The organism is Corallococcus sp. AB032C, from assembly GCF_003668935.1.
Classification (GTDB): Bacteria; Myxococcota; Myxococcia; order Myxococcales; family Myxococcaceae; genus Corallococcus; species Corallococcus exiguus.
Map to the genome: position 1 here is coordinate 1 of NZ_RAWP01000071.1, position 53,119 is coordinate 53,119.

At 69.4% G+C, this 53,119-nt stretch carries 42 protein-coding genes and 1 tRNA gene; 23 read left to right on the plus strand and 20 right to left on the minus strand.

Translation table 11 applies throughout. The features are described 5' to 3' along the window. Positions 1–711 (minus strand): IF-2 protein (locus D7X99_RS27060; protein WP_121780310.1); only part of this gene is annotated, 711 nt, incomplete at its 3' end. A gap of 128 nt (positions 712–839) precedes the next feature. Here D7X99_RS27060 and D7X99_RS42915 point away from each other — a divergent pair. Genes D7X99_RS42915 through D7X99_RS27080 form a run of 4 tightly spaced genes read left to right on the plus strand, consistent with a single transcriptional unit; the run spans position 840 to position 11,754 of the window. Continuing rightward, entirely contained in the window at positions 840–7,469 is a 6,630-nt protein-coding gene (locus tag D7X99_RS42915; protein WP_158627077.1) for a methyltransferase domain-containing protein, read from the plus strand. Positions 7,470–7,493: 24 nt separating this feature from the next. Continuing rightward, positions 7,494–8,345: a diaminopimelate epimerase gene (gene dapF / locus D7X99_RS27070; RefSeq protein WP_121780311.1), complete on the plus strand. Its 852-nt coding sequence runs from the start codon at positions 7,494–7,496 to the stop codon at positions 8,343–8,345. Positions 8,346–8,379: 34 nt separating this feature from the next. Further along, positions 8,380–10,230: a response regulator gene (locus D7X99_RS27075; protein WP_121780312.1), complete on the plus strand. Its 1,851-nt coding sequence runs from the start codon at positions 8,380–8,382 to the stop codon at positions 10,228–10,230. 24 nt (positions 10,231–10,254) lie between these two features. Continuing rightward, positions 10,255–11,754: a DUF4388 domain-containing protein gene (locus D7X99_RS27080; RefSeq protein ID WP_120594869.1), complete on the plus strand. Its 1,500-nt coding sequence runs from the start codon at positions 10,255–10,257 to the stop codon at positions 11,752–11,754. Positions 11,755–11,758: 4 nt separating this feature from the next. Here D7X99_RS27080 and D7X99_RS27085 read toward each other — a convergent pair whose 3' ends face one another. After that, positions 11,759–13,117: a cytochrome P450 gene (locus D7X99_RS27085; protein ID WP_121780313.1), complete on the minus strand. Its 1,359-nt coding sequence runs from the start codon at positions 13,115–13,117 to the stop codon at positions 11,759–11,761. A gap of 134 nt (positions 13,118–13,251) precedes the next feature. Between D7X99_RS27085 and D7X99_RS27090 the strand changes: the two genes are divergently transcribed. Further along, entirely contained in the window at positions 13,252–13,851 is a 600-nt protein-coding gene (locus D7X99_RS27090; protein WP_121780314.1) for an RNA methyltransferase, read from the plus strand. Between the two features lie 13 nt (positions 13,852–13,864). Here the strand turns inward: D7X99_RS27090 and D7X99_RS27095 are convergent, their stop codons facing one another. Then, entirely contained in the window at positions 13,865–14,107 is a 243-nt protein-coding gene (locus D7X99_RS27095) for a hypothetical protein (protein WP_233613763.1), read from the minus strand. A gap of 157 nt (positions 14,108–14,264) precedes the next feature. Between D7X99_RS27095 and D7X99_RS27100 the strand changes: the two genes are divergently transcribed. Beyond that, entirely contained in the window at positions 14,265–15,578 is a 1,314-nt protein-coding gene (locus D7X99_RS27100) for a tetratricopeptide repeat protein (protein WP_233613765.1), read from the plus strand. Here the strand turns inward: D7X99_RS27100 and D7X99_RS27105 are convergent. From D7X99_RS27105 to D7X99_RS42425, 3 genes are all read right to left on the minus strand, one after another. Beyond that, positions 15,559–16,878, minus strand: a complete 1,320-nt coding sequence (locus tag D7X99_RS27105; protein ID WP_121780317.1) for a pitrilysin family protein — start codon at positions 16,876–16,878, stop codon at positions 15,559–15,561. The genes D7X99_RS27100 and D7X99_RS27105 overlap by 20 nt on opposite strands. After that, the gene (locus D7X99_RS27110; protein WP_121780318.1) at positions 16,875–18,416 is read right to left on the minus strand and encodes a HAMP domain-containing sensor histidine kinase; all 1,542 of its coding nucleotides are present in this window, start codon (positions 18,414–18,416) and stop codon (positions 16,875–16,877) included. Before D7X99_RS27110 ends, D7X99_RS27105 begins: the two co-directional genes overlap by 4 nt. Before the next feature lie 186 nt (positions 18,417–18,602). Next, complete coding sequence (locus D7X99_RS42425) at positions 18,603–21,914, minus strand: metallophosphoesterase (RefSeq protein WP_147476279.1); 3,312 nt, start codon at positions 21,912–21,914, stop codon at positions 18,603–18,605. Between the two features lie 186 nt (positions 21,915–22,100). Between D7X99_RS42425 and D7X99_RS27120 the strand changes: the two genes are divergently transcribed. From D7X99_RS27120 to D7X99_RS27130, 3 genes are all read left to right on the plus strand, one after another. Next, positions 22,101–23,618 carry a hypothetical protein gene (locus D7X99_RS27120; protein WP_121780319.1) on the plus strand — a complete coding sequence of 506 codons (1,518 nt, stop codon included), beginning with the start codon at positions 22,101–22,103 and terminating at the stop codon, positions 23,616–23,618. A 63-nt stretch (positions 23,619–23,681) separates the two neighbouring features. Next, on the plus strand, positions 23,682–24,575 hold the full coding sequence (locus D7X99_RS27125) for a DUF2381 family protein (protein ID WP_158627078.1): 894 nt from the start codon (positions 23,682–23,684) through the stop codon (positions 24,573–24,575). An 11-nt stretch (positions 24,576–24,586) separates the two neighbouring features. Then, positions 24,587–25,078, plus strand: a complete 492-nt coding sequence (locus D7X99_RS27130) for a serine/threonine protein kinase (protein WP_121780321.1) — start codon at positions 24,587–24,589, stop codon at positions 25,076–25,078. A 66-nt stretch (positions 25,079–25,144) separates the two neighbouring features. Here the strand turns inward: D7X99_RS27130 and D7X99_RS27135 are convergent, their stop codons facing one another. Further along, entirely contained in the window at positions 25,145–26,242 is a 1,098-nt protein-coding gene (locus D7X99_RS27135) for a cell envelope biogenesis protein TolA (protein WP_121780322.1), read from the minus strand. 177 nt (positions 26,243–26,419) lie between these two features. On the opposite strand from D7X99_RS27135, the gene D7X99_RS27140 reads away from it, so the two are divergent. Then, complete coding sequence (locus D7X99_RS27140; protein WP_121780323.1) at positions 26,420–27,259, plus strand: 2-oxo acid dehydrogenase subunit E2; 840 nt, start codon at positions 26,420–26,422, stop codon at positions 27,257–27,259. A gap of 6 nt (positions 27,260–27,265) precedes the next feature. On the opposite strand, the gene D7X99_RS27145 is transcribed toward D7X99_RS27140, so the two are convergent. Beyond that, positions 27,266–28,171: an AraC family transcriptional regulator gene (locus tag D7X99_RS27145; RefSeq protein WP_121780324.1), complete on the minus strand. Its 906-nt coding sequence runs from the start codon at positions 28,169–28,171 to the stop codon at positions 27,266–27,268. A gap of 109 nt (positions 28,172–28,280) precedes the next feature. Between D7X99_RS27145 and D7X99_RS27150 the strand changes: the two genes are divergently transcribed. After that, complete coding sequence (locus tag D7X99_RS27150; RefSeq protein WP_121780325.1) at positions 28,281–29,024, plus strand: SDR family oxidoreductase; 744 nt, start codon at positions 28,281–28,283, stop codon at positions 29,022–29,024. Between the two features lie 15 nt (positions 29,025–29,039). On the opposite strand, the gene D7X99_RS27155 is transcribed toward D7X99_RS27150, so the two are convergent. Continuing rightward, positions 29,040–29,996, minus strand: coding sequence for a zinc metalloprotease HtpX (locus D7X99_RS27155; RefSeq protein ID WP_120594855.1), 957 nt, complete (start codon positions 29,994–29,996; stop codon positions 29,040–29,042). A 163-nt stretch (positions 29,997–30,159) separates the two neighbouring features. After that, positions 30,160–30,567: a hypothetical protein gene (locus D7X99_RS27160; protein WP_233601561.1), complete on the minus strand. Its 408-nt coding sequence runs from the start codon at positions 30,565–30,567 to the stop codon at positions 30,160–30,162. A 163-nt stretch (positions 30,568–30,730) separates the two neighbouring features. Here D7X99_RS27160 and fni point away from each other — a divergent pair, with 163 nt between their 5' ends. The 5 genes from fni to D7X99_RS27185 all read left to right on the plus strand — a co-directional run bounded on the left by fni (position 30,731) and on the right by D7X99_RS27185 (position 36,260). Continuing rightward, positions 30,731–31,789 carry a type 2 isopentenyl-diphosphate Delta-isomerase gene (gene fni / locus D7X99_RS27165; protein ID WP_121780326.1) on the plus strand — a complete coding sequence of 353 codons (1,059 nt, stop codon included), beginning with the start codon at positions 30,731–30,733 and terminating at the stop codon, positions 31,787–31,789. 33 nt (positions 31,790–31,822) lie between these two features. Continuing rightward, entirely contained in the window at positions 31,823–33,151 is a 1,329-nt protein-coding gene (locus D7X99_RS27170) for a hydroxymethylglutaryl-CoA reductase, degradative (protein WP_121755364.1), read from the plus strand. Between the two features lie 108 nt (positions 33,152–33,259). Beyond that, entirely contained in the window at positions 33,260–34,198 is a 939-nt protein-coding gene (gene mvk, locus D7X99_RS27175) for a mevalonate kinase (RefSeq protein WP_233613768.1), read from the plus strand. Continuing rightward, complete coding sequence (gene mvaD / locus D7X99_RS27180) at positions 34,195–35,181, plus strand: diphosphomevalonate decarboxylase (RefSeq protein WP_121780328.1); 987 nt, start codon at positions 34,195–34,197, stop codon at positions 35,179–35,181. Before mvk ends, mvaD begins: the two co-directional genes overlap by 4 nt. After that, a complete protein-coding gene (locus tag D7X99_RS27185) occupies positions 35,181–36,260 on the plus strand; it encodes a mevalonate kinase (protein WP_121780329.1) in 1,080 nt (359 codons plus the stop codon). The genes mvaD and D7X99_RS27185 overlap by 1 nt, the downstream gene beginning before the upstream one ends. Positions 36,261–36,290: 30 nt before the next feature. On the opposite strand, the gene D7X99_RS27190 is transcribed toward D7X99_RS27185, so the two are convergent. Next, positions 36,291–37,469 (minus strand): BamA/TamA family outer membrane protein, encoded by a 1,179-nt coding sequence (locus tag D7X99_RS27190; RefSeq protein ID WP_121780330.1) that lies wholly within the window; start codon positions 37,467–37,469, stop codon positions 36,291–36,293. 153 nt (positions 37,470–37,622) lie between these two features. On the opposite strand from D7X99_RS27190, the gene D7X99_RS27195 reads away from it, so the two are divergent. Both D7X99_RS27195 and D7X99_RS27200 read left to right on the plus strand, forming a co-directional pair. Further along, positions 37,623–39,215, plus strand: coding sequence for an alkaline phosphatase family protein (locus D7X99_RS27195; protein WP_121780341.1), 1,593 nt, complete (start codon positions 37,623–37,625; stop codon positions 39,213–39,215). A 20-nt stretch (positions 39,216–39,235) separates the two neighbouring features. Further along, on the plus strand, positions 39,236–40,318 hold the full coding sequence (locus D7X99_RS27200; protein ID WP_121780331.1) for a lysylphosphatidylglycerol synthase transmembrane domain-containing protein: 1,083 nt from the start codon (positions 39,236–39,238) through the stop codon (positions 40,316–40,318). A gap of 72 nt (positions 40,319–40,390) precedes the next feature. On the opposite strand, the gene D7X99_RS27205 is transcribed toward D7X99_RS27200, so the two are convergent. The 7 genes from D7X99_RS27205 to D7X99_RS27235 form a co-directional block, all read right to left on the minus strand. Next, a tRNA-Leu gene (locus D7X99_RS27205) sits at positions 40,391–40,474 on the minus strand. Positions 40,475–40,557: 83 nt separating this feature from the next. Then, positions 40,558–40,935 (minus strand): 2Fe-2S iron-sulfur cluster-binding protein, encoded by a 378-nt coding sequence (locus tag D7X99_RS27210; RefSeq protein ID WP_121780332.1) that lies wholly within the window; start codon positions 40,933–40,935, stop codon positions 40,558–40,560. Between the two features lie 3 nt (positions 40,936–40,938). After that, positions 40,939–42,783, minus strand: a complete 1,845-nt coding sequence (hscA, locus tag D7X99_RS27215) for a Fe-S protein assembly chaperone HscA (protein ID WP_121780333.1) — start codon at positions 42,781–42,783, stop codon at positions 40,939–40,941. Then, a complete protein-coding gene (gene hscB / locus D7X99_RS27220; protein WP_121780342.1) occupies positions 42,780–43,328 on the minus strand; it encodes a Fe-S protein assembly co-chaperone HscB in 549 nt (182 codons plus the stop codon). The genes hscA and hscB overlap by 4 nt, the downstream gene beginning before the upstream one ends. 107 nt (positions 43,329–43,435) lie before the next feature. After that, positions 43,436–43,819, minus strand: a complete 384-nt coding sequence (locus D7X99_RS27225; protein WP_120575974.1) for an iron-sulfur cluster assembly accessory protein — start codon at positions 43,817–43,819, stop codon at positions 43,436–43,438. 40 nt (positions 43,820–43,859) lie between these two features. Next, positions 43,860–44,252 carry a Fe-S cluster assembly scaffold IscU gene (gene iscU, locus D7X99_RS27230; protein ID WP_120553652.1) on the minus strand — a complete coding sequence of 131 codons (393 nt, stop codon included), beginning with the start codon at positions 44,250–44,252 and terminating at the stop codon, positions 43,860–43,862. Positions 44,253–44,369: 117 nt separating this feature from the next. Beyond that, on the minus strand, positions 44,370–45,731 hold the full coding sequence (locus D7X99_RS27235) for an IscS subfamily cysteine desulfurase (protein WP_233613770.1): 1,362 nt from the start codon (positions 45,729–45,731) through the stop codon (positions 44,370–44,372). A 370-nt stretch (positions 45,732–46,101) separates the two neighbouring features. Between D7X99_RS27235 and D7X99_RS27240 the strand changes: the two genes are divergently transcribed. Further along, positions 46,102–47,715 (plus strand): SPFH domain-containing protein, encoded by a 1,614-nt coding sequence (locus D7X99_RS27240; RefSeq protein WP_121780335.1) that lies wholly within the window; start codon positions 46,102–46,104, stop codon positions 47,713–47,715. Between the two features lie 70 nt (positions 47,716–47,785). Beyond that, positions 47,786–49,210 carry a protein-disulfide reductase DsbD gene (locus D7X99_RS27245; protein WP_121780336.1) on the plus strand — a complete coding sequence of 475 codons (1,425 nt, stop codon included), beginning with the start codon at positions 47,786–47,788 and terminating at the stop codon, positions 49,208–49,210. 4 nt (positions 49,211–49,214) lie between these two features. On the opposite strand, the gene D7X99_RS27250 is transcribed toward D7X99_RS27245, so the two are convergent. Continuing rightward, entirely contained in the window at positions 49,215–49,805 is a 591-nt protein-coding gene (locus D7X99_RS27250) for a tRNA-uridine aminocarboxypropyltransferase (protein WP_121780337.1), read from the minus strand. After that, positions 49,802–50,353, minus strand: a complete 552-nt coding sequence (locus tag D7X99_RS27255) for a hypothetical protein (protein ID WP_120594873.1) — start codon at positions 50,351–50,353, stop codon at positions 49,802–49,804. The genes D7X99_RS27250 and D7X99_RS27255 overlap by 4 nt, the downstream gene beginning before the upstream one ends. Before the next feature lie 492 nt (positions 50,354–50,845). Between D7X99_RS27255 and D7X99_RS27260 the strand changes: the two genes are divergently transcribed. The 3 genes from D7X99_RS27260 (at position 50,846) to D7X99_RS27270 (ending at position 52,895) form a co-directional block, all read left to right on the plus strand. Next, complete coding sequence (locus D7X99_RS27260) at positions 50,846–51,427, plus strand: RNA polymerase sigma factor (protein WP_120564062.1); 582 nt, start codon at positions 50,846–50,848, stop codon at positions 51,425–51,427. Then, positions 51,424–51,897, plus strand: coding sequence for an anti-sigma factor (locus tag D7X99_RS27265; protein ID WP_121780338.1), 474 nt, complete (start codon positions 51,424–51,426; stop codon positions 51,895–51,897). Before D7X99_RS27260 ends, D7X99_RS27265 begins: the two co-directional genes overlap by 4 nt. 149 nt (positions 51,898–52,046) lie before the next feature. Further along, positions 52,047–52,895 (plus strand): zf-HC2 domain-containing protein, encoded by an 849-nt coding sequence (locus tag D7X99_RS27270; protein ID WP_121780339.1) that lies wholly within the window; start codon positions 52,047–52,049, stop codon positions 52,893–52,895. The last annotated feature ends 224 nt before the right edge of the window (positions 52,896–53,119 follow it).

Consider the following 53,119-nt stretch of genomic DNA (forward strand, 5'->3'; position numbering starts at 1 on the left):
GTGGATAAGAGGCAGCGCGGGTGCTACAGGGGTGTTGTCCGGGGCGCTCTCGCTGTGGACGGCGCGGCGAAGGGCCTCCTCCAGGTCGCGGGCGGTGGGGCCCACGGTGGTGAGCATCTGGTTGGCGGCGCGGGCGTGGCGGTTCTCCGACTCCGCGGCGAGCTTGAGCTGGGCCAGGCCCTCGGACACGAGGCGGCGGGCGTCCTCCAGCTTCTGACGCGCCTGGTAGAAGGCCACGTCGGTGAGCATGGACTGGAGGCTGCGGCGCTGCTCCTCGGTGATGCCGGAGAGCTTCTCCGCGCGGCGCAGATAATAGAGGCCGCGCTCCACCTTGGCGGGCTCGCCGGACGCGATGCGCGGGCGGGCCAGGGTCTCCAGGAGGGGAAAGAGGGCGCGGTCCAGGTCGTCGCGGTCGGTGAACTTCTGCTGCGTCAGCAGGGTGACGTCCTGGCCCTCCAGGGGGAGGGGGGCGTAGGCGTCCGCGAGGCGCGGGTCCCCGGGGCGGTAGGCGGCGGCGCCGGTGGGCAGGGCGCGGCCCTTCATCACCACCAGCTCGCCGTTCTCCTGCAGGACGGTGAAGGTTCGGGCGTTGAGCTGGCCCAGGAGGAAGACGACGCCGCCACCCAGGCCCAGGATGACGAGGAAGACGACGAGCCGGGTAAAGGTGCGGCGGGCCCGGTAGCCGAATCCCTGCGGTGAATGGGTGGTCATGTCGCCTGCTCTCCGGTCGGACGGGCTTGGGCCCGTGAGGGTCGAAACCTGAAATTGGGTCTTCTGGGACTCCAACGCTACGATTACCGCCCTGTCGGGATCATCATTTGCAATCCACCTTTCGTCGCATGGGGCCCAGCGAGCTGCTGCCCCGCTACATCTTCGCGGAGAGCCTGTTCGCGCGCCGGCGCGTGCTCGAGGTCGACGCCGTGGCGTCCACGGGCGGCGAGAGCGCGCGCTTCCTGGTGGAGCGGGGCGCTCGCACCGTGGTGGCGTGCGACGCGGACGTGGCGGCCGTGGAGGCGGCGCAGAAGGCCCATGCGCACCCGCAGCTGCGCTTCCGCGCCAACGTCTATGACGACCTGGAGGCGGGAAGCTTCGACCTGGTGCTGGTGACGGACCTGGCGCCGTACGTGCGCGCGCCGGAGCTGTTGGCGGAGCTGGCGCGGCTGGTGGCCCGGCAGGGCTTCCTGGTGGGCGGCCTGCGCAACATCGCGGGGCTGGCGCTGCCCCAGTTGCTGGAGCCGGAAGAGACGGTGCCGCCCACGTACGGGCAGCTGCTGGACGCGCTGACGGCGCACTTCCCGCATGTGGAGGTGGCCACGCAGTCGCCGGTGCTGGGCTACCAGCTGGCGTTCGAGCGGGGCGAAGGGCTGCAGGTGGACGGCTCGCTCGTGCGGCACAGCGAGGCGGCGTACTTCGTGGTGATGGCGGGCCTGGAGCCGACGCGGGTGGTGGACCCCACGTGGGTGCAGCTGCCGCCGGAGCCGCTGGCCTTCACGCGCGGCAAGCTGGACGAGGTCGCGGCCCGGGCGAAGACGTGGGAGGAGCGGGCAGGGCGGCTGAAGGAAGCGGTGTCGAAGCTTCGCGCGGAGATTGGAGACCGCGAGGCGGAGGTCGTGTCGCTCAAGCCGGCGCTGGAGGGCGCCCGGCAGGACATGGCGCGGCTGACCGCGCAGCTGGAGCAGGCTCGGGGCACGGTGGAGTCCGCGCGCGAGCGGGACGACCTGAGCAGCCGGCTGCGGCGCCGGGAGCTGGAGTTGCAGGTCGCGACGGAGCGGATCGCCGATGCGGACCGGCGGCTGACGGCGCAGCGCCTGGAGGTGGAGACGGCGCAGCGTGCGCAGGCGGACGCGGGCGTGCAGGCGCTGGCCGCGCAGGAGACGCTGCGGCTGGAGCGGGCGCGGCGCGAGGAGACGGCGGCGACGCTGGATGAGTCTCGCGAGCGGCTGACGCAGGCGTACACGGAGCTGCGCGACCTGCAGGATGAGCTGGGCTCGCTGCGCATCGACCGGGAGCGGGACCGGCTGGCGGCGGAGCGCGCGCAGGACGGGGCGGAGGACAAGCGCCGTCAGGCGGAGGCGGCTCGCGAGCGGGAGCTGCGCATCGCGGAGCAGTATTCGACGGCGCTCGCGGCGGTGGAGCACCTGAAGGCGGAGCTGGCGCGAGCGCAGGAGTCGGCGCGGACGGCGGGCGACGCGGTTCCGGTGAAGGACGCGGAGCTGGCGCGAGCGCGCCGGGAGCTCGCCGAGGCCCAGCAGCGGATGCACTCCGCCGAAGGGGCGCGCAAGGACGCGGAGGCTCGGCTTTCCGAGCGCGAGGCGTTGCAGCGCGGTCTGGAGACGGAGCTCACCAGCGCGCGTGAGGCGGAAGGCCGGCTGCGGCAGGAGCTGGAGGGCCGCGCTCAGTCGGAGTCGGCGGCTCGGGCGCTGGCGGCGCGGTTGGAAGAGGAGCTTCACGCGGCCGGGCTGCGCCTGGAGTCGCTTGAGGCGGAGCAGAAGCGGGTCGAGTCCGCGCAGCACATGGCCGGGCAGCGGCTGGCGGCGGCGGAGACGGAGCGCGTCCGTGTGGAGGCCGCGCTCGTCCAGGCCATCGACGCGGAGCGGGGCCAGGCGCAGGCACGGCTGGAGGAGGCGCTGGCCCAGGCCCGCGCCGAGGCCGACGAGCGGGTGACGAACGCGCTGGCCGCCGCGCACTCCGACGCGGATTCGAGGCAGGAGCGCGCGCTGGCGGAGGCCCGCGAGCAGGAGGAGGCTCGGCTCGCGCAGGCGTTGGAGGAGGAACGGGCTTTCGCGGAGCTCGCGCTGGAGGAGGCCCGTGAGCAGGCGGAGGCCCGGCTCGCGCAGGCGTTGGCGGAGGCCCGGTCCGACGCGGAGGCTCGGCTCGCTCGGGAGTTGGCGGAGGCCCGGTCCGACGCGGAGGCTCGGCTCGCTCGGGAGTTGGAGGAGGCCCGGTCCGACGCGGATGCCCGTGTCGAGCGTGCGGCGGCGGATGCGCGCGAGGCGGCTCAGGCGCTGGAGGCGAACCGGTCTGACGCGGATACCCGTGTCGAGCGGGCGCTGGCGGATGCGCGCGAGGCGGCTCAGGCGCTGGAGGCGGCTCGGGCCGATGCGGAGGTCCGTGTCGAGCGGGCTCTGGCCGACGCGGCTCAGGCACTGGCTGCGGCTCGGGCGGATGCGGAGGCCCGTGTCGAGCGGGCTCTGGCCGACGCGGATGCTCGTGTGGCGAAGGCGCTCGTGGACGCCACTGCCGAACGGGCCGCGGCCCTGTCGGAGGCGGAGAGCCGCCGCGAGCAGGCGCTCACCGAGGTCCGTGCCACGGCCTCTGCTCAGCGGAGCCGGCAACTGGCGGATGGTGAGGCACGGACAGCGCAAGCCCTCGCGGAAGCGCGTGCCGACGCGGAAGCCGAACGGGCCCAGGTGCTGGCCGAAGCCCGCGCCGAGTCCGAGGCCGAACGGGTCCGGCAGTTGGAAGAAGCCGAAGTCCGCTCGGCGCGGATGCTCGCGGAGGTGCGTTCCGAAGCCGAGGCGCTCCTGGCCCGTCGGCTGGAAGAGGCCGAAGCCCGCTCGGCCACCGCGCTCACCGACTCCCGCGCCGAGTCGAGCGGCCAGACGGAGCAGGTGCTCGCCAACGTGCGCGCCGAGGCTGATGCCCGGCTCACGGCGGCGGAGGCGCGTGCCGCCGAGGCCCTTGATGCGGCGGTCGAACAGGCCCGTTCCGAAGCCCGGGACACCCTGGCCCGTGAGGTGTGGGAACACGGGGTCCGGCTCGCGGAGTCGAACCAGGCGCGCGAGACCGCCGAGGCGAAGAACACGGAGCTGGAGGCAACGCTCCGCTCGCTGCGGCAGGAGTTGACCGACTCGGAAGCCCTGGCCGCGCTCATCCAGGAGGACCTGGCGCGGGAGCAGAAGGCCCGGGCCTCGGTGCAGGCGGAGCTTGATGCTGCTCGCGAGTCCCTGACCCACGAGCAGGAGCGGGGGGCTCGCTGGGAGGCGTTGCTCGCCGATACCCAGGCGCAGCTGCTGTCGGAGCGCGAGCAGCAGGCCCGCGCGCAGGTGGCACTCGCGAACCTTCAGGAGTCGCTCGACGCGGAGCGCGCCCTTCGCGCTCGGCTGGAGGGTTCCGAGTCCTCGTGGAACGAGGCACAGAGCGCACTGGAATCGGACCGGCTGCGGCTGGATGCCGCGCTGGGCGTGGCGCGCACGGTATTGGAGGAGGAGCGCGCGCAGCGGGCCCGGTTGGAGGCGTCGTTCGCCCAGCTCCAGCAGAGCTCCGCTTCGGCGCTGGAAGAGGAGCGCGCCCGGGCTGAAGCCTCGCGGATTTCGGAACAGGAGGCTCGGAGCCAGCTCGAAACGGAGCTGTCGGCGGCGCGTGCCGCGCGGCTGTCCACCGAGGCTGCCTTCGAGCAGACGCGCCAGACCCTTTCGGAGGTCCAGTCCTCCTTCTCCGAAGCGCAGCGCACGAACGAAGAGCTGCGGCAGTCGCACGCGGCGTCGGCGGACGAGGCGCGTGGATACGCCCGGGAGCTGGAAGAGGCCCGTGCCGCGCTGACGGAGGCGAAGCAGTCGCAGGCGGCCCTGGATGCGACGGTGCGTGAGCTGCGCGCGGAGCTCACCGAGGCGCGGCGGTCCGAGGTGGATGCGCTGTCCTCGCTCGATGATGCGCGTACGCAGGAGGCTCGCGACCGCGAGTCGCGCGCGAATGATGAAGCCGCGCTGCGTTCGGAGCTGGAGACCCTTCGCGCGGAGTCCACGGCCCAGCGCGAGCGCCTGACCGATGCGGAGCAGGCGCGGGCCGCTGTCCAGACCCGGCTCGCGGAAGTCGAAGCCCGTGGCTCCGAACTGGAAGCGTCGCTGTCGGACACCGAGTCCCGCTTCGCCGAAGAGGCAGCCCGTCTCCCCGCGATGCAGCAGGCCCTCACGGAGGCCGAGGCTCGCCTCGCGACAGAGACCGCGCGTGGGGCCATGCTGGAGCAGTCCCTGGCGGACACGGAGGCCAGGCATGCCGCCGCGTCCTCTCAAAGGGCCGCGCTGGAGCAGTCGCTCGCGGAGGCAGCGGCTCGCCATGCCGCGGATGCCGCGCGTCTGACTTCGCTGGAGCAGGCGTTGTCGGAGGCGGAGTCCCGGCAGACCACGGATACCGAGCGCCATGCATCGTTGGCGCGGACGCTCGCGGAGGCCGAGGCCCGGCTTGCCACGGAGTCCACGCGGCGCTCCGAACTGGAAGCGGCGCTTTCGGAGGCGGAGTCCCGGCAGGCCGCTGAATCCACGCGGCGTGCCGAACTGGAAACGGCGCTCGCGGAGGCGGAGTCCCGGCAGGCCACGGAGTCCACGCGGCGTGCCGAGCTGGAAGCATCGCTCTCGGAGGTCGACGTCCGGCAGGCCGCGGAGTCCACCCGCCGTTCCGAACTGGAAGCGTCCATCGCCTCGGCGGAGTCCACGATTGCCGCCGAGTCCGCTCGCCGCTCCGTGCTGGAAGCTTCGTTGAAGGACGCGGAGTCCCGCCTCGCCACCTTGGAGCAGTCCCTGGCGGACGCGGAGAAGCGCGCCTCTTCCGAGACGTCGCGCCGTGTCGGACTGGAAGCCTCCCTGACGGAGGTGGAATTCCGGCTCGCCGCGGAGACCTCGAACCTCAGCGCGCTGGAGGATTCGCTCGCGCAGGCAGAGGCCCGGCTCGCGGAGGGCTCGCAGTCGCAGGACGCGGCACGCGAGGCCGAAGCCCGGGCCGCACGTCTCACGGAGTCCCTGACCGCGCGCGAACAGGAACTGCGCGAAGCCAGCGCCCTGCGGGTCTCCATGGAAGCGCAGCTGGAAGGCGCGCTCTCGCGGACCGAGCGGCAGCAGCAGGACCTGGACGAACTGCGCGAGCAGCTGGGGCTGAAGGAGCAGGAGCTGACAGCCGTGCGCGCCGAGACGGCCCGCTTGGGCGCCGCGCACCAGGAGTTGATGCGCCTGGGCTCCGAGCTGCAACGGGCGCACGCCGCGCTGCATGAGCGGAGCCAGCAGGTCGGCCGGCTGGAAGCGGAGTTGGTGGACGCCAGCGACCGGCTCGCCGCCACGCGCGAGCATGCGGAGGTGCTCGTGGTGCAGCTCGAAACCGCGCGCCGCTTCGCGGGCAAGGCCACGAACCTGGAGTCCTCGCTGGAAGGCCTGCGCGAGGAACTGGAAGCCGCTCGCGCGGACGCGGCCCGGCTCACGGAGACCGTCCAGACAGGGAACGAGCGCACCGCCACCCTGGAAGCTCAGCTCGCGGACCTCACCTCGCGCGCTGGGCAGGAGCGGACCGACCTGGAAGCCCGGCTCGCGGAAGCCACCGCCCTGGCCGGCACGGAGCAGGCCGACCTGGAGCTGCGCCTGACCGAGGCGCTCACCAGCGCCGGCACGGACAAGGCCACGCTGGAGCTGCGCCTCAACGAAGCGCTCGCGCGAGCCGGCCTGGAGAAGGCTGAACTGGAGACGCGCCTCAACGAACTCCTCGCGAACGCCGGGACGGAGAAGGCCGAACTCGAAACTCGTCTCGCCGAAACGCTCGCCCAGGCCGGCACGGAGAAAGCCGAACTGGAAGTGCGGCTCGCGGAAGCCACCGCCCAGGCCGGCACGGAGCGGTCGGACCTCGAAGTCCGGCTCGCCGAACTCACGGAGCAGGCCCGCGAAGAGAAGGCCTCCATCGAAGCCCAGCTCTCGGACGCCACCGCTCGCGCCGCCGCTGAGCGGGCCGAGCTCGAAGCGCGCATCGTGGACCTCACCGCTCAATCCGACTCCGCGAACGCCGAGCGCGACGCCCGTCTCTCGGAAGCCCAGACGCGCGCCTCGACGGAACAGGCCGAGCTCGAAGCCCGTCTCGCCCAGTCCGCCGAACAGACCCGCGAATCCCTCGCCGCCATGGAGGCCCAGCTCGCCACGGCGCTCGAGGACGCGCGGACCGAACACGCCGCGCTGGAGTCCCGCGTCGCCGCCCTGACCCAGGCCGCCGCCGACGCCGAGGCCCATGCCCGCCGCGCCGACACCGAGCGCACCGCCATGGCCTCCGAACGTGAGCGCCTCCAGTCGGACCTGACGGTCGCCCGCGCCGCCCGCGTCCGCCTGGAGGGCCGGACCAACTCCCTGGAGACCACCGCCGCGGATGCCGCGCGCCTCCTGGACACCGAGCGCGCTGAACGCGACCAGCTCTCCACCCGGATCCGCGAACAGCAGGCCCGGCTGGACGCGCTGGAGACCGAACGCCAGACCCTGCTCCAGGCCTTGGAGGAGTCGAAGTCCGCCGCCGCCCCGCCCCCGGAGGACGTGCTGGAGATGGCCGCGGAGATGGAGGTCCTCCAGGCCCACGTGGAGAAGATGCAGGACCAGCTCGCCGCCCGGGAGGCCGAACTGGCCGAGCTGCGCAGCACCAGTGCCTCCGCCGCTCCCGGAGCCTCGCGCCGGGCCATGCCCGCCCTGGACGTTCCGTCCTCGCCCAAGAAGGTCGGCGAGCGCGAATAGACGCGGGCGTCTACACTTCCCCCCGTGGACGCAAGCGAACGCATCTTCAAGTACCACGGCCTGGGCAACGACTTCGTCGTCCTGGACCGGCGCCGCACGGGCCTGGACATCGACGCGGAGCAGTCCCGCTGGCTGTGTGACCGGCGCCGGGGCATTGGCGCGGACGGGGTGCTCGCCATCCTCCCGTCGTCCCGCGGCCTTGCCCGCATGGTCGTCCACAACTCAGACGGCAGCATCGCGGAGATGTGCGGCAACGGCCTGCGCTGTGCGGTGAAGTATCTGGTGGACCACTCCGGCAAGCACCCCGCGCTCATCGACGTGGAGACCGGGGCCGGCGTGCTCACCTGCGAGCCAGGGTACGGTGATGGTGGCGTCGTCGGCGTGGACATCTCCATGGGCCCGGCCCGGCTGGTGGCCGCGAACCTGCCCTCCGGGACGACCGGCCAGCCCTTCGTGCGCGCCCCCGTGCCCGGCCATGAAGGCCTGCTCGGCACCGCGGTGAACATGGGCAACCCGCACCTGGTGCTCCTGGATCAGCCCCTGGAAGCCGCCGAGCGCCTGGGCCCCGGCCTGGAGCGGCACCCCGCCTTCCCGGACCGCACCAACGTGGAGTTCGTCCGCGTGGACGAGGACGGCCTCACCGTCGTCGTCTGGGAGCGCGGCTGCGGCCTCACCCAGGCCTGCGGCACGGGGGCGTGCGCGTCCGCCGTGGCGGCCGTGCTGGCGAAGCGCCTGCCCTCGAATGCCTGGCTGCGCGTCACCCTGCCGGGCGGAGACCTGAGAATCCGCGTTCCGGACGACCTGTCCGACATCCGGCTCCGAGGCCCCGTGTCCTTCGTCTTCGAAGGCGTTGTCGTGCTTCCAAGGGCCCGATAGCCTTCGGTTTTCCTCCCTTCGCCCCCCGAGCGCCGTGGCCGGTCCCATCCTCGTCGTCGACGACGACCTGTTCTTCCGACAACTCGCCACGGACCTGCTGTCGCTCCGGGGGCACCGCGTGGTGGCGGTGGAGAACGCTACCCTCGCCCTGGAAGAGGTGTCCCGGGCGACGTTCGACCTGGTGCTCACCGACGTGGTGATGCCCGGCGTGGATGGCTTCTCGCTCACCGCGCGCCTGCGCGAACGCGACCCCGAACAGGAGGTCATCCTCGTCAGCACCCGCGACGACGTGCAGGGCTCGGAGGTCGCGCTGCGCCTGGGCGTGGCGGACTGCCTCGTCAAGCCCGTGGAAGCGTCGGACCTGCTGCTCGCGGTGGACCGCGCCATGGAGCGCGCCCAGCTGCGCCACGAGCGCGCCCGGCTCCAGGACGAGAACCTGGAGTTCGCCCGCTTCCACAACCTCCAGCAGCGCTGCCTGGAGCTGCTCTCCCATCCGGACCTGGAATGGCTTCAGGAGCGCGTCATCGCGGACCTGGGCGCGGTGTGCGACGCGCAGAGCGCCGCGCTGTGGGTGGTGGACGACCGGGGAGACCTGGCGCTGCGCTCCTACCGGGGCCTGCTCGACAAGCAGTTCCTGCCGGAGAAGATGAGCCCGGAGGGGCCGCTGTCCCTTCGCTTGCGCGAAGCCGCCCCGTGGCTGGCGCGCGATGAGCGCTCCCCGGTGCTGTACGTGCCGCTGGTGGCCGCCGGGGAGGTGATGGGCCTGGCGCAGCTGTCCGACCCGCTCACCGGTGACTTCCGCGTGGAGCACACGCGCGACGCGAAGGTGCTGGCGGACTTCGCCGCGGTGGGCGTGAAGAACGGCCGCAAGCTGATGGCGCTCCAGCGCCTGGGCCTGCGCGACCGCGACACCGCCGCGTACAACCTCAGCTACTTCACCGACTACGCGTCCAAGGAGATCTACAAGGCGCGCAGGTACGGGCGCACGTTCTCGCTGCTGACCTTCAGCATCGACAACCTGCCGCTGGTGCGCGTGCGGCTGGGCGCGCAGGACGCGAAGAAGGCCGTGCGCGGCATCATCAAGGCGCTCAGCAAGATCATCCGCGACTCGGACGTCATCGCGAAGGCGAGCGACCAGGAGTTCTACCTCCTCCTGCCGGAGACGGACTTCTTCGGCGCGATGATGTTCGTGCGCCGCGCCGTCGCCGCCGTGCGCGACGAGCCGGACGTGCAGGATGTGGAGCAGCGCCTGCCGCTGGCGCTCGTCGGTGGCGCCAGCACCTTCCCCAAGGACGGCGAGGACTTCGACGAGCTGGTGCACCGCTGCCGCCGCCGCATGGACGAGCGCCGAGCGTCGCTCCAGCGCCGGCTGATGCTGGACGGGCTGCCGTTCTGGGACGAGGTGGACCTGCTGCTGGGCACGCCCAACAGCCCGCGCCTGCCCACGGATGACCGAGCGGAGCCCAGCCGCCGGGGCAAGGTGGCGGACGTGCTCTTCGACGAGCTCCAGGTGGAGATCGCCCGGGAGCTGGTGCGCGACCCGGGCTCACGCGGGCTGCTCTACGTGGGCGGTCCGGAGATCCGCGCGGACCTGCCGCTGGCGGTGGGCCTGGAGCAGGCGCCGCCGGACCTGTCGTCTCGCATCTACCTGTTGGGCCGCCGCGTGGACCTGGAGTCGCATGCCGCGCTCACGCCGGTGTTCCTGGAAGGGGATGAACGGGTGGCGCGCCACGAGTTCATCCTCTGGCTGTCGGAGAGTGCGTCGTACGCGCTCATCCAGCGGCGGGGGCGGGGCGCGACGTGGGGGTTCCACACCTCGGACACCGCGGTGGTGGACGGGCTCATCTCCAAGCTGCAGGCCGAATACGACCTGCAGCCCTACTGACGTCACGAAGCGGAGCAAGCGACCTTGGCCCAGGTGCGGAAGATCCTCATCGCCGACCCCGACCTCGACTCGGTGCGCGCCCTGTCGCGGGCGCTGCGCACGAAGGGCTATCAGGTGCACTACGCGCCGGATGGCTCGCGGGCGCTGGAGGTCGCGGTGCTCCGGCACCCGGACCTGACGCTCTTCGACGAGGCGTGCCGGCTTTTGGACGCGCGCACGTTCGTCCAAATCCTGCGCACCAACCCGCGCACGGAAGACATCCCGGTGGTGCTCACCACGTCCAGCCTGGACTCGGACCGGGCGCGGGGCATGCGGGACGGCACGCTGCGCAAGCCCTTCAACCTGGATGAAGTGCTCAGCCGCATCGAGCACATCTTCCGGCGCAACGAAGCGGCCAAGGACCTCAAGAGCGAGCAGCAGGAAATCGAAGGGTCGCTCAGCCAGCTCAGCATCCCGGACCTCATGCAGATTCTCGGCATGAACAAGCGCAACGGGAAGCTGTCGCTGGAGCGCGGCGCGGAGCGCGGGGAGATCACCGTCTCCGACGGACGCACGGTGAACGCGCGGCTCGGGAGGGTGGAAGGGGAGAAGGCGCTGTTCCGGCTCCTGTCGTGGACGGAGGGCAACTTCACCTTCACGCCCGGCACCAGCGCCGCGCGCCCGCGCATCAACCGCGCGATGGACGACGCGCTGCTGGAGGGCATGCGCCAGTCGGACGAGGTGAACCGCCTGTTGCCGGGCCTGCCGCCGCGCCACACGCGGCTGATGCTGGCGCCGGAGGTGGACCTGTCCGAGGAGCAGCACCCGGTGACGGCGCAGGTGATGGAGTTGCTCCGCCAGCCGCGAGCGCTGGGCGAGGTGCTGGACCTGGCGCCCGCCACGGACATGGAGGTCCTGGGAGTGCTGTCCACGCTGCTCCAGAAGGGCGTGGCGCGGCCCACGGAGAGCGAAGGCCAGAACCTGGGCGCGAGCGACCTCATCGGCGCGGCGGAGGTGCACGCGCTGCGCGGGCGCCTGTTGCGCACGCGGACGCTGGCGAAGGTGGCGACGGCGAAGGTCTTCGTCTGCGGCAGCGGTTCGTCCGCGGCGCGGCGCATCCTGGCGCGGGTGCCGGGGCTGGAGGCGATGTCGGCGGACCCCACCGCGGTGAAGAGCGGCTTCGGGACGCTGGGGCGCCTGGAGCTGAGCGACGTGCTGAACGTGGACTTCTGCGTGCTGCCGCCCGCGGAGGCCGCGCGCCCGCTGTGGCGTCCGTTCAGCGCGGGATCCATTGGCGCGCTGTTGATGGACAACTCGGAGCCGGCGGTGCGGCTGGCGCACTACCTTGCCTGGGAGGTCCGCATCCCCATCGTGGTGGTGGGCACGGAGGTGCCGGCGCCGTTGCAGGGCGCTCCGGCCGGAGTGATTGCTCCCGGTGAAGACCTCACGGAGGCCCTGCGCGCCATGCTGGTCCAGGCGCTCAACCCCGCGCCCACGCTGCCCGGTGTCACGCAGGTGCAGCGCGCTTCCGTGACGCCTCAGTGAGCGCTCAGGTCCGGCGCTCCAGATACATGGGGAGCGTGCCCTTGGGCCGCAGCGTCAGGTGTGAATCTGGCTGCATCGTGAAGCCGGGCGCTTCGCGCAGGCGGTAGCGCCGGGCCACGGTGGCCAGCACGAGCTGTGCCTCCATCAACGCGAAGCTGTTGCCGATGCACTGCCGTGGCCCTCCGCTGAAGGGGAAGTACGCGAACCGGTGCCGCTTCGCGACGGCCTCGGGGGCGAAGCGCTCCGGGCGGAACGCATCCGGCTCCTCCCAGAAGTCCGGGTGGTGCTGCGTGACGTAGGGGCTCACGTCCACCCAGGTGCCCTTCGGAATGTGGAAGCCTCCGATGACGTCGTCCTCCTTCACGCTCCGGCTGAGGACGATGACCGCGGGGTACAGCCGCATCGCCTCCTCCACGACCTGCCGCGTGTACGGGAGCCCCGGCACGTCCTCCACCGTGGGCGAGCGTCCTTCCAGCACCGAGTCCAACTCCGCGTGCAGCCGGGCCTCGGCCTCCGGGTGCTGCGACAGCAGGCCCCACGTCCAGCTCAGCGCCGTGGCGGTCGTCTCATGGCCGGCGAGGAGCATCGTCATCACCTCTGCCCCCAGTTGTTCGTCCGTCATGCCCTCGCCCGTGTCTTCGTCGCGCGCGAGCATCAACATGGAGAGCAGGTCTCCGGTGTCATCGCCGCGCTGGCGCCGCGTGGCGATGATGCCCCTCACGGTTTCCCGCAGCATGCCGCGCGCCTCTCGGAAGGCCCGGTCGTAGCGCGTGGGCAGTATGGGCGGCAGCATCCGGAAGGTGCGGAACCGCTCCGCGAACTGCTGGCTCAGTTCGGTGAAGGCCGTGCCGACCCGTTCCGTCTGGTCCTCCACGGATGTGCCGAAGAGGGCCTCACCGACGATGGCCAGCGTCAGCCGCATCATCTCGTCGTTGATGGCCAGGGGCGTCCCGCTCGCTGCTGCCGGTTCCCAGCGCTGGAGCATCGCCTCCGCGTGACGGACCATGCCCGCGGCCATGCCCGCGATGCGCTGCCGGTGGAAGGCGGGTTGGGCCAGCCGCCGCTGCCGGAGCCAGAAGTCGCCCGTGCTCGTGAGCAGTCCGTCGCCGGTGAGCCACCGGCCCATGCGGTACGCGAAGTGGTCCTTCGTGTAGTTCTTCACGTGGTCCTGCAACACGTGCTTCGCGCCATCTGGATGCGCGATGAGGTGCGAGCGCAGCGGGCCCAGCCGGTAGCGCACCACGTCCCCGTACTGGCGATGGATGCTTCCCAGACAGCCCAGGGCGTCGCGGCGCACTTCGGGCAAGAGACCCATGAGCAGGTGGCCCCGGGGACCGGGTGCCTCTCGGGTGGCGGTGGTCATCGGGCACAACCTCCTGGCTCCGAGTATCGCTCTTCGGCGAGGTCGGCGTGGAGGCGGGCGCCGGAATCCGCCCCTCGCGCGGAATGTTTTCCACATGGGCGCGGCACACGGCCGCACCGGAGAGGGGAACACGGATGATCAAGACGCTGAGGGACGCGGAAGAGCTGGTGCGCACGCGCCACGTCATCACCGAGGTGCCCACCCACGGGCCCACGTCCCTCGTCGAACAGGTCATGGGCGGCAGGCCCACCGGCAGCTGGCGCGACCACGCGAAGGGGCGCCTCGCGTACCGGCTGGGGCGCATGCTGCGCGCGTCGAAGGACGTGCTCGCGGTGCGGCTGGTGGAGGGCAAGGTCGCCTTCGTGGACCCCACGCTCTGGCCCGCCGTCTACCGCGTCGCCATGGAGCCCGCGCGCCGCCGCCCGTCACTCCAGGGCCTGTCCCCGGACGCCCGCGCGCTGCTCTCCACCGTGGAGCGGGACAAGCGCGTCCCGTTGGACAAGGAAGGCCCGTGGACCAAGGCGCGCGAGGCGCTGGAGGAACGGCTGCTGGTCCACTTCTCCGAAGCGCAGGATGACGACGGCCGCCATGTCGCGGTGCTGCGCTCGTGGCGGGACTGGGCTTCTCCCAACCTCAAGGCGGACGCGGCCCGGCTCTCCTACGAGGACGCCCAGGCGCGGCTGCGGGCGGCGTGCGACGGGGCGCCCACGGGACTGGGGCCCTGGGTGTTCTGAAGGCGCTGAAGCTTCAGGCCGCTTCGTCCAGGACTTCCAGCGCGTCCCGGACACCTGGCAGCCGGGCGAGCAGCTCGTACTCCGCGGGCTGGAGCATGGACACGCGGCGGCCCGCGACGCGCTCCATCCACAGCTCGATGCGATGGTCTCCGTCTGGGTTGACCCGGCGGGAGATGCGGGCGCGGCGGCCCTCCTTGTGACAGGCCAGGATGTCCTGCTGGAGGCTGCGGAGACGGCGGAACACCTTCAGCGCCATTCGACCCTCGGGGGTGTCGAACGTGTGGAAATGCCGGTTCCGCGACAGCGGCCGGCTGGGATCATGAAGCCTCTCCACGAGGCGGCGCACGAAAGGGTCCATCGACGGGGAAGGATAACATCCGCTACCCTGTCCCTCAGCGATGCCCCATCGATTTTTGCCCCGTCCCTGGACGCTCGTCCTGCTCCTGCCGCTTGCTTGCAAGGACCCAGAGACAGCGGCCGCGCAGAAACAGGCCGTACAGGTCCAGAACTCCCTGTCCCAGGGCCGTGAAGCGCTCGCGAAGGGCCAGTACGCCCGCGCCATCTCCGAGCTGCAGAAGGCCGCCAACGCCGCGCCAGAGAGCGTGGAGCCGCTCCTCCTCCTGGCCAAGGCCCACCAGGGCGCAGGCAACCCGGGCGCGGCCATCCTCACGCTCAAGCAGGCGGAGGGCCTCATCCCGGGCACCGACCCCGTCATCCAGAAGCAGCTCTCCGACCTGTACATGGGGGAGGGGCAGATTCCCCAGGCCATCTCCACGCTCGTGTCGCTGAGGGAGGAGGGCAAGCTGTCCAACGAGGACATCCTGTCGCTGGCCCGCCTCCAGGCGCGGCAGGGGAACCCGGACGCGGCCTTCACCACGCTGGAGCGCATCCTCCGGGAGAACCCGGACGACGCCCCGACGAAGACGATGGAGGCCGAAATCCTGCTCATGAAGGGCGAGGAGCTGCTCGCGGCCAACCTGATGGACCGCGTGCTCCAGGGCTCGCCCAGCTTCACGCCCGCGCGGCTGTTGCGCGCGCGCTTCTTCCTGATGAGCGGCGTCAACGACATGGCGGAGGCGGACCTCCAGTCCGTGCCGCCCGAGGACGCGGACTCCACGGACGTGGTGGCGATGAAGGCCCGCGTGCTCATGGCGCTCGGGCGCCCGGCCGAGGCGGAAGGCGCGCTGCGCAAGCTGCTGGAGGACGACGCGGACAACGCGGAGGCCACCGCGTGGCTGGCGGAGATTGTCTGCGCCCAGGGCCGCGCGTCGGAGGCCCAGCAGCTGGTGGACCGTGCGCTGCACCTGCGCCCGCGCTTCGCCCGCGCGCTGTACGTGCGCGGCCGCGTGCTGGAGGAGCAGAGCGACGCGCGTGGGGCGGAGGACAGCTACCGCTTCGCCCTCAAGGCGGAGCCCGCGTTCCCGCCCGCGCTGTCGCGCATGTGGCGGCTGCACCTGAAGGCCGGCCGCAAGCCGGAGGCGCAGGAGGTCCTGGAGCGGCTGACGAGCTTGAACGAAGCGACCGTGGAGGAGAAGGCCGCGCTCGCGAACCTCTACGCCCAGTTCGAGACGCAGCTGCCGCGCGGCAAGAAGCTCATCGACGAGGCCCTGAAGCGCGAGCCGCACAACCCCGACTACCTGCGCATCCAGAAGGCCATCGACAAGGCGACGCCCAAGAAGAAGAAGGCGGGCCCGACGGGGCCCGTCATCATCCGCGGGCGGCGCTGACGTCGGGCGCGGAGGAGGGCAGCCCCTCCGCGTCCATGACGACCTTCTCCAGCGCCTTGAGCCCCTTGCGCTGGCCCACCGCCACCACGAGCAGGTTCTCGCGGGTGAAGTAGCGCCGGGCCACCTCCCGCACCCGCGCGGCCGTCTGGCGGTCCACTTGATCCGCGCGGTGGCCGAACGTCTCCGGCCGGCGGAACAGCTCCACTCCGCCGAACCACCCGGCCAGCTCCCCCGGCGAGTCCTGGGAGAACTCCAGCAGCATCCGGTGGCGGCGCTTGGCGCGGTTCAGCTCCTCCTCGCCCGCATCCTTCTCGCAGAGCTCCGAGAGGACACGCAGCGACTCCGCCACCACGAGCGACGCCTTCTCCGGAGCGCTGGCCGCTTCAATCTCGAAGAGGCTGAGGTCGTGGTACGTGTCCAGCCCCGCCTGCACCGAGTACGCAAGGCCGCGCTTCTCCACGATTTCGAACGGCAGCCGCGACGACAGCCCGTCGTCCAGCAGGCGCCGCAGAATCTGGAGCGCGGGGAAGTCCTCGTGCTGCTCCGGCACGGCGCGGAAGGTGAGCTTGAACTCCGTCTGCGACTCGTCGTGGGAGACGAAGTGGAAGTGCGGCCCGGGGCCCAGCGGCGGCGGCGCGCTCTCCGTGGTGGCGCTGCCCTTGGGCAGGTGGGCGAAGGCGCGCTCGGCCAGGGCCAGCACCTCCGAGTGCTTCACGCTGCCCGCGGCGGACACCACCAGGTTGCCGGCCACGTAGTGCCGGGCGAAGTGCTCCAGCACCTGGGCGTGGGTGAGGGCCTTCACGGACTCGGGGGTTCCGGCGATTTTCAGGGACAGCGGGTGGCCGGGGAAGAGCAGGCGCTTGGACAGGTTGTCCAGGTCGATGTCGCGCCCCTTGTCGTCCACCTCGTCGAGCATCTCCTCCAGGATGATCTGCCGCTCCACCTCCATGTCGGTGAGGCGGGGGCGGGTGAGCATGTCGCCGATGACGTCCAGGCCCACGCTCAGGTGCGACGGGTGCAGCGGGGTGTAGTAGTAGCCGTGGTCGCGGGTGGTGGCGCCGTTGAGGTTGCCGCCCACCTCCTCCACGGCCGCGTTCATCTTCACCGTGTCTGGCCAGGCCTCGCTTCCCCGGAAGAAGAGGTGCTCCAGGAAGTGGCTGACGCCGTTGTTCTCCACCGACTCATGCCGGCTGCCGGTCCTCACGTAGACGGCCAGCAGGGCGGTGTGCAGGTGGGGCGTCTCGACGGTGACGACGCGCAGCCCCGAGGGCAGCACGTCCCGGTACGGTGTAAAGCTCATGCGCGAGGAAGCCTTAACACGAAGGTCGTCCCCTGGCCGGGAATACTCTGGCAGGAGAGCGAGCCCCCGTGGGCCTGGAGGATCTGTTGGCTCACCGCGAGCCCCAGGCCCGTGCCGCCCTCCTTGGTGGTGAAGAAGGGCTCGAAGAGGTGGCGGCGGACCTCCTCGGTCATGCCGTTGCCGGTGTCTCGCACGGTGACCTCCACGTCGCCCTCCTTCGGGGTGGTGGCCACGGTGAGCCGTCCCCCGGAGGGCATGGCCTCGCGGCTGTTGCGAAGCAGGTTGAGGAACACCTGCCGCAGCTGGCCCTGGTCCGCGAGCACGCGGGGGGTGCCGGGCGCGAAGTCCCGCACCACCTCCACGCCCGCGCGCACCAGCTCCTCGCGGGTGAAGTCGAGCACGCCATCCAGCACCGCGATGATGTCCTCCGGCTCCAGGTCCGGCCGGGCGGGGCGGGCCATGCGCAGGTACTGCTCGGTGACGTCGGTGAGGCGGTCCACCTCATGGGTGACGGCGGAGAGCAACTCGCGCGCCTCCGTGGCGGTGTCCTGCGAGTCGAACTGCGCGCTGTCCACCGCGTCCTGGAGCAGCTCCACGTTGAGGCCAATGGAGGACAGCGGGTTGCGCACCTCGTGCACGATTTGAGCGGAGATGCGGCCGACCGCGGCCAGCTGCTCCGCGCGCATCAGCGCCTCCGCCTGCGATTTGAGCTGCGCCTCGCGGGCCTGGAGCGAGCGGGCCATCTGGTCGAACTCGCGTGCGAGCAGGGCGACCTCGTCCGCGCCGCGCACACCCAGCTGGGCGGAGTAGTCGCCCCGGCCGATGCGGGACACGCCTTCGATGAGCGTGCGCACCGGGCGCAGCGTGCGGGCGGACCAGGCGGTGACGCCCACGCCCACGCCAATGGCCATGATGGACAGCGCGATGATGGTGAGGCCCGTCCTGCGCTCGCGCTCCTCCGCGCCGTCCACGCGCTCGCGGATGCGGTTGGTCAGCGTCGCGCGCAGCACGCGCAGCTCACGGCCGATGGCGCTCTCCAGTTGGCGCAGCTCGGCGGTGGCGCGTGCCACCTCCTGGCTTTCGGGGGACTCGGACGCGAGCGAGGTGAACACGGCCTCCACCGCGTGCCCGTAGGCCTTGGAGTTGCGTGACAGCTCCGCGAAGCGCGAGTCCAGCTCCATCACGAAGGGCACTTCACCTTCCGGGGCGAAGGTGAGCACCTCGCGGGCCTTGGCGCGGGCGGCCTCCAGGCGCTGGGCCATCTGGGGCGCGTAGTACAGGCTCGCCAGCCGGATGAGCGCGCGGCGCGTCTCCACGCTGTTCTGCTCCAGCACCCGCTCGGTGTCCTTCTCCTGGCTGGTCTGGAAGGTCTCCAGCGCGGCGGCGTCCTGGGACAGCTGGAGGTAGCCCTGGCTGACGAGCCGGATCTCCAACCGGTTGCGGTGCAGCTCCGCCACGCTGAACAGGGACACCGCCCCGAACGTCAGCAGCACCAGCGCGTAGCCCAGGAAGATGCGGGTGGCGAGCGAGAGCTTCATGGAGGAGGGGACAGGACATACGTCCTGGAGCGGTCGCATTACAGCGCAATCCCCACCGCGCCGCCTGCTTCCGGGCTCTTGGTCGTCCGGCTTCTAGCTCCCTAAAGAAGGAAACATACAGGAATGATAACGTACCGTTCCAGTCAGTACACGCCTTACGCGTGCTGAAATGCGGGTCCGGCTAAATTAACTATTGAGTTGTTCTTCAATAAACCTATCGAAGCTATTGGAACGGCCCCAAGACTTCATTGCCTCGATTACATCCTCAGTAGTTCGGACCATGAGCAGGGCACGCAGCGAGTCTCGGTGATTCCGTGGCAAGTATCCACTCCCAGAGTTCATGTTTCGCCAGAACTTGACCGCCGTATTGATCCCTCGCTCCAATTCAGCAGCCTCAGGGTTCTCTATTGCTCTCTTCTTGTTACGCAGAATTCCAATCGTATATCGGAAGTGGGCGGTTGGATCCGACTGGTAGGTTGCGGCAGTGTCCATTGCATCGGCAATTTCATTCGCGGGAAATATTTTCAGCCAGTTCTGAATTTTCAGCCTAGCTTCTTTGTTGAGCGGACCGGCTTTGTTGAAAAGTGAAGCCCAATGGCTTGATAGGAAGTCCACATCTGCTGAGGTAGATGTGGTTCGTGTTTGGTCTTCTGTTGTTGTGAGTGGTTTTGTTGTCGAGTCATGGAGTTGACTCTGCCTCGGACCAAATCGCAGGGCCTCGCTCGCCGTTGGCGAGGCTTCTTGGAATGCGCGACTCATCGGATCATATGAACGCCGGAATCGGCGGCCGCCGGTATGGCTATCAATCTGAATGACTTGATAGCCGACTCGAAGGTCCCATGCCTCGCGACCATAACGTCCTACTCCAGCACTTGCTCCGGCAAGAACTGCAAGAGTCCAATTCCCTGCCGAGTCCTCCTCGGCCCAATCGACGTGCTGGTGCCCATGTATTGCTAGCTGGAAGGAATTGTTTTTCAGCCAAGAGCGAATTTCAGGTGCACCCTCCATGACTGCCATGTCTCCTCTGGTTCCAGTTGGATTGTAGAGGTGGTGGTGCATTACGGCGATGCGGATTTCTGAGTCCCCATTTTGACTAAGGAGACTTTCTGCCAAGTCGCGTTGGTTCGTCCCCACAGCTCCTCCGCTAGTCAATCCGCGGTCATGTCCTTCGCATGAGTTGAAGCCAATGACTTGAAGTCCTAGTTCTTTTTTTAGATCGAATATGTGTACTTGCTCGTGTGCGGGTCTCCCGTGAGGCCACGGCCTCATGTCCGAATAAAAACCAGTCCAGATTTTGGCGAACAGGGAATAGCGCTCTTCTGGCGTTGTGGCATCTCGGATCTCGTCATGATTCCCTGGTACGAGAATGAAACGACTTCGTTCTAGAGACAGGAACTCTGATAGGTTGGTCAGGAATTCGATAGCCAGTTGAACTCCACTGGACTGCCCTCGGTCCAGGAGATCGCCTGAAACAATGACGAGGTCCGGACTCCAGTGATTCTTCCTGATGTCCTTGATTATGGACTTCAGCAGTCCTCGTTGATTGTAAGAGGGCTCATTAAATGCCGGCCACTCTGGTGAATTCCAGTAATGGGCGCTGGGGAAGCGCTTCGACTGAGCGGCAAAGTGTAGATCCGTTAAATGAAGAATTGTTAGCGGGAGACGTGAGGTAAGAGAGTCGTCTTTTGTGGATTGGTCGGTTGGTGCTTTGTTCGATGTTATTGCAGTAGATGGGTTTTTAGAATTGTTATTGTTTATGGTTCTGCTTGGAGGGTGTTTGGTTTTTCTGTGGGGTTGGCGAAGTTTACGCAGTTGTGTCAGCGCAGCCTCGTTGGTTGGATCCGACGCCAAGATCCGTTCGTATAGAGATATGGTTTCGGCGGTATTGCCGGCCTGCTCGGTGATGATGGCTAAATTGCGTATTGCGGCTATTTCGGAGGGCTTGCTCTTGAGATAGGTCCTGTAGGCCCACTCGGCCTCAGGGTACTTGTTCAAACGTTGAGCTGCATATCCGTAATCAAATAGCGTGGAGATATCGGAAGGGGTGATGCCGATAAGGCGCGATGTTGTGTCGAATAGCTGTTGGATGGCGGTGTTGTGAAGTAGCAGCGCGCGCCAGAGTGATAGGTAGAACGCGGAGAATACTTTCGCCGTGCTGGGAGTTTCGCTGCTTAGTTCAAGGTGGGCAAATGCAATTTGATGTATTTTGGTGAACTGACTGGAAGAGATTTTGTCAATGTCGTCTTCTGGGGCGTACCATTCGCCACAGGAATGGCATTTACGTCCTGTTGATGCGTGCCAGAGGTGGACTCGAAGGTGGTGATTAACAGCTTTGATGAAATTCTTGGTCTCAAGATATGCGTATGTCAGATCCTCGCTTAGGGCGGGATGGTTGCAAGTGACGCTTGCTTCAATGAGTTTCGAGTAGTCTGTGGTGCCTGTTTCTGAGTTTAATTTGTACGATATGTATAGTGCCTTGCCGCTGGTTTCGCTTGAAGGGAACTGGCTTTTGAGGTGGGTGATGACTGGGTGAATTCGTGTGTCGAAGCTGTAGCCCTGTAGGCCGTCTTGGAGTCTCACCGGCGAGTAGGCTAACGAAGGGGATGACTCCATGTAGTCATCAACTGCCGCAAGGGCGAATGCATTGGCTTCGGCATGCTTGGCTTCTTTGAGTAGTAGTGCTGCGATGCTGAATCGCCCGATTATTTGTGCGGATTTGTCTGGCTTCGAGAGTTCGTGACGATAGTGCTCCATGGCCTCAACGTGGTTTCCGAGTGCCATGTGAATGTCGCCAAGGATTGTCCTTAGTCCGGCTCCGTCTTGTTCCGGTTGAGGTGGGAGTCTTTGTAGTAGTGTTAGTGCCTCTGAGTAGTTTTCTTGCTCCTTCTGGGTCATTGCGGCGAGCCAGAGGACTCGTGGAGATGGGGAGCCTACTTCCAGTAATGGCTGGAGCCATGTGATTGCTTGGTTGTGGTTGCTGTAGGCTTCTCTTGACGCGAGTCTGTATCTCGCTTCTTCGTTTGATGGGTCTCGCTTTATGACCCTGAGTAAAAGTTCCTCGCGCTCTTCCTTGTTTCCTGGAATCGAGTTTTCCAGAAGAAGGAGCCCATGTAGGGGGCAGTTTTGAAGCTCTACAGCTTGGCGGAGGAGTTCAAATGCTTGTCCGCCAATTTTGTCGTCTTTGCGTAAATAGAAAAGCTCTTTGCCGCGTAATGCAGACCATGCTTTTTGATAGAGAGTTTCGCCGTTGCGGCGGTGGGAGAGAGCTTTATCGAAATTGAGATCAGCTTCGTCCCACTGCTCTAATTCGAGGTGGCAAAGTCCAGTGTTGTGGTAGTCGTGCCACTCAGGGGTGGTGATTTTGCTGAGTAGTGCGATTGCGTCGTGGTGGCGCCGTTCATTCATGGCGATGTGGCTGAGTTTTCGATTTGTCTTGTCTTGATCGGATTCTTTGTCTGTGTTTTTGAGGGCGGTGTTGCTGTCTTGGCTGTCGTTCATCTAGGCGTGCTCGCGTGATTTGGGAGGGCTGTCGAAGGCAAGGGCACTTCAAAATATAAACTGGATGCCTACGGGTGCTCTTGGCGGAACAGTATAAGCGAGCAATCTTGCCCTCACGGTCAATCAAGTGGCTCCGTCCCTACTCCCGGCTCCTGCTGTTGAGAGAGGGCTGATAGCGTCCACCGCATGGCTTCGCGCTTCGTCCGCACCACGCTCCTCGCCGTCGCCCTGGTGTCCCTCGCCCCTGCCTGCAGGGAGATGGCGGTCCTCCCCTCCCTGGACCTGCTCACCGCCTCCTGCGCCGGCACCCAGCCCCTGGCCGGGGTGACGCACCTGCGCTTCCGCGTGACGGGCCCTGGCCTCGACACGCCCCGCGAGCGGGTGTCGACGGTGGAGTGGGCGCCAGAGGACGTGCCGGTCCTGCCGCCAGGGAGCGCGCGGGTGCTGGAGGTGCGGGCCTACGTGGGGGTGCCGGACCAGGGCGGACAGCTGGTGTCGCTGGGCCGCACGGCGCCGTTCGACGTGGCGGAGGGGCAGGCGCCCAGGGTGCGCGTGGTCCTGCGGCGGCTGGGGGAGTTCGTGCCGGTGAACCTGGCGTCGGACCCGCGGACGTGCTCGCTGCCGGCGGAAGCACGCGCGGCGCACACGGCCACGACGCTGCCGGATGGGCGGGTGTTGATCTCCGGTGGCTATCTGCCCCTGCCGAATGGCACGCGCCCTGTGTCGGGAGCTTCGGAGGTGTTCAATCCGGCGGACGGCACGTTCAGCGTCGGGCCAGCCGTGGGCGCGCGGGCCTTCCACACGGCGTCACTGCTGCCGGATGGCCGCGTGTTCCTGGCGGGTGGCGCGGAGTCCTTCGCCCCGGTGTCGTTGCAGTCCACGGCGCGCCTCGTGGACGTGACGACGGGCGCGGTGAGTGAGCTGACGCACAAGGTGGCGCGCTACCAGCATGCGGCGGCGGTGGATGCGGAAGGACACGTGGCGCTGGTGAGCGGACGCGCGGCGGACGGCAGCACGGTGAGCGAGATGGAAGGTTTCGACGCGACCAGGGGACTCTTCGTGGCTCCCGGTATGTCGGTCCACCGCACGGACGTCGCGCTGGCGGTAAGGCCGGACGGGATGAACATCCAGATCGTGGGAGGCGTTGATTCCCTGAAGAAGGCCGATACCGACGTGTCGGCCTTCAGGTTCAACAACGACACCTTCTGGTTCCTGGCGGCAGGGACGGAGCTCCGCGTCGGCAGGCAGGGCGCCGCCGTGGCGATGTTGGGCCGCGCGGACGAGTCTCCAGAGCTCCTGGTCATGGGCGGCTTCGACGGCGCGGATCCGGCGGAGGATGCGCGGCCCGTGGGCTCCTCCGAGTTCCTGGATGGGGTGATCTCCGTGCGTGAAGGCCCCGCGCTGATGCCCCGGAGCAACCCGTGCGCGGTGACGCTGCCGGACGGTCGCATCGTGGCGCTGGGCGGGCGGGGCACCGGCATCGGCACGACGTACGCAGTGCCATGGGCGGAGCTGATCACCCCGCACACGAGCGCGCAGCCCACCGTGCTGGGGCTGTCGCTGATGCCGCAGCCGCGCGTATGGCACACGTGCTCCGCGCTGCCGGACGGCTCCGTGCTCGTGGTGGGCGGCGTGGACGACAGCACCGGGGAGATCCGCGCCAACACCGAAGCCCTGGTGGTGATGCCGCCGCCGCGCGACTGAAGCTGCTACGCTCCAGGTCCCATGAAGGACTGTCTACCTGTCCGGTTTGCTCTAGCCCTGGCGTTGCTCCTGACGACCGCGGAGGCCATCGCGCGTGAGCAAGAGGAACTCGCGATCCGCACGGTGCTGCTGTCGGAGCACCCATCGGACTTCGTGCCCACCCTCTACGTGAAGGGGAAGGTGGCCACCGTCCTCCGCTTCGAGGCGTCCGTGGACCCCGCGCGGACCCGCATGCTGGCATGGGAGGGCCGGTTCGAGCCGCTGCTGGTGGGCGGCCGCAAGGTGATTGTCGAACCCCTCCAGGACTTGCAGGAGGACGACGGGCTCCCTCTGCTGGTGACGCTCGCGAATGGCAAGGAGGTGCCGTTCCTCCTCAAGCCCGCGGGGGATGGGATGCGGAGCAGGGTGGATCAACAGGTGAACGTGTTCGAGGACCCACGCGGCTACGACGCCATGTACTCGACGCTGATGGACTCACTCAAACAGCGGCGCGTCCTGGAAGAGGAGAACCAGCGCCTGCGAGAGGAGGAGCACTCCGCGGACCATGCGCTCGCGACGCTCCTGGCCCAGGGGAACCTCAAGCACACGCCTTTCACCCGTCGCCAGGGCTGGCGTCTCAAGGAGGAAGGGGCGGACATCCTGGTGGAGGTGCTCTCCAGCAAGACGCTTCCGAAGGTGGCCGTGTTGTTCACCCTGACGAACCGGGATGCGAAGAAGCCCTGGCGGATGAGGGAAGCCCGTCTGTCCACGGTTTCCGGCGGGAACTCACGTGCGTTCGCGCTGCGCATGCAGCAGGAGGAGATTCCGCCGGGCGCCATGGGCCGCATCGCGGTTGTCGCTGACGACAGCGCCTTCCAGTCACAGCAGGGCCTGGAGCAACTGGCGCTGGAGTTGCTCCGTGCGGATGGCTTGTCCCAGGCCTACCTCGTCCTGGAACAGCGTTTCATCCGGGAGTAGATCGACGCGACATGAACGCACCGCGCAAGTGGTCCCCGGTTGCCATCGTGCTGGTCTTGTCGCTGGGCTGCACCACGACCCGAGGGGGCGTGGGGCTTCGTTCGGACGGGACACCCAAACCCGAGGACTGTCCCGAGGACGCGCTGAACACGATGCGGATTCTGCGCCTGCGTGTAGGCGATGGGGCGAATGTGGCGCTCGACATCAACCAGGACGACGTCAGCCCCATCACGCTCTACGACGGTCCTGTTGAGAGCCTGTTGATTTCCAGCCTCGGGCCCCTTGAAACGACCACCCGCCTCTATGGACGGGTATGGACCGGCGGCCCGCAGGTGGTCGTCCGGTACTACGAGGCGCATCCGCCGGACGGCGACAAGGTCCCCATCTGTGCCGTGGCGCGGCTCTCCAAGGGGCAATTGCGGAAGCGGTCCGACTCCAAGCCAGGAACGGCCATCCTGGAGTTCTCCTCGGCGGGCGTCGACATCGTCGAGTCCTATCGCTGAAACACGAAGGCCCCGCGTCCCGATGAGGGGACCGCAGGGCCTTCTTGCTTCACGCCGGGGTACGGCTCAGGCGTTGGTCGGCGGAGCCTCGGAAGGCTTCGCCTCGCCCTCGGTGGACGCCGGCTCGGTGGCGGCCGGGGCTTCCGTGGGCGTGGCTGCCGCCGCGGTGGCGCGGGCCTCCGCCTCGGCGCGGGAGCGGGCCTGCTCGTCGCTGCGCTGGTCGCTGGCGGCGACCTCGTCCGGCGTCAGCTCCGTGCGGTCCGCGAGCATGCCCGTCTTCTTCTCCAGGTCCTTGATGGCCCGGCGAAGCAGGTCGCGCTCCAGGAGCGTGCGGTTGAGGCGCTTCTCCAGCGCCTTGTACTTGTCCTTGCCCAGGTCGGCCTCGGACTTCGTCACCGACAGGATGCGCGCGTGCGTGTCGGCGCGACCCTTGAGCCGGCGCACTTCCTTCTCCAGCTCCGCGGCGCGCGAACGGTCCTTGTTCGCCGCCTGCTCCAGCCGGTTCATCTTCTCTCGGTCCGCGTCGTTCAGCTCGCGGTAGCGGCGCACGGGCTCCGCCGGGGCCACGGGCGCGGGCGTCACGGACACCGCCGCGACCACCACGGGCTCGTTCGCGGGGGCGGCGATCTGATCCGCCGGAGCCGAAGCCGGCGCCTCGACGGAGGCAGGGACCGCGGCGGGCGCGGTCGTCTGCGCGGGGGCGGCGGCCGGGGCCTCACGGCGGCGAGGGCCAGTGCGCGACTCGGTCTCCGCGCGCAGCCGGGCGTTCTCCGTCAGGGCCTGCGACAGCTCCGCGCGGGTCTGCTCCAGTTGCAAGCTTGCGTTGCGTTCCACCTCGGCGCGGGCCTTCACCAGGTCGTTCGAGCCCTTCTCGCCTTCCTTCTGCTCGAAGAGCTTCCGCTTGGTCTGCTTGAGCTGCTCCTTGACCTCCTGGAGCTGCGCGCGCTGCTCGTCCAGCTCCTTCTGCTTGCGCTGGACCTCCGATTCCGCCTTCGCGCGCGCCTTGCTCTCGGACTCCAGCTCGCCCCGGAACGACGGCGCGGAAGAGGAAGAGGAGAGCGAGGGACGGCCCGCGTTGGCACCAGCGCCGCTCTTGTCTCGGAAAAGCAGCAGACCGAGCGTCACCGCGAACCCGATCGATACGAGGATGAGTGCAAACAGCAAGGGAACGACCTCCACAGAAGGATGCAAAAAGCGGGGCAGCCTACCGCTGGGACATGGCGCGTCAAGGCTTCACTGGCAGGCAACCCGGCGGGCCCCACCCGCCGCGCCGGCCGGGCCGTGACGCCCGCCTGCATTCCGGCTCCCCGTCAGCGCCATCCTGGGGCACGCTCACGCCCCATGGCCCACCTGGAGCTGAAGCCGAAGCGGGACGTGTCGAGCTTCCGCAAGCTCGCCATCGGCAGCTGGGCGACCGCGTATGACCCCACGGTCTACGGCACCCTGACGGTGCGCATGGACGCGGCGCTCGCCTGGATGGACGCCTTCCACCAGCGGACCGGCGTGCGGCTCACCGCGACCCACCTGGTCCTCAAGGCCATGGGCGAAGCGCTGCGCCGCTGTCCGGACGCCAACGCGCTCCTGCGCTACCAGCGCATCTACCTGCGCCAGCGGATCACCGTGTGCGCGGTGCTCCCCGGTGCGGATCAACGCGGCCTCACGCCCGTGCGCATCGAGGACGTGGACCAGAAGTCCGTGCACGAGCTGGCGCTGGAGGTGGAGTCCACCGCTGCGCGCGTGCGCGAGGGCCGGGACGCGCAGGTGGAGCAGGGCCGGAATCTGCTCAAGCGCGTGCCGCACCTGTTGCTGCACCGCTTCACCGGGCTCGTGTCGTTCCTTACGTACACGTTGAACCTGGATCCATCGTGGCTCGGCCTGCCCAGGGACCCGTTCGGAGCCGCGGTGGTGGTGGACGTGGGCGAGCTGGGGCTGGACACGGCGTACCTGCCGCTGGCGCCCTTCACCCGCGTGCCCATCTTCCTCGCGCCCGGCGCGGTGCGAGAGGTGGCGGTGGTGGAGGAGGGGAGGGTGGTGCCCGGACACGTGATGAACATCAACGCGTCCTTCGACCACCGCTTCCTCGACGGCTACCACGCGGGCGTCATCGCCAACACGCTGCGCGAGATGCTGGAGCACCCGGAGGAGTCCTTCGGTCCGCTCCCGGATCCATCGGCGGAATAGCCGCCGTCAACGTTGTCCGCTCGCACGAGCGAAGCGTCCGGGAGGCTGGCCCACGCGCTTGCTGAACGCCGCGGTGAAGGTGCTCGCCGAGCTGTAGCCAACGCGCTCGGCCACCTCCGTGATGGAGAGCTCCTGGCCGCGAAGCAATCCCCTCGCGACGGCCATCCGCCAGTCCAGCAGGTACTCCATGGGGGGCAGGCCCACGGTGCGCGTGAAGCGCTCGAAGAACACCGTGCGCGAGAGCGCCGCGCTCTTCGCGAGCTGCGCCACGGTCCACGGACGCGTGAGGTGGCGGTGCATCTGCCGGATAGCGGGTGCGAGCCGCGCATCCGCCAGTCCACGGAGGAGCCCCGGAGGTGTGTCGCCGCTCGGCGTGGACCGCAGCGCCTCGATGAGCAGCAACTCCACGAGCCGCGTCAGCACGAGCTCTCGCCCCGAGCGCAGTTCGCTCGTTTCGTCCCTGACGAGCTGGACCAGCGTGGACAGCCGCTCCACGCCGCGCACGTGCACCAGGACTGGGAGCAACGACACCATCAGGGCCGCGTCAGGCGAGTCGAAGACGAAGTAACCCCCGAGCAGTCGCACGTCCGGGCGGCCACCCCGCCGACCGTGACGCACCTCCCCGGTGGGGGAAGGGGCCACCTTGGGGTCGACACGTTCGGCCGTCACCGGCTCGAAGCCAGAGATGGTGAAGCCCGGCGTCGCCGGCAGCAGTACGAAGTCGCCCCCCTCGAGCGTGACGGCCGGCTGTCCTTCGACGGCCAGCCGGCAGCGCCCTTCGAGCACGGCACAGAAGCTGGGCTGACCGAAGTCCGAGTAACGAACACCCCATGCGCCAGCTCCGCTGATGCCCTTCGAGAAGATGGCCCTGGGCTGAAGCAGCGCGATGACTTCCGAAAGAGGGTCGGTCATGCCCGGACGCTAGCAAAAGAAATACGGACTCCCCGTAGTGGAGCGTCCTGAATGCCGTCGGTACCTTCAGAACATCGACGCCGCGCGAATCGCGGCCAAAGGAGACGGCATGAAGACGGTGCTCATCACGGGGTGTTCTTCCGGTTATGGACTTGAGACGGCGCGCCACTTTCACGCCCAGGGCTGGAACGTGGTCGCCACCATGCGAACGCCACGTGAGGGCGTGCTCCCTGCCTCGGACCGGCTGCGCGTGGTGCCTCTCGATGTGACGAAGCCCGAGAGCATCGCCGCCGCGCTGGAGGCGAGCGGGCCCATCGACGTGCTCGTCAACAACGCGGGCATCGGGCTCATGGGCGCCTTCGAGGCCACGCCGATGACCACGGTGCGCGAGGTGTTCGAGACCAACGTCTTCGGCGTCATGGCGATGACGCAGGCGGTGTTGCCGCGGCTTCGCGCACGCAAGTCGGGAGTGATCGTGAACGTGACCTCCAGCGCGACCCTGGCCCCCATGCCGCTGGTGGCCGTCTACACCGCGAGCAAGGTGGCCATCGAAGGGTTCACGGAGTCGCTCGCCTTCGAACTCGCGGACTTCCACCTGCGCGTGAAGCTCGTCGAGCCGGGCTATTGCCCGGGCACCCGCTTCACGAGCAACGGCACCCCCCGGATGGAGGGGCTGTTCCCCGACGCGTATGCACCCTTCGCCCAGCGCATCTTCAGCTCGCTCGGGCAGCCCTCCGCGGTGACGCGCGAGTCCGACGTGGCCGAGGCCATCTGGCGTGCCGCGAACGACACGTCGGGGACACTCCGCTTCCCCGCCGGGCCAGACGCGGTGGCGCTGGCCCGGTCGGCGTGAACGGCCGGGAGCCTGTCAGTACGCGTACTCCCACCCGCCACGGCCGCGAGTGCCCTGGCCCATCCGCGCGCTCATCTCGCGCAGCCGGCGCACGCGCTCCGGGATGGGCGGGTGCGTGGAGAACAGCGACATCACTCCGCCGTGGTGCAGCGGGTTGACGATGAACAGGTGCGACGTCGCGGGGGCCCGGTCATACGGCATGGCCTCCGCGCCGCGCTCCATCTTCAACAGCGCGCTCGCCAGCGCATCCGGGTCGCCGCACAGCTCCGCGCCCGTGGCGTCCGCGCCGTACTCGCGCGAGCGGCTCACCGCCAGTTGCAGCAGCGTGGCCGCGATGGGCGCCACCAGCAGCAGGCCCAGGTTGGACAGCGCTCCGGCCACGCCACCGTCCCTGTCGTCGTCGCCGCGGCTGAGCATGCTGCCGCCGAACCAGAAGAGCATCTGCGCCGCGTAGCTGATGATGCCCGCGAGCGTCGCAGCCACCGTGCCGATGAGCGTGTCCCGGTTGCGCACGTGGCCAATCTCGTGCGCCAGCACACCTTCCAATTCGCGCCGGTCCAGGATGTCCATGATGCCCGCCGTCACCGCGACGGCCGCGTGGCTCGGGTTTCGGCCCGTGGCGAACGCGTTCGGCTGCGCGGTGGGGAGCAGGTAGACCTTCGGCTTCGGCATGCCCGCGCGCGCGGCCAGCCGCTCCACCATCTCATGCAGCCACGGGGCCTGCTCGTAGGACAGCGGCTGCGCGCCGTGGATGGCCAGCGCGATGCGGTCGCTGAACCAGTACGAGCCGAAGTTCATCACCACCGCGAAGAGGCCCGCCATCATCAGCCCCTGCGCGCCGCCCAGCCGCTGGCCGATGACGAGCACCAGGGCCGTCAACCCCGCCAGCAGCACGGTCGTCTTCAATGCGTTGCCCAGCCGGTGCCACCCGCCGCCCTTGAGCGCCGGTGCGGCCGGTCCTCGGGTTGTCATGTGGGGGTCACGCTGCGCCATGTTCCTCGTTCCGTGCCTTTCGCCCCGCCATGGGGGCCACACGAAACGTAAGCAGGAGCAGGGAGGCGTCAACGTAACGGGTCCAGGCTACCCCGGAGGCCCATGGCCCCGGCTGCCGCCCGTCCCAAAGGTAGTGCCGGCCTTAAAGGTAGAAACGATCCGCCACGCCCGCCGTACGCTGGAGGATGGCGCTCCACCCGAGCCAGACGTCAATGCCACTGTCGCCCGCCTTCGACTCGCTCCCCAGGGCACCGAGCGAGCCCGTGCAGCCCGCCACCATGCCCAACCCGGACTCGCGCACGTGCTCCAGGAGCGTGCGCACGGTGGGCATGCCGCGCGCCTCGAAGCGGTCCGCCACGTCCTCGCGTCCGGCGAAGTCCGGTTCGTCCAACCTGTCCAACAGGAAGCGCTCCAGGGCCCACCAGAACAGGTACACCTCGACCCGCCGCCCGGCCGCCGTCGCCGCCGCCGCGATGGCGAGACCCTGGTGCACACGGTCATATTCGCCACTGTGCAGGAAGACGATGACCCTGTTGTCCGGCGTGCTCACGCGGTGGCTCATACCGTCCAGAAGACAGCGCGTCCATTCACACCCGGAGAGCGACCGGCGGGGCCCTTTGGCTTGCACCTCGGCCCTGGCGCTTGGTAGGAACCTAACGACCTTCCAGGCTTACAGGTTTTTTGCAGCGACAGCGCGGGTGGCTTTCAGCGACATGGGCGACGAGACGACAGCCAAGCGGAAGGATGCCCACCTCGACCTGTGCGCGACCGGCGATGTGGAACCGGCACAGAACTCCACGCTGTTGGAGTGCGTGCACCTCATCCACTGCGCCATGCCGGAGATGGCGGTGGAGGACGTGGACCTGTCCACGCCGTTCCTGGGCAAGCGCCTCCAGGCCCCGCTCCTCGTCACCGGAATGACGGGTGGCACGGACCGTGCGGGCGCGGTGAACCGGGACCTGGCGCTGCTCGCGGAGCGGCACGGTCTGGCCTTCGGTGTGGGCAGCCAGCGCGCCATGTCGGAGGACAGCGCGCGCACGGCGTCGTACGCGGTGCGCGACGTGGCGCCCACGGTGGCGCTCCTGGGCAACATCGGGCTGTACCAGGCCATTGGCCTGGGCGTGGATGGCGTGCGGCGGTTGATGGACGCCATTGGCGCGGACGGCATGGCGCTGCACCTCAACGCGGGCCAGGAGCTGACGCAGCCGGAAGGCGACCGCGACTTCCGCGGCGGCTACCGCGTGGTGGAGGAGCTGTCGCGTGCGATGGGCGACCGGCTGATGGTGAAGGAGACCGGGTGCGGCATCGGCCCGGACGTGGCGCGGCGCCTGGTGGAGCTGGGCGTGCGCAACGTGGACGTCTCCGGGCTGGGCGGCACGTCGTGGGTGCGCGTGGAGCAGCTTCGCGCGGTGGGTTCGCAGGCGCAGGTGGGTGCGGAGTTCAGCGGCTGGGGCATCCCCACCGCGGCGGCCATCGCCAGCGTGCGCAAGGCGGTGGGGCCGGAGGTCCGGCTCGTGGCCAGCGGTGGTGTGCGCGGCGGGCTGGAGTCCGCGAAGGTGCTCGCGTTGGGCGCGGACCTGGCGGGCATGGCGCTGCCGCTGTTCCGGGCGCAGCAGCAGGGCGGGCTGCCGGCCGCGGAGGAGGCGCTGAAGGTCATCCTCACGAGCCTGCGGCAGGCGCTGGTGCTGACGGGCAGCCGCACCGTCGCTCAGTTGCGGCAGCGGCCTCGCGTGGTGACCGGCGCGTTGAAGGATTGGTTGGCGGCATTGTGATGCCGGGTGGATCCCAGGTTGGGAAGGAAGAACATGTCTGACACCGTGACGTCCCGGCTCGCCGGATTCCACAAGCTGCCCCTGGAGGAGCGACTGGCGCGCATTGGCCAGATGTTCCGGCTGACCGAGGCGGAGCTGGACCAGCTGCGCGGCGAGAACGGCCTGGACCTGTCGATCGCCAACCAGATGATTGAAAACGCGGTGGGCACCTTCTCCCTGCCGCTGGGCCTGGGCCTCAACCTCAACGTCAACGGGCGCGACTATCTGGTGCCCATGGCGGTGGAGGAGCCGTCCGTCGTGGCGGCGGTGTCGTTCGCGTCGAAGATCGTCCGCGAGTCGGGCGGCTTCATCGCGGAGGCCGACGCGTCGATGATGATCGGCCAGGTGCAGGTCTCCAACTACGGAGACCCCGGCCACGCGTCCGAGAAGATCCTGGATGCGAAGGATGAAATCCTCGCTCTGGCGAACAGCTTCCACCCGGCCATGGTGGCTCGCGGCGGTGGCGCGAAGGACGTGGAGGTGCGCCTCCTGCCCGCGCCGGAAGGGCCGCGCGGCGAGCCGCTGCTCATCGTCCACCTGCTCATCGACGCGCAGGAGGCGATGGGGGCGAACCTCATCAACACCATGGCGGAGGGCGTGGCGCCGCTGATCGAGCAGCTGACGGGCGGCCGGGTGTACCTGCGCATCCTGTCGAACCTGGCGGACAAGCGGCTCGCGCGCGCCACGTGCCGCATCCCGCTGCCGCTGCTGGCGGACTTCGGCCTGCCGGGAGAGGTCATCGCCGAGGGCATCGCGCAGGCGAGCCGCTTCGCGGAAGCCGACCCGTACCGCGCCGCCACGCACAACAAGGGCGTGATGAACGGCATCGACGCGGTGGCCATCGCCACGGGGCAGGACTGGCGCTCCATCGAGGCCGGTGCCCACGCGTTCGCGTGCCGCAAGGGGCAGTACCGCCCGCTGTCCACCTGGTACCTGGAGGAGGGGCACCTGGTGGGCCGCATCGAGCTGCCGCTGGCGCTGGGTCTGGTGGGTGGCCCCATCAAGATCCACCCGGGCGCGCAGGTGGCGCTCAAGCTGATGCGCGCCACCAGCGTGCGTGAGCTGTCCATGGTGTTCGCGGCGGTGGGCCTGGCGCAGAACTTCGCGGCGCTGCGGGCCCTGGGCTCCGTGGGCATCCAGAAGGGCCACATGGCCATGCACGCGCGCAGCGTCGCCGTCACGGCGGGCGCGCGCGGTGGGGACGTGGAGAAGGTGGCCAACCTGCTGGTGAAGGCCGGGCACGTGAAGGTGGAGAAGGCGCGGGAGATCCTCGCGAGCCTGCCGCCGGAGACGCCCGTCGTCGCCACCCTCACCAACGGCTGATGTCCTCCCCCGGGCGCTCTCCTGATGCGGGAGCGCTTGACGGGGCAGGGCGGTGCGCGGAATGAAGGCGCCCGCCCCCTTCGCGTGCCTGGTGCCATGACTTCCGCAATGAAACCCCTGGTCGCCTTCGGTGCTGGCAAGGTCATCCTGCTGGGCGAGCACAGCGTGGTGTACGGCTACCCCGCCATCGCCGGCCCGCTGACCATCGGCGTGGTGGCGCGCGGTGGGCCTTCGCGCTCGTGCGTGCTGGACGTGCCGGTGACGGCGGACGCGGCGCAGAAGCGGATGATGCGCAAGGCCTTCGCGCGCGCGGCGAAGCTGGTGGGCGAGCCGAAGGTGAAGGTCACGCTGGAGCCGCAGTTGCCGCTGTCCGCGGGGCTGGGCAGCTCCGCGGCGCTGGCGGTGGCCACGTCGCGCGTGCTGTTGCAGGCGGCGGGGCAGGCGCCCACGGCGAAGGCGACGGCGCGGCTGGCGTGGGAGATGGAGCAGGAGTTCCACGGCACGCCGTCCGGCGTGGACCACACCACGAGCGCGGAGGAGAAGCTCATCCTCTACCGGCGGGTGCAGGCGCCGGCGGGCGTCACGGGTCGCGCGCGCGAATTGAAGAGTCCGCGGCCGGTGTCGGTGGTGGTGGCTCTGGCGGGCGCGCGCAGTCCCACGAAGCTGACGGTGGGGGCGCTGCGCGAGCGGCAGGCGCGGTGGCCGGAGCGCTACAAGCGGCTCTTCGGCCAGGTGGGGAGGCTCGTCACCGAGGCGGCGAAGACGGTGGAGGCGGGCGACCTGGAGGGGCTGGGGGACGCGATGAACGTCAACCAGGGCCTCCTGAACGCGCTGGGGCTGTCGTCACCAGCGTTGGAGGACATGGTGTTCCGGCTGCGCTCGCTGGGCGCGCTGGGGGCCAAATTCACCGGGGCGGGAGGTGACGGTGGCGCGGTCATCGGCCTCTTCCCCGAACCGGAGCCCGTGGTCGCGCAACTGACGCGTGACGGCGTGCGCTGCTTCGCGAGTCAGCTCGCGGGGCCGCGGGTCCAGGGAGATATTCCATGAAGGCAACGGTCCGGGCGCATCCCAACATCGCGCTCGTGAAGTACTGGGGAAAGCGCGACGAGGCGCTCATCCTCCCGCACCAGTCCAGCCTGTCGTTGACGCTGGCCCCCATCCACGTGACGACGACGGTGGAGTTCGGCGCGCCGTCGGACACGGTGGAGCTGCACGGCCACGTGGCCAAGGGCAGCGAACGCGACCGCGTGCTGCGCCTGTTGGACGAGGTGCGCGTGCAGGCCGGGCGCGACCTGGGTCCCGCGAAGGTGGTGTCGCGCGGGGACTTCCCCATGGCGGCGGGCCTGGCCAGCAGCGCGGCGGGCTTCGCGGCGCTGGCGGTGGCGGGGCGCGCGGCGGCGGGGCTGCCCCAGGACACGCGGGCGTCCAGCATCCTGGCGAGGCGGGGCAGCGGCTCCGCGTGCCGCAGCGTGCAGGGCGGCTTCTGCGAGTGGATGCGCGGTGAGCGCGAGGACGGCGAGGACAGCTACGCCGTGCAGCGCTTCGACGCGGGCCACTGGTCGGACCTGCGCATGGTGGTGGCCATCCTCGACCGCGGCGAGAAAGAGGTGAAGTCGCGGGACGGGATGAAGAACACCGTGGAGACGAGCCCCTACTATCCGGCGTGGGTGAAGGACGCGGAGGCCGAAGTGCCCCGCGCCCGGGAGCTCATCGCGAAGAAGGACCTGGAGGCGCTGGGCGAGCTGTGCGAGCGCAACGCGTGGCGCATGCACTGCACGACGCTCTCCGCGGATCCGCCGCTGTCCTACCTGAGCCCGGCGACGCTGGGGCTCATCCAGCACCTGCGCGAGCAGCGCAAGAAGGGCGTGCCCGTGTGGTTCACGCTCGACGCGGGCCCGAACCCGGTGCTGCTGACGACCGCGGCCCACGAGGTCGCGGCGGAAGCCCTGGCCCGCGCCTGCGGAGCAGTGGACGTGGTGCGCTGCGTGCCCGGTGGTGACGCGACGCTGCTCACCGAGCACCTGTTCTGATGGACCGAGCGCTCTCCGCCCCGGGCAAGCTGTTCATCTCCGGCGAGTACGCCGTGCTGTGGGGCGGAGTGTCGCGCCTCGCGGCCGTGGCGCCACGCACGGCCGCCTATGTGCGCAGGCGTCAGGACTCGCGCGTGCACATCTGCCTGGAGGAGGGGACGCTCCAGGGCCTCACCACGCCCCGTGGTGTGAAGTGGGCCCGCGAAGTGCCTGCCGGCTTCTCCTTCGTCGCCCGCACGCTGGATGAAGCCCTGCGCGCGCACGGCCGCGCGAGCGTGGGCTTCGACGTGGCGGTGGCTCCGGGCGCGCTCGGCCCGGGCGGCCACAAGCTGGGCATCGGCGGCAGTGCGTCCGCGACGGTGCTCGCCGCGGAGGCCGCGCGCTTCGTGCTGGAGGAGAAGTTCGACGTCCTGAAGCTCGCCCTCACCGCGCACACGCTGGGGCAGGGCGGCAAGGGCAGCGGTGGCGACGTGGCCACGAGCTTCGCGGGCGGTGTCGTGCGCTACCGTCGCTATGACATCACCGCGCTCGCGGACGCCGCCAACACCGGGCGCTTCAACGCCGCGCTCGCCGAGTCCCCACCGGTGGACCTCTGGCGCATGCCCGTGCCGCGCGTGTCCATGCTCTACGCCTTCACCGGCGAGAGCGCGTCCACGAAGCTCCTCATCGGCCAGGTGGAGGCCCGCCTCGCGGACGCCGGGCGCAAGGCCTTCGTGGAGCGCTCGGACGCGTTGGGCCACACGATTGAAAACGGCCTGGGCGGCGGCGACTTCCGTGCTTTCTCCGAAGCCGTGAAGGCCCAGCACGCGCTGCTGCTGGAACTGGGCCCGCTGGAGACCGAAGGCATGCGCCGCGTGCTCGCCATCGCCGCGTCGTACCACTGCGCGGGCAAGCTCTCCGGCGCGGGCGGCGGTGACGGCTGCATCCTCTTCGCCCCGGATGCACAGGCGCGCGAAGCGCTGCGCGAGGGCCTGGAGTCGCGCGGCTTCCTCACGCTGACGCTCGACGTGGAACAGGGCGTGCGCGGCGAAGCACAGACGGATGCGCGGCTTCGCGGCTGGGTGGACGCGCTCACGTGAAATCAGCGCGGCGCGCGCCCGGGTGCGCCGTTAGAACATGTGACCGAACGTGATGTAGAAGCGCTGACGGCCCGTCTCGGTGGAGCGCGCGTAGTCCATGCGCACCACGGCCGCGCGGCGCGAGAAGCGCAGGCCGCCGCCGATGCCCGGGTGCCACTCATGCCACTTGCCGTCCGTCACACCCGGATGCCACACGCGGCCCAGGTCCAGGAACACCACCGCGCCCAGCGCCAGCGGCTGCCCGAAGAAGGCCATCCGCGCCGCCTGGAAACGCAGCTCGGAGTTGCTGAACGCCTTCACGTTGCCGGCGAAGCGGTTGCGCTCGATGCCGCGCACGCTGCTCATGCCGCCAATGCCCTCGGAGACGTTGACGCCACCCGTGGTCATCCACTCGAAGAACGGCACCTCTCCGAAGAGCATGTCCAGCGTGAGCCGCTGCGCGAAGACGAGCCGCGGGGTGATGCGGATGTAGCGGCGCTCGCTCAGCGTCACGCCCGCGTACTGGTAGCGGCTGAAGGTGGCCAGTCCCGACACGCGCAGCGCCACCTCCTCCACGCCGCCTGACGTCGGGTCGGCCTCGTCATCGCGCGTGTCCCAGAGCGCGCCCGCGAGCAGCTGCCCGCTGGGCCCGCCCTCGATGCCGATGGGCCGCTCCTGCGCCAGGATGGACGTCTCGTAGGGTGACACGCGCGTGTAGCGCCAGCCGTAGCCCACGTACGACTGGAACGGGTGATTTTCACCGAACGGCCGCCCGCGCAGACGCACCCAGAGGCCCGGCGAGCCCTTGTCGAAGTTGTACCGCTGGTCGTCCACGTCACCCCGGAAGTCCGGGGCGGACAGGTTGCCCGCGCCGAAGAAGGGGCTGCTCTTCTCCTGCCGGTACTCCAGCCGTCCCTCCAAACGCAGGGGCCCCAGCAACTGCGGCCCGTCGTAACGGAGGTAATGATTCATGGCGCCGCGCGCGGTGAAGAACACCTGCGCGGACAGGGCATGCGCGTAGGGCGCCTTGCTGCCGTCGCCATAGAGGTACATGCCGCCGACAGCGCCGTAGCCGAAGCCCTGATCCGAGCTGAAGGACAGGAGCGGCAGCGCGATGCCGTCCATCGTCGGCGTGCGTTTCACGGGCGAGAGCCCGGGCGCGGTGCGGCTGGCCGCCACGGCACTCAGTGACAGCAGCATGAAGAACAGGAAGACGACTGGAGCCAGCATCGAAACCCCGTGAAGCCCCGAGGGGGCGCATCGATTCCAGCCCGGGACAGAAACCCTTTCCGCCCGCCTGCTCTCCAAGAGAGCAGCGCGGCCTCGGAAGCTCCTGTCCCCCTGAATGCCCATTTTGCCTTGGGGGATGGGGGAGCCGTCAACGTGCGCGAAAGTCTCAACGAGCTCGTCAGCGAGAATTCACGAAAGTGGGCGAATAGCCTCGTCCGGAGGATTGGATCGAAAGTTCCGCCCGTGGCGGCGCGTCGGCCCCGGAACGCTCTGCTCGTCCATCTGGACGGTGTGCCCAAGGCGCTCCTCGACGAGGCCATTGTCACAGGGCGCATGCCCTTTGTTTCACAGCTGGTCCGCTCTGGCGCGTATCACCTGGAGAACGCATTCTGGGGAGCGCCCACGTCCACGCCGTTCTTCCAGGCGGGGCTGCTCTACGGGCTGCGGCATCCGAACCTGCCGGGCTACAGCTGGTACGACCGGGCGCTCGGCCGCAAGGTGCAGATGAACACCCCGGGCGACGCGATGGCCATTGACGCGCGCCTGCGCGGACACGGCCGCACGAGCCTGTTGGACCACGGCGGCCACACGTACTTCTCGCTCTTCCACGCGGGCGCCATGAACCGCATGTGCATGAGCACGCTGTCGAGCTTCAAGCTGATGGCGCGCTCGTTCGCGTACGAGATGCAGGGCCTGGGTTCGGCGCGCACGAGGGGCGCGTGGGACTTCCTGCGTTCCTTCGGCATGGAGTCCTGGCACGCCGTGCGCGAGGTGCGCCAGTGGGCGCGCCAGCTCAACGACTGGCGCCACGAGCAGGGTTTCCTCCTGAGCCGCATCCTCCTCCAGCGGTTGGGCTGGAGCTTCGCGTACACCAAGTCCCTGGTGGACATGGTGCGCGGCGTGCCGCTCATCTACCTGGTGTACGGCAACTACGATGAGGTGGCGCACCGCCGCGGTCCGCGCTCGGAGCTGGCGATGCAGGAGCTTCACCGTGTCGACGCGTCACTGGCGGAGCTGTTCGCCGTGGCCCGCGCCGCGCCGGAGCCCTACGACGTCATCCTCCTGTCGGACCACGGTCACGTGGACAGCCTGCCCCTGGAGCAGCGCCAGGGCCGGCGCCTGGAGGCCGTCCTCTTCGAGGGCGAGGTGCCCGAGCTGCGCGCCGATGTGCGCCGCGGCCTGCTGGATGGGCGCCAGCCTCCAGCCCCGGACAGCGCCGCGCGCGAGCCCTTCATCCCGGTGGTGGTGGAGGCCGGCAACTTCGCGCACATCTACCTGAGCGGCCGTCCCGCGCCGCTGGAGGCGCGTGAACTGCTGTCGCTGCATCCGGAGGTGCTGGCCCGGGCCACGAACAACCCGGACATCGGCATGGTGGCGATGCGCCGGGGCACCGAGGCGGTGGTGGTGATGGGCGGGGGCGTCTACGGTCTGGAGGACCTGGACCGCGCGCCGCTCACCACCGAGTACAGCAAGCGCGCCGTGGCGGACTTCCTCCAGGGACTGCCGCGCATGGACACCGCGGGGGACCTGGTCCTCTTCGGTGAAGCCGTGAAGAAGGGCGGCACGGTGGGCTTCGCGTGGGAGTTCGGCTCGCACGGCGGCTTGACGCGCGTGGAGTCCGACAGCCTGGTGATGTGGCCCGCGAACGGCCCGGTGGACCTGTCTGGCCTCAGCCACTGCGCGCGGTTGCACGAGCGCCTGGCGGAGGCCTACCTGGACACCGGCTCACCGCGGATTCTCCATTGAAACCGAGGAAGGGGAGGACCATGCGGCTTCCCAACGCCAGTGGACGCACGTGGCTCAAGGTGCTGGGCGGAGTGGTGGGGCTCGTCCTGTCCCTGCTCCTGCTCTCCACCGCGTTCTTCAAGTGGAACCTGAGCGGATCCGGGGACCTGCTGACGCCGCGCTTCCCGCTGGACAAGTTCGTCCGCGACCTGCCGGGGCACCTGGTGTGGCTGGTGCCGTTCATGCTCCTGCAGGCGTCGCTGGTGCCGCTGCGGGCGGTGCAGTGGCAGGCCACGCTGCGCAAGCACATCCCGTTCAAGGACCGCTTCCAGATGGTGGGCATTGGCGTGTTCGTGCACAACGCGCTGCCGGGAAAGTTGGGGGAGGTGACGCGCTCCTTCCTCCTGTCGCGCACGCACAACATCCCCTTCATCCGGAGCCTGGGCTCCGTGGGCGTGTGCAAGCTGATGGAGTTCGCCTGTCTGATGCTGCTGGTGGCCCTGTCCTTCCTGGGCCCCTTCGGCGAGACCATGGCCCACTTCCGGACGGAGCTGCACGTGGCGCTGTCGCTGTGCATCGGCCTGGTGGCGCTGGTGGTGCTGCTGGCCCACTGGGCGGCGCCGCTGGGCCGCTGGCTGCACCAGCGTCACACCATGCCCCGCGTGGACAGCTTCCTGAATCACGTGGGCGAGGGACTGGGCACCGCGCGCTCCTTCAAGGGCATGGCGACGGTGTTCTTCGTCTCCATCTTCCCGGTGTTCGCCTCCGCGCTGGCGTACGGCCTGGCGCTGCATGGCGTGCACATCCCCGGCGGCCTCTTCGCGGGCGCCGTCGTGCTGGGCGCCATCTCCCTGGGGCAGTCGCTGCCGGGCGTCCCGGCGGGCATGGGCATCTACTACTTCGTCACCAGTTGGGCGGCGCGCGCGCTGGGCTCCAATGCGGAGGACGCGGCGGCCTTCGCCACGCTCACCCACCTGGGCACCGTCATCAGCCAGGTGGCCGTGGGCGCCTGGTGCGTGCACCGCTCCAAGCTGCGGATCCGCGACCTGCGCAAGGGCGGCCGGCTGGCCAACGCCGCCGCGCACCACGTGGCGCATGAAGCGGTGGAACCCGCGCCGCCCTGAGCCGCGCGAAGAGGGCAGGGCCGGAAAACAAAAAGGGCCCCGACTTGTGGTCGGGGCCCTTCTTTTACTTCATGCCCAGGAGAGGACTCGAACCTCCATGCCCTTGCAGGCGCTAGACCCTGAATCTAGTGTGTCTACCAATTCCACCACCTGGGCAGGTGGCTCGCGGTGCCTTGCGGCGCCGCGATGGGCGAGACGTATAAAGAACCTCCCCCGCCCGGTCAACACCCTTTTTCGACCTACTTCTTCAGTGGCCAGCGGCCCTCGGACTCGAGCTTCCGGCGGATGGCCGGGTTCTCGTCCATGAAGGCGACCAGCGATTCCTCGGTGATCTCCACCGTGACGTCCTCGTCGCCGACCTCCGTCTGACACGACAGGCGGGAGTACGGCCGGACGTCGAAGCCCATGTCCAGGCGGTCCATCTCGTCGTCCCGCTGCTCGCTCAGCGAGTCCAGACCCTTGCGGATCCAGACATGGCAGGTGGAGCACCCGCACACGCCGCCGCAGCTGTGCCCCACCTGGGCTTCGCCCTTCTCCGCGGCGTCCAGCAGGGTGGTGCCTTGGGGCACGTCCACGGCGACCTCGGCCAGGGGGCTCTTGAAGGTGACCTTGGGCACGGCTCAGTACTCCTCCACGGAATGGCCGGACACCACCTGGGTGATGGCGCGGTTCATGACCCGTTCGATGAAGGCCCGGGACGCCTCGTCCAGCGCGTGCAGGGCCTCCTTCACGGCCATGTAGTCCTTGCCCTGCGCGGCTTCGCGCACGCGAGTCATCGCGGCCTGGATGGCCTCCGGCTCGCCGGCCTGGAGCAGCGTCGCGTTCTCGCGCAGCTGGCGGTCGGCCTCGGAGAGGACGCGCTCGGCCTCCACCTGCTGCTCGCGCAGCTGGCGGGCCTGGATGTCGTCCTCCGCGAAGTCGATGGAGTCGAGGAGCATCTTCTCAATCTCCTCCTCCGTGAGTCCGTGGCTGGGCTTCACGGTGATGGCCTGCGCCACGCCGGTGCTCTGCTCCTTGGCGGTGACGGACAGGATGCCGTCCGCGTCCACCTGGAAGCGCACCTCCACGCGGGCCATGCCGGCCGCCATGGTGGGGATGCCGGAGAGCGTGAAGCGCGCGAGGCTGCGGTTGTCCTGCACCAGCTCGCGCTCGCCCTGCACCACGTGCACGTCCAGGCCCGTCTGGCCGTCCTTGAACGTGGTGAACACCTGCGCCGCCGCGGTGGGGATGGTGGAGTTGCGAGGGATCAGCTTCTCCGTGATGCCGCCCATCGTCTCCAGACCCAGCGACAGGGGGATGACGTCCAGCAGCAGCACCTCGTCCTGACGGTCGCCGTCGGTGAGAAGGCTCGCCTGGACCGCCGCGCCCAGCGCCACGACCTGATCCGGATCGATGTCGCCCAGGGGCTCGCGGCCGAACAGCTCCGCCACGAAGCGGCGCACCGCGGGCACTCGGGTGGAGCCGCCCACCAGGATGACGCCGTCCAGCTCGCCCGCCGCCACGCCCGCGTCCTTCAGGGCCCGCCGGCACACCGTGCCCGTCTTCGCAACGAGCGGTTGGATCCACGCCTCGAAGTCCGCGCGGGACAGCGGCTGGGAGTGGCCCTCCACGCTGAGCGTGACCTCCGCCGCGTCGGTGAGCGCCTCCTTCGCCTTTCGAGCGGCGACCATCAGCTCCGCCACCTGCGCGGGAGTGGGGGACGCCACGCCCATCTTCTGGAGCACGTGCTGCGCGATGGCGCGGTCGAAGTCGTCGCCGCCCAGCGCGGAGTCACCGCCGGTGGACTTCACCTCGAAGACGCCGTCCTCCAGCTTGAGGATGGAGATGTCGAACGTGCCGCCGCCCAGGTCGTAGACGGCGAACATCCCCTGGCTGCCCTTGTCCAGGCCGTACGCCAGCGCGGCGGCGGTGGGCTCGTTGAGCAGGCGCAGCACTTCCAGGCCCGCGAGCTTCCCCGCGTCGCGGGTGGCCTGGCGCTGGGCGTCGTCGAAGTAGGCGGGCACGGTGATGACGGCCTGCTCCACCTTGCCGGAGAAGTGCGCCTCCGCGCGGCGCTTCAGGGCGCGCAGGATTTCGCCCGACACTTCAATGGGCGTCACCGGCTGGCCACCGGCCACGTTGAAGCGCACCACGTTGGCGCCGGGGGCGAAGTCGTAGTGGCCCAGCTTGCGCGTCTCCGGGTCGTCCGGGCTGCGGCCCATGAAGCGCTTCACCGACACGATGGTGTCCGTGGGGGCCTCGGCCGCGAGCTTCCGCGCGCGGGCGCCCACCACCACGCCGCCGTCCCTACCGTAGTGCACGACGGAGGGCAGCAAGAGCGAGTCGCCGTCGTCCACCGGAACGCACCGGGGCTTGCCCTGGGACACGGACGCCACCAGCGAGTGGGTGGTCCCCAGGTCGATGCCCACCACGTGCCCCTTCGGCTTGAGCGGGTCGTGGATCTGCAGATAGCCGTTGTTGCTCACGCGAGCACCTCCTCCTCGAACGCGTCCACCTGCTCGAGGAAGCGCGTGAAGTAGCGCACCCGCCCCAGCGCGTGCGACGCCTTTCTCACCCCGTCCGGAGAATCCCCAGCGCCTTCCAGCGTGCCGAGCGACGCCACGGCCTCCTGGAGCGCCGCCGCCTTGCGGCCCGCCACGTCCTTCGCCATGGCCTGGGCCTTCGGTAGGTCCTTCGCCGCGATGGCTTCATCCAACGCCTCGCGCAGCTCCATGACCTCCTCCAGGAACTCCAGGGGCATGTCCTTCTGGGCGCCCGCGTCCTCGCGGTCCAGGTCCACGCCGTGGAGCTTGAGCAGGTAGAAGGCGCGGCGCACCGGGTCCTTCAGCGTCTTGAAGGCCCCGTTGAGGGCGGTGGTGCCCTCCACGGCGGCTAGGCGCGCCTTCGCGTCACCGGGGCCGACGCGGTCCGGGTGCAGTTGGAGCGACAGCTCCCGGTACTGCTTCTCCAGGGCCGGCACGTCCACGGCGTAGGAGCGGGGCAGCCCGAACACGTCGAAGTGGGTCCTCACGGTGCGCACATCCTCATGGGGGAAACGAAAAAGGGGCCCGGCACCGGGCCGGACCCCTGCTGCCCGCTCCCTGACCGACAGGGCGGGCGGGAAGGCCGCTTCAGGCTTTAGACGGAGAAGCTCTCTCCGCAGCCGCAGGCGGCCTTGATGTTGGGGTTGTTCAGCTTGAAGCCGGACGCCATCAGCGTCTGCTCGAACACCAGCTCCGTGCCGATGAGGTACAGGTAGCTCTTCGGGTCCACGAAGACGCGCACGCCGTCGCGCTCGAACACCTTGTCGCGCTCGCGGGACTTCTCCGACCACTCCATGGAGTACTGGAGGCCGGAGCACCCGCCGCCCTTCACCGCGATGCGCAGGCCGGCGTCCGGAGTCTGGCGCTCTTCCAGTAGCTGCTTGAGGCGCGCCACCGCGCTGTCCGCCAGGCCAATGCCCTTGGGGGCCGGCTTGGGAGGCGTCTGAGGGGCCTGGGTCGTCTGGGCCTGCTCGTTCATGGGGTCGTCCTCGATCCTGGAAGAGGTACCGCGAGGGGCATCAGGCCTGCCGCGACGCGCGCTTCTTCTTGAAGTCTTCGATGGCCGCCTTGATGGCGTCCTCGGCCAGCACGGAGCAGTGGATCTTCACCGGGGGCAGCGCCAGCTCCCGGGCCACGTCCTTGTTGGAGATGGTCATGGCCTGATCCACCGTCTTGCCCTTCACCCACTCGGTGACGAGCGAGCTGGACGCGATGGCGGAGCCGCAGCCGAAGGTCTTGAACCGCGCGTCCTCGATCACGCCCGAGTCGCTGATCTTCAGCTGGAGGCGCATCACGTCGCCGCAAGCGGGGGCGCCCACGAGGCCGGTGCCGACGTTCGGGTCGTTCTTGTCGAGCGTCCCCACGTTGCGGGGGTTCTCGTAGTGCTCGATGACCTTCTCGCTGTAAGCCATGCGTCTAACGCTCCTTCACACAACGCTTGAACTGATGCGCCATCCGGGCAACCGATGCGCGGCCGGGCGGGCGGGGGGTTCCGTGCCCGGCGGGAAATCTTGAGGGGAGGGGAGCGCCTAGTGGGCCGTCCACTCGATGCTCTTGAGGTCGATGCCTTCCTTGGCCATCTCGTACAAGGGGCTCATGTCTCGCAACTTGCGGACTTTGTCCACCACGAGGCGGATGACGAAGTCGACCTCCTCCTCCGTGTTGAAGCGGCCCAGGCCGAAGCGGATGGAGCTGTGCGCCATGTCCTCTTCGACCCCCAGGGCGCGCAGCACGTAGGAGGGCTCCAGCGACGCGGACGTGCACGCGGAGCCGGAGGACACCGCGACGTCCTTGATGGACATCATCAGGGCCTCGCCCTCCACGTAGGAGAAGGAGATGTTGAGGCTGCCCGGCATGCGGTGCTCCAGGCTGCCGTTCACCGTCACCATGTCCAGCTGCTCCATGATGCCGGTGCGCAGCCGCTCACGCAGGCGGAACAGGCGCGCGGACTCCTCCGGCAGGTCCTGCCTCGCCACTTCCGCCGCCGCGCCGAAGCCGACGATGGACGCCACGTTCAGGGTACCGCTGCGCATGCCGCGCTCGTGACCGCCGCCGTCCACCATGGGCGCGATGCGCACACGCGGCTTGCGGCGCACGTAGAGGGCGCCCACGCCCTTGGGGCCGTACATCTTGTGCGCGCTGATGGAGGCCAGGTCGACGTTCATCTTCTCCACGTCGAAGGGCACCTTGCCCACGCCCTGCACCGCGTCGCAGTGGAAGAGGACGCCCTTCTCACGGCACAGCTTGCCAATCTCCGCGACCGGCTGGACCACGCCGATCTCGTTGTTGGCGAACATGATGGAGACGAGCACCGTCTTGGGCGTCATCGCCGCGGCCAGCTTCTCCAGGCTCACGCGGCCGTCCTTCTCCACGTCCAGGTAGGTGACGCGCGCGCCACCCGTGGGCATCTCCGCCCACTTCTTGTACGTGTCGTCCGCGTCCAGGTTGAACTTCACCGCCAGCTCGGGAACCTCTTCCGGCGTGACGTCGCGCTCGGCCAGCTGGCCCAGGCGCAGGAGCTTGAGCTCGTCCAGGCGCTCCTGGCGCACGCGCTCCAGGCGCTTGCAAGTGTCCAGGACGGCCTTGTGCTCCGTCTTCAGGGTGATGATGTGGTCGCCCTTGGACTTGTAGAACTCGATGACGCCCTTGATGGCCAGGTTGTCGGACTCGGTGGCGCCGGAGGTGAAGACGATCTCCTTCTCCGACGCGCCGATGAGGTCCGCCACCTGCCGGCGCGCCTTCTCCACCGCGGCCTCGGCCTTCCAGCCGAACGCGTGATTGCGGCTGGCCGCGTTGCCGAAGTCCTCGCGGAGGTAGGGCAACATCGCCTCCAGCACCCGCGGATCGAGCGGGGTGGTCGCGTGGTTGTCCATGTAGATGGGCAGGCTCAGCATGAAGTCCTCAGGAAGAAGTGACGCAGGAGGGTGGAACACCCCTCCGCTCCCCGGCGACGCGGTGGGTCCGCGCGCAGCGGCAGGGTCTACATGGGCCCACATGAATGTGGACCGGACTGGTCAATTATAAAATCGACCCCCCTCGGGTCAAGGGAACATGGGGTCCAGGGGCCCTGTCCGCGACGCACCAAGGTCGTGGGACGCGCCGGCCTGGTCCAACGCTCCTCCAGAGTGGAGCACTCCGGCTGCGCCGGATTGGAGCGGGGTGAGCCGAAACAGCGCTTCGCGCGCCCATAAGTGCCCGTTTCGTGGCACCCCGGGGCATGGCCGGGCGCCTGCACTGGAGACAGCGCGGAGGGTGCCAGACATGAGCGCCAACGCGAAGTCGCAGGCCCGGAGCAACGCCCAGGACACGCAGCAGGACGGGACGGGGCGGCCGTCGCTGGTCCGCCTGGAGGGTGGGCTGGATCGCTCCCGCTACGTGGACGGCTGGCGGGCGGGCAAGCCCGCGGAGGACCCCGACAAGGTGAAGAAGTGGGGGCTCATCACCGCGCGGCCCAGCGAGTTCCTCATCCACATGCGCCGGGGGCGCGTGCGCGAGGTGAGCGGCCAGGGCGCGAGCTGCTTCAAGCTGCCGGGGGACTCGGTGGCCATCGTGCCCACCAGCATCCAGCGGTTCCAGTTCACCGCGGATCAGGTGACGAGCGAGAAGGTGGGCGTGGCGGTGACGGGCCTGGCGGTGTACCGCATCGCGGATCCGCTGGTGGCCTTCCGGATGCTCAACTTCAGCTACCCGGAGCGCGCGCAGGAGAAGCTGGCGGAGCTGCTCGGGGAGATGTTCGTGGGCGCGGCGCGCCGGCTGGTGGCGAACCTCACCGTGGAGGAGTGCCTCACCCGGCGCAAGGAGGGCATCGCGGCGGAGCTGATGCGGGAGATTGCTCCCGTGCTCTCCGGACGGGGCCGGCTGGAGGACCGCACCGACGTGGGCTGGGGCGTGCTGCTGGACACGATTGAAATCCAGGACGTGCGCGTCCTGTCCTCCTCGGTCTTCGAACACATGCAGGCCCGCTTCCGCCGGGAGCAGGAGCGGCAGGCGCGCGAGGCGGAGCTGGCCAAGGAGCGCTTCGTGCGGCGCGAGGAGACGGAGGCCGAGCGCGTGCTCAACCTCCAGAAGCTCGCCGCGCGCGAGGAGGTCCGCCAGCGCACCCAGGCCACGGAGGAGCAGGCGCAGATGGAGCAGCTCGCGCAGGAAGCGCGGCTGGCCCAGGCGAAGATGGAGCAGGCGCGTCAGCAGCAGCAGGAGCGCACCTCCGTGGATCGTGAGGTGGCGCTCGCGAAGCTGACCGCGCAGGAGGAGGTCCGCACGCGCACGGAGGCGCTGAAGGAGCAGGCCCGGCTGGAGTCGTTGGCCACGGACGCGCGCCTGGAGGAGGCGCGGCTCACGAGTGAACGGCAGCTCGCGTACAACCGCGCGCAGGGTGAGCTGGAGGAGCTGCGCTGGGAGCAGGAGGCGGAGGCCGCCAAGGCGCAGGTGGAGTTGGAGCGGCTGCGCCGCCAGCAGGAGGCGGAGGCCGCGCGTCACGAAGTCCAGCTCGCCGTGGCCCGGCAGGAGGCCGAGCAGCTGTCCGCCCGGCTCCAGGTGCTGTTGGCGAAGCAGTCCATCGCGGAGGCGGAGGCCGGCATCGCGGAGCTGGAGCTGCGGCGCACCCGCGCGCAGCAGGGGCTGGAGATGGAGCGCGCGCAGACGCTGCGTGACATCGAGAACTCGGTGAGTCCGGAGGTCATCCAGTTGACGTTGGCGCAGCAGCTGCCGCAGGTGGCGGCGGCCTTCCAGCAGCGGATGGGCGAGGTGCACGTGACGGCGGTGGATGGAGCGAACCCCTTTGGCTACATCGCCGCCGCCGTGGAGGGCGTGATGGGGCTGGCGCGCTCCGCGGGGCTGAAGGTGCCTGCCGCCCCCGCGCAGATGCCGGCGGGGTAGCCGCGTCCCCGGCCTCCGCATATAGAAGGGAGCCTCCGAAGGTCCGGACGCGCGGAGGCGTAAGGCACGCATGGACACGAAGAAGCTGACGCTGGCAGCGGTGGTGGCGGGAGTGGCGGTGGCGGTGGTGCCGTGGCTGTTGCCCACGGGGCCGAGCGCCGGGCTGGACGCGGCCCGGTTCCTGGAGTCGGGGAACCTCGCCTGGGGCGCGCTGGTGGTGTTCGCCGGCGGCCTGCTCACCGCGCTGACGCCGTGCGTGTACCCGCTCATCCCCATCACCGTGTCGGTGTTCGGCGCGAGGAAGGCGGAATCGCGGGGCCGCTCGCTGGCGCTGACGACGTCGTACATCGTGGGCATGGGCGTGGTGTTCAGCGCGCTGGGCGTGCTGGCGGCGAAGACGGGCCAGGCCTTCGGCTCCATGCTGGGCAGTCCCGTGGTGGTGCTGGGGCTGGCGCTGTTCCTGCTGCTCTTGGCCTCGTCGATGTTCGGCGCGTTCGAGCTGGCGCTGCCGTCGTCCATGCAGACGAAGCTGAGCAACGTGGGCGGCGCGGGCATCGCGGGCGCGTTCGTGATGGGCAGTGTGTCCGGGTTCCTGGCGGCGCCGTGCACGGGGCCGGTGCTCACGGGCCTGCTGGCCTTCGTGGCGAAGTCCGCCAACACGACGCTGGGCGCGACGCTGCTGTTCATCTACGCGCTGGGCATCGGCGTGCCGTTCTTCCTCATCGGCGTGTTCACCGTGCGCCTGCCGCGCGGTGGCGTGTGGATGGAGTGGGTGAAGAGCGTGCTGGGCATCATGCTGGTGGCGCTCGCGTTCTCGTACGTGAAGGACGCCTTCCCCTGGGCGCGCGACACCGTGAAGGCGCTGGGCGCCGAGGTGGGGCAGGTGCCCGGCGCGGTGCTGGCCGCGGTGCTGGTGGTGGTGGGCGTGCTGGTGGGCGCGGTGCACCGCTCGTTCAAGGAGGGCGCGCGCGACTTCGGCTTCAAGGCGCTGGGCGTGGCGCTGGTGGTGGGCGCGCTGGTGTTGCGCGGCGGAGCGCTGGACGCGCGGCCCACGGGTGAGCTGTGGGTGCGCATGGGGCTCCAGGAGCACCCCGTGGCGCCGTCCTGGCAGTGGCACCACGTGATGCCGGCGAAGAAGGCGACGTTCGACGCCAGCCAGTTCGAGCAGGTGCTCGCGGCGGCGAAGAAGGAAGGCCGTCCGGTGCTCATCGACTTCTTCGCGGACTGGTGCGCGGCCTGCAAGGAGCTGGACCGGCTGACGTATCCGTCCTCGGAGGTCATCACCCAGGCAGAGGACAGCCGCTTCCTCACCATCAAGATCGACGCGACCAACAGCGAGGACCGCCTGGACGCGCTGATGGAGCAGCTGGGCGTGGAGGGCCTGCCCACGGTGGCCTTCGTGAACCCGGACGGCACCGTCCTGACGAAGCCGCGCGTAACGGGCTTCCTGGAGCCCGTGCCCTTCGCGGCGGAGATGCAGAAGGTCCTGCAGTAGGTCGCTAGAGGTAGTTCGCCCAGCCCAGCCGGCCGCGGCTCGCGAGCACGCGCTCAATCATCAGCTCGTGCAGCGTGAGCAGCGGCTTCGCGAGCTCCTCGCCTTCCAGTCGCGCGAGCGCTCCGGCCATGGCCTCCAGCGTGGACATCCCGTCCGGGTGCGGCGGCTTGCGCAGGCGGCGCGTGTCCGGCGCGGGCGGCGGCAGCCTCATGCCCGGCAGCCGGCGCAGGGCGGGGACGCGCTGCACCATGCGCCGCGCCTGTGCCCAGCTCCCATCGATGACCACGAGCCGCTTCGGCGGAGGACCCTCCGCTTCCGGTGCATCCGGGAACAGGAGCCACGTGTCCGGCGTGTTCAGCACCGACGCGTCGAAGGGCGCTCCGGGCGCTCCATAGGACACGATGTGGCAGCGGGGCAGGGCGAGCGCCGCGATGCGCGCCGTGTTGGTGCTCTTCTGCGACTCCTTGTTGTGCCGGATGATCAGCAGCTCCGTGCGCGTGGGGATGACGGGCACGTCCGCGCACAGGCACAGGGCCGTGGGCAGGTAGCACCGCTCACAACGGCCCGACAGGTCCTCCGGGGTGCTCGACCTCATTTCGCCGCGGTGCGGTAGCGCTCCATCAGGGCCCGCGCCTCACGCAGCTTCTCCTCGACGAAGAGGTCGTCCGCGTCCGGCTCGTATTCGGCGTCCGGCGGATCCAACTGGAAGAGGGCGGACAGGCTCGCGGGGGCGACCTCCAGCCACTCGGACGTGCGGGTGAGCGCGGCCTGCCTCCGCCCGGCGAAGGTCTCCGGACCGTCCTCCGGGCCGCACCGGCAGATGCGCGCGGAGTCCCCGGACACGTCCACGTAGAGCCCCAGCACCTCCGCGTCCACCTCCGCGGCCAGCGCGCAGGTGGCCTCGCTGACGTAGGCCGCCATGGCCTGCGCCGCGGAGCGCTCCGTCAGCGAACGCACCAGGTAGACCTGCCACCCGGCCTCCGTGAGCGCCCCGGCCTCACTCAGTGGGGCCAGCTCCGCCGGCGGTGCCTGGATGCGCGACAAGAGCCGGCGCACCGGGACCTCCAGCCGCTCGAGCCGGGCGTTTGACGCGGGGCAGAAGAAGACCACGCGGTACTCTCGGCTGTCGGCGGCGGTTTCCATGGGCATACGGCGGTGGCCCAAGAGGACCAAAGGACTCCCCAGGCATGCAAGGGGGGAGTTGCGCCCGAGGACGCTTCCCCGTGCCCCAGGGGGCCTCCCCCAGGCCGGGAACACGACGCGGCGGGACACGTCCCCCCGCCTGACGCACCAGGAGATGCCACCGCCCCCCGCGCCCACCGCGGATCCGCGTCCACGAAAACGCGCCAGCCCCCAGAAAGCCGCTGGGGCATGCTGGACGCCTATTTTCCGCCCCGTTTTTTCACGCCGGGTCCGGCACGCGCCACCCGGAGGCAAGTCACACCCATGGAGAGACATTGAAACGGGGAGTGCCTGGATGTCTGTCTATTCCATGCAAGGAATTGGCGCCTGCTTGAAGTGTTTCAGCCGTACTGGCCGCCGTGACTTGGGAAGAAGCGCGACAGCGTTTGTCGCATCCGTGAGAAAAAAAGAATCCGGCCCTCGGCGTTCTCTGGAGGGAAGGGAGGCGGTCGCATGGTGCCAGGGAGGGAGGAGCCGCCAGTCCGGGAGGGCTCTGGAGGGGAATTCGCCGCGTTCGCGATCCGCCATCAGCCGGTGCTGGTCGCCATCGCGCGCAATGTCTGTGGCAAGAGTGCCAGTGATTGCGACGACCTGGTGCAGGACGTGCTCTTGCGCGCGCTCCTGCAGTGGGAGCGGCTCAAGCGTTGGCCGGAGCCCGCGCGCCGTGCGTGGCTGGTGCGCGTGCTGCACAACCGGTTCCTGGACCAGTGCCGCCGCCAGGGCGCGGAGACGGACCGCCGGGTGGACCTGCACAACGTCCACATGCTCTTCGAGGACCCGGAGGACGCGCCGGAGCCCGAACAGTGGGAGTGCGTCACGGAGGACGAGCTGCGCCAGGCCGTGGCGCGGCTCAACGAGAAGCTGCGCCAGGCGTTCGAACTGCATGCGCGGGGCCTGCGCCATGCGGAGATTGCCCGGCGGATGAACACCCCCAGCGCGGGAACGGTGGGCACGTGGCTCTTCCACGCCCGCCGCCGCCTCAAGGCCATGCTCCACGACACCGCGGAACGCCGCCGCCAGGAGAGGGAACGATGAGCACCGCGTGTGAAGACCTCCAGCCCTTCCTGGACGGGAGCCTGTCCGCCGAGGACCAGCGCCGCGTCCGGGGCCACCTGGCCACCTGCGACGTCTGCGCCCGCCGCTTCCACGACCTCCTGCAACTGGAGATGCTCGCGAGGCTCGCGCTGGAGGACCCGGCGGAGAGCGAGCGCTGGGTGTCCGCCCGCCAGGCCCGCGAGACGGTGCCCGGGTCCGACTGGGACGACGTGCCGGAGAACTGGCCCGGGGACGTGCTCGCCGCGCAGGTGCCCCCACCTCCGGAGCTCGAAGGCCGGGCCTGGCACCAGGGCGCCCGCCGCTTCCGCCGCCGCTGCCCGGGGTGCGCCAACTGCTGCCCGTGGTTCGCGAAGACGGAGGCGGTGGAGGCCGTCAGCGCGCCGCGCCTCCCGTGCCCGCGCACCAGCCGCTCGGGCGCGACGCTGCTGCGCCCCCGCACGCGCCGCTGAAAACGCGGGCCCTCGCCGCCTGCTCCTCCCTGGGGGGCAGGCGGGGGAGCCAGCGGCGAACGCTGTCAGCGGAATCCACCAAGGATTGCTTCCGCTCGCGTTTCGCAAGGGACGGGAGGTGGCCTCGTGACTCCAGGCCCTGACGCGTGATGGATCTCTGGTGCAAGAAGCTCTACCGGTTCCTGGATGGGGAGCTGGAATCGGGGGACGAGGAGCACTTCCGGCTCCATCTGGCCCTCTGCCGTGCGTGCGCCAGCGGGCTGCATGATGCGATGCAGTTGGAGATGCTCAGCGTCCAGGCCCTGTGTGGCGCGGTGGCCCACAACGACGCGCCACCACCGCCTGCCCTCGTCCGCGGGCCGTTCCGCTTCGCGTTGCCGCGCGGCAGATGGCGGCATGCGATGGGGGCGGTGCTGGCCATGGGACTGGGAGCGCTTACCGCGGTCATGACGGGGGACGGCTTCCGGCCGAAGGACGCGTGGCGGGCGGATGCGTCCGCGCGGGAGCTGGAGGCGCGCATCGCGTACCCGGCCGCGGACCGCTACCTCCCCTACGTTCCCGTCCGGACAGGGGCGGGGGGCGGAGTGGCGCTCGCGACCGAACCGCCGGTGCCCCTGCGGACCCTGGCGGCGCTGGAGGAGCGGGGGGACCTGCACGGCATCGCGGCGGCCTACCTGGTGCGCGGCGAATTGCGTCAGGCGTCGGACTTCCTGTCTCGCAGCGCCCCCTCGCTGGACCGGGACAGCGACCGGGCCGTGGTGGCGATGGCGGCGGGGGATTCGCGGGGCGCCCTGGGGCTGCTCGAAGGCGTGTTGCGTCAGGCACCGGACCATCCCCAGGCCCTGTGGAACAGGGCGCTGGTGCTTCGGGCCATGGGCCTCCCGCTCCAGGCGGCGGAGGCCTTCGAGGCCGTGGCTCGCCGGGGGGAGCCGGGGTGGAGCGAAGAGGCCGGAATCCGGGCCCTGGCGCTCCGGCAGGGGGGCGCCTTCTTGAAATGATTAGGGACGACCCAAGGATTCTGGCGATCGGCGTCTAATTATCGAGGCGCGGCGTGGCGGCGGCGGGGTGGACGGCAAGACACCGCACCCGGGGGGACGCGATGTACCGCATCGATGCGTGGAGCCAGGGGGACGGCGAGCTGTGGGCGCCAGGTTCCAACGGGGGCGCGGGCGTGCGGCCGGAGGACGAGGCCCGGGAGACGAGGGGGGACCGGGTCGAGGAG

Excerpts from the sequence above, each read along its gene's own strand:
- D7X99_RS42915 (WP_158627077.1), top strand. The coding sequence starts at position 840 with ATGGGGCCCAGCGAGCTGCTGCCCCGCTACATCTTCGCGGAGAGCCTG.
- D7X99_RS27085 (WP_121780313.1), bottom strand. The coding sequence starts at position 13,117 with ATGACCACCGCCACCCGAGAGGCACCCGGTCCCCGGGGCCACCTGCTC.
- D7X99_RS27090 (WP_121780314.1), top strand. The coding sequence starts at position 13,252 with ATGATCAAGACGCTGAGGGACGCGGAAGAGCTGGTGCGCACGCGCCAC.
- D7X99_RS27095 (WP_233613763.1), bottom strand. The coding sequence starts at position 14,107 with ATGGCGCTGAAGGTGTTCCGCCGTCTCCGCAGCCTCCAGCAGGACATC.
- D7X99_RS27105 (WP_121780317.1), bottom strand. The coding sequence starts at position 16,878 with ATGAGCTTTACACCGTACCGGGACGTGCTGCCCTCGGGGCTGCGCGTC.
- D7X99_RS27110 (WP_121780318.1), bottom strand. The coding sequence starts at position 18,416 with ATGAAGCTCTCGCTCGCCACCCGCATCTTCCTGGGCTACGCGCTGGTG.
- D7X99_RS42425 (WP_147476279.1), bottom strand. The coding sequence starts at position 21,914 with ATGAACGACAGCCAAGACAGCAACACCGCCCTCAAAAACACAGACAAA.
- D7X99_RS27120 (WP_121780319.1), top strand. The coding sequence starts at position 22,101 with ATGGCTTCGCGCTTCGTCCGCACCACGCTCCTCGCCGTCGCCCTGGTG.
- D7X99_RS27130 (WP_121780321.1), top strand. The coding sequence starts at position 24,587 with ATGAACGCACCGCGCAAGTGGTCCCCGGTTGCCATCGTGCTGGTCTTG.
- D7X99_RS27140 (WP_121780323.1), top strand. The coding sequence starts at position 26,420 with ATGGCCCACCTGGAGCTGAAGCCGAAGCGGGACGTGTCGAGCTTCCGC.
- D7X99_RS27145 (WP_121780324.1), bottom strand. The coding sequence starts at position 28,171 with ATGACCGACCCTCTTTCGGAAGTCATCGCGCTGCTTCAGCCCAGGGCC.
- D7X99_RS27150 (WP_121780325.1), top strand. The coding sequence starts at position 28,281 with ATGAAGACGGTGCTCATCACGGGGTGTTCTTCCGGTTATGGACTTGAG.
- D7X99_RS27155 (WP_120594855.1), bottom strand. The coding sequence starts at position 29,996 with ATGACAACCCGAGGACCGGCCGCACCGGCGCTCAAGGGCGGCGGGTGG.
- fni (WP_121780326.1), top strand. The coding sequence starts at position 30,731 with ATGGGCGACGAGACGACAGCCAAGCGGAAGGATGCCCACCTCGACCTG.
- D7X99_RS27170 (WP_121755364.1), top strand. The coding sequence starts at position 31,823 with ATGTCTGACACCGTGACGTCCCGGCTCGCCGGATTCCACAAGCTGCCC.
- mvk (WP_233613768.1), top strand. The coding sequence starts at position 33,260 with ATGAAACCCCTGGTCGCCTTCGGTGCTGGCAAGGTCATCCTGCTGGGC.
- mvaD (WP_121780328.1), top strand. The coding sequence starts at position 34,195 with ATGAAGGCAACGGTCCGGGCGCATCCCAACATCGCGCTCGTGAAGTAC.
- D7X99_RS27185 (WP_121780329.1), top strand. The coding sequence starts at position 35,181 with ATGGACCGAGCGCTCTCCGCCCCGGGCAAGCTGTTCATCTCCGGCGAG.
- D7X99_RS27190 (WP_121780330.1), bottom strand. The coding sequence starts at position 37,469 with ATGCTGGCTCCAGTCGTCTTCCTGTTCTTCATGCTGCTGTCACTGAGT.
- D7X99_RS27200 (WP_121780331.1), top strand. The coding sequence starts at position 39,236 with ATGCGGCTTCCCAACGCCAGTGGACGCACGTGGCTCAAGGTGCTGGGC.
- D7X99_RS27225 (WP_120575974.1), bottom strand. The coding sequence starts at position 43,819 with ATGAACGAGCAGGCCCAGACGACCCAGGCCCCTCAGACGCCTCCCAAG.
- iscU (WP_120553652.1), bottom strand. The coding sequence starts at position 44,252 with ATGGCTTACAGCGAGAAGGTCATCGAGCACTACGAGAACCCCCGCAAC.
- D7X99_RS27240 (WP_121780335.1), top strand. The coding sequence starts at position 46,102 with ATGAGCGCCAACGCGAAGTCGCAGGCCCGGAGCAACGCCCAGGACACG.
- D7X99_RS27245 (WP_121780336.1), top strand. The coding sequence starts at position 47,786 with ATGGACACGAAGAAGCTGACGCTGGCAGCGGTGGTGGCGGGAGTGGCG.
- D7X99_RS27250 (WP_121780337.1), bottom strand. The coding sequence starts at position 49,805 with ATGAGGTCGAGCACCCCGGAGGACCTGTCGGGCCGTTGTGAGCGGTGC.
- D7X99_RS27255 (WP_120594873.1), bottom strand. The coding sequence starts at position 50,353 with ATGGAAACCGCCGCCGACAGCCGAGAGTACCGCGTGGTCTTCTTCTGC.
- D7X99_RS27260 (WP_120564062.1), top strand. The coding sequence starts at position 50,846 with ATGGTGCCAGGGAGGGAGGAGCCGCCAGTCCGGGAGGGCTCTGGAGGG.
- D7X99_RS27265 (WP_121780338.1), top strand. The coding sequence starts at position 51,424 with ATGAGCACCGCGTGTGAAGACCTCCAGCCCTTCCTGGACGGGAGCCTG.
- D7X99_RS27270 (WP_121780339.1), top strand. The coding sequence starts at position 52,047 with ATGGATCTCTGGTGCAAGAAGCTCTACCGGTTCCTGGATGGGGAGCTG.